Below are 56,812 nucleotides of genomic sequence, written 5' to 3'. Positions count from 1 at the left end.
CCTGGTGGGTGCTCGCGATCGGGGCGATGCGCTACGCGTTCGCGGGCGCGCGGCGGGTGTGGCCGTGGCTCGGCGGGGAGCTGCCGCCGAGCACCGCGCGCAAGACGGTCGCGGCGGCGCAGGGCATCCTGCTGGCGGCGGCCTGCGCCGGATGCGTCCCGATGTGGGCGGCCGGGGTCGCGCTGGCCGCGCTGGTCTGGTCCTTCGCCCGGGACATCGCCCGGTTGCACGTCGACAGGAGGCCCCATGCTGCCCACCGCCCGCGCGTTCTGGCTGGTGTCGCCCGGCCACGGCGAGATCCGCACCGGCTACCTGCCGGGTTGCGGACCCGGTGAGGTGCAGGTGCGGACGCTGTATTCGGCGCTCAGCCGCGGCACCGAGTCGCTGGTGCACCGCGGCGGCGTCCCCGAGAGCCAGTACGCGTTGATGCGCGCGCCGTTCCAGCAGGGCGACCTGCCCGGTCCGGTCAAGTACGGCTACCTGAACGTCGGTGTCGTGGAGAACGGTCCGCCGGAGCTCATGGACGCGACGGTGTTCTGCCTCTACCCGCACCAGGATCGCTACGTCGTGCCCGCCGCCGCCGTCACGCCCGTCCCGGACGGGGTGCCGGCGGCGCGCGCCGTTCTCGCCGGGACGGTCGAGACCGCCGTGAACGCCCTCTGGGACGTGCCGCCCCTGCTCGGCGACCGCGCGTCCGTCGTCGGCGCCGGGATGGTCGGCTGCTGCGTCGCGCGGCTGCTGGCGGCGGTGCCGGGCGCCGACGTCGAGCTCGTGGACGTGGATCCGGCGCGGGCCGCCGTCGCCGAGCGGCTCGGCGTGGCCTTCGCGACGCCGGAGCAGGCCCGTGAGGGCCGCGACGTCGTCTACCACGCGAGCGCGACGGGGGAGGGCCTCGCGTGCTCGCTGGAGCTGCTCGCGCCCGAGGGGCGCGTCGCCGAGCTGTCCTGGTACGGGGACCGGCCCGTCACCGTGCCGCTGGGCGAGTACTTCCACTCGCGGCGCCTCACCGTCCGCGCGAGCCAGGTCGGAACGGTCGGCCGGCCCGGCCGCACTCACGCCGACCGCATCGCGCTCGCCCTGGACCTGCTCGCCGATCCGGCGTTCGACGCGCTGATCGGCGCCGAGCGCCCCTTCGACGACCTGCCCGCCCTCGCCGCAGACGGCCTACCTGCCCTCTGCACTCGCATCGCCTACCCGTGACTCCCGAGGAGCCGCCCGTGTTCACCGTCACCGTCCGCGACCACCTGATGGTCGCCCACAGCTTCCGGGGCGAGGTGTTCGGTCCCGCGCGCCGCCTGCACGGCGCGACGTTCGTCGTGGACGCCTCGTTCCGGCGCCCCGACCTCGACGCCGACGGCATCGTGATCGACATCGGGCTGGCGGCGCGCGAGCTCGCCGCCGTCGTCGCCGAGCTGACCTACCGCAACCTCGACGACGAGCCGGCCTTCGCGGGCGTCAACACCACCACCGAGTTCCTCGCGCGGACGATCGCCGACCGGCTCGCCGACCGCGTCCGCGACGCCGCGCCCGGCCTCACCGGCATCACCGTGGCGCTGCACGAGTCGCACGTGGCGTGGGCGAGCTACGAGCGGGCGCTGTGAGAGGCGCGCTGTGAGGGAGGCGCTGCGGGTGGTGCTGCCCGGCGGGGTGGACGATCCGGCCGCGCCGAGCGGCGGCAACGTCTACGACCGGCGGGTCTGCGACGAGCTGGTGCGGCTCGGCCGCCCCGTCCACGAGATCGTCGCGCCGGGCGGCTGGCCGCGCCCCGGCCCGGCCGCCCGCGAGCATCTGGCCGGGGCCCTCGCGGCCCTGCCCGCCGGGGCGCCCGTGCTGCTGGACGGCCTGGTCGCCTGCGGCGTCCCCGAGCTGCTGGAGCCGCACGCCGGGCGGCTCCGCCTCGCCGTCCTCGTCCACCTGCCGCTCGCCGACGAGACCGGCCTCACCGGCCGGGAGGCCGCCGACCTCGACGCCCGCGAGCGCGCCGTGCTGCACGCCGCCGGCCTCACGGTCGCCACGAGCGGGTGGGCGGCGCGGCGCCTCGCCGACCACCACGGGCTGCCCGCCGGGCGCGTGCACGCCGTCCCGCCGGGCACGGACGCCGCGCCGCTCGCCCCTGCGACCGCCGACGGGACGCGGCTGCTCTGCCTCGCCTCGGTGACGCCGCGCAAGGGGCAGGACGTGCTGGTCCAGGCCCTCGCCTCGATCGCCGACCTGCCGTGGACGTGCGAGTGCGCCGGACCGCTCGGCCGCGATCTCGGCTACGTCGCGCGGCTGCGGCGGCTGATCGAGCGCCGGGGCCTCGGCGGCCGCGTCCTGCTGACCGGGCCGCGGCCCCGGACCCGCCTGGGCCGCGCGGACCTGCTCGTGCTGCCGTCGCGGGCCGAGACGTTCGGGATGGCGGTCACCGAGGCGCTCGCCCGCGGCGTCCCGGCCGTGGCGTCCGAGGTGGGCGGCGTCCCCGAGGCGCTCGGGGACGGGCCGCCCGGCCTGCTGGTGCCGCCCGGCGACGACCGCGCGCTCGCGGCCGCGCTCCGCCGCTGGCTGACCGAGCCCGGACTGCGCGCCGCGCTCCGCACCGCGGCCCGCGCCCGCCGGGCCGCGCTGCCGACCTGGGCGGACGCCGCCCGCCGCCTGGACGCCGTCGTCGACCTGCTGCCCGAGGGGGCGCGATGACCGGGACCGCCGAATTCAGCGCCGCGTGGCTGGCGCTCCGCGAGCCCGCCGACGCCGCCGCCCGCTCGGCGGAGCTGGCCGCGCTGGCGGCCGGGACGCTGCCGCCGGGCCGGGCCGTCGTCCGCGACCTCGGCTGCGGCACCGGCGCGATGGCCCGCTGGCTGGCCGGGCGCCTCCCGGCCGGGACGCCGGGGCCGCGCTGGATCCTGCACGACCGCGACCCCGCCCTGCTCGCCGAGGCGGCCGCCCGGCTGCCCGCCGCCGAGACCCGCCTCGGCGACCTGGCCGCGCTGGACGCCCGCGGCACCGACCTCGTCATCGCGTCCGCGCTGCTGGACGTGCTGACGGCCGCCGAGCTCGACCGGCTCGCCGCGATCGGCTGCCCGGCGCTGCTCGCCCTCACCGTCACCGGCCGCGTCGAGCTGGACCCGCCCGGCCCCCGCGACGCCGCCTTCACCGCCGCGTTCAACGATCACCAGCGGCGCGGCGGTCGGCTCGGCCCGGACGCCGTCCCCGCCGCCGTCGCGGCCTTCCGCGGCGGCGGCTTCGCCGTGCGCGTCCGCCCGAGCCCGTGGCGGCTCGGGCCGGCCGACGCCGCGCTCGTCACCGCATGGCTGCGCGGCTGGGTCGCCGCCGCCGTCGAGCAGGACCCCGGCCTCGCCGCGCATGCGGACGCCTACCTCGCGCGCCCGCCGGCCCGCGTCACCGTCCACCACGCCGACCTGCTGGCAGTGCCGGCGTGACGCGCGGGGCGGTGCTGCGGGTGGCGGCCGGGGGCGCGGTCGTCGGGGCGGTCGCGTGGAAGGCGGGGGCGGCGCCGTTCGCGCGGGGCGTCCGCGCGGTCGACGGGACGGCGGTGGCCGCCGCGCTGCTGGTCGGGCTCGCCACCACGGTGGCGAGCGCGGGGCGGTGGTGCCTGGTCGCGCGGCGCCTCGGGCTGCGGCTGCCCCTCGCCGCCGCGACCGCCGGCTACTACCGGGCGCTGTTCCTGAACGCCGTGCTGCCGGCGGGTGTCCTCGGCGACGTGCACCGGGCCGTGGACCACGGGCGGCGGTCCGGCGACGTGCGGCGCGGCCTGCGCGCGGTGCTGCTGGAGCGGGCGGCGGGCCAGGCGGTGCTGCTGGTCGCCGCGGCCGCCCTGCTGATCACCAGGCCGGTGACGCTCCTGGTGCTCACCGCCTGCGCGGCGGCGCTGCCGTCGCGGCGCGTCCGGGGCGCGCTCGGACGGGCCGCCGCCGACCTGCGCGGCGCGCGGGCGGCGGTCGCGGCGCTGTCGGCCGCCGTCCTCGCCGGGCACGTCGCGATGTTCGTGCTGTCGGCGCGCCTCGCCGGGGCGTCCGCGCCCGTCACGGCGCTGCTGCCGGTCGCGGTGCTGGCGCTGCTGGCGATGGCGGTCCCGGCCAACATCGGCGGCTGGGGGCCGCGCGAGGCCGTCACCGCGTCGGCGTTCGGCGCGGCCGGGATGGGCGCCGCGCAGGGCCTCACCGCCGCCGTCGTCTACGGCGTGCTGGCGCTCGTGGCGAGCCTGCCCGGCCTGCTCGTGCTGCTGCCGGGAGTCAGCGCTGCGTGCGCTCGCACTGCGCCCAGAAGGCCGACAGCGCCGCGGCCGTCGTCTCCGGTGCGTCCACCGCGGGTGAGTGCGCCGCACTCGGGATGACGACGCGGGCGGCGTCCAGGCGCTCGGCCATCCGCGCCTGCACGCGCGGATCCCACACGTCGTCGTCCTCGCCGTACAGGACGAGGGTCCGCAGGCCGGTGTCGGCGGACACCTTCGCCAGCTCGTCGGTGAGGTCGGGCGCGGAGGTGAGCTCGTCGGCCATCGCCATGAGGCCCGCCGGGCAGTTGCCGAGCGTGCGCCGCCGCAGGAACTCCACGACCTCGGGCGGGACGCCGCGGGCGACGGCGTCGGGACCGATGCTGATCTCCCAGATGGTCTCCATGCCGAGCGCCGGAATGGCCTCCTTCAGCGCCTTCGCCTTGTCGGCGGACGGCCCGGTGAGCGCCGCCGGGCCCGAGCTCATCAGCGTGTAGGACGCGGGCCGCACCCGCCCGGCGAGGACCGCCTCGCGCGTCACCAGGCCGCCGAAGGAGTGCCCGACCAGGTGCACCGGCTCGGGGCCGAGGGCCTCCAGCAGCGCGGTGACGTCCTCGCCCAGCTCGGCGCGGGCGTAGGCGGCCGGGTCGTCGCCCGACCCCGCCGTCTCGTACTGCCCGCGCATGTCGATCGCCACGACCCGCCGGCCCGGCAGCGCGAGCGTCTGGAGGATCGCGATGAAATCCTCCTTGCTGCCGGTGTAGCCCGGCACGAGCAGCGCCGGGCAGCGTTCGGCGACACCCGACCCGGGCAGGGCCTCCAGCGCGGCGAAGGCGCCGCGCGGGGTCTCGACGGTCGTCCGGCGGACGCCGGCGGGCAGGGTCACGAACGGGGGCGTACTCACAGAGCGCCACCATACTCAATCCGGCCCCGCCGACACCCCTGAAAGCGGTTCGGTGGTAGCGTCCCTGTCGTGCAGACGGCGATCTCCGCCCACCGCCGCGACGACGCGGGCCTCACCGGACTCCACGCGGCGGCCGCGTCCGGCGCCGAGTACGTCGAGATCGACGTGCGCCGCACCGGGGACGGCCGGCTGGTCGTCCACCATGATCCGGCGGTGGCGGGCATTCCCTTGAAACGGCTCCCCTACACGCGGATCCAGGAGCTGTCGCCCCGGCCGGTGCCGCTGGTCGCGGAGGCGATGGAGATCATCGCGGGCCGGGCGATCGGCCATCTGGACCTGAAGGAGCAGGGCGTCGAGCGCGAGACCGTCGATCTCGCCCTCGCCGCGTTCGGGCCGGCCGGCTTCGTCGTCACCACCCGCGAGGTCGCCTCGATCGCGCGGGTGAAGCGCGCGCACCCGGAGGTGAGGGCGGCGATCTCGGTCGGCCGCTCGCTCTGGGAGCGCGGCGTCCACCGCGATTTCGCGCCGCTCCGCGCCGTCCGCGCGTCGGGCGCCGACATGGTCGCGCTGAACCACCGGCTCGCCCGCGTCGGCGTCCTCGCCCAGTGCGCGCGGGCGGGCTTCCCGGCGATGATCTGGACGGTCAACGCCGAGCCGCTGATGCGCCGCTTCCTCGCCGACCCGCGCGTCGCCGTCCTGATCACCGACCATCCCGAGACGGCGCTGCGGCTCCGCGACGGTTAGCCGCTGACGCCCGGCCCGCCGTCCTCCAGGCGGCCCATCAGCCGCCGGGCGAACGCGGCGTCCTCGGCGACCTCGACGGCGACGTCGTACCAGCCGTCCTCGGTCGCGACGCGGACGGTGGCGCGCTTGCCGGGCGCGACCGCGACCGTCCGGCCGGCGGCGGTGAAGGTGAGCGGCACGGAACCCGGGTTGTCCAGGACGAGGACGAGCACGCCGCCCGCCTGCCCCCCGGTGACTCCCGCGCGGGCGGCGGCGCCCTTAGCCGACCCGGCGAACTCGCGGCGGAAGCCGTTCGGGCCGGTCAGCGTCAGCTTGTAGGAGTCACCCGCGAGCTTGACGCGCTGCACCTGCCTGCCGGTGACGTCGTAGTGCTGCGGCGCGGCGAACTCCTTGGCGTAGGGGTAGAGCGCGAAGTGCACCGAGCGGCTGCCGCGGTTGGCGAGCGTCAGCTCAAGCGCGCCCCCGTCCAGCCGCGCGTACGCCTCGGGCCGGTAGGGGAGCGGCCGGGACGGGCGGCGCCCCGGCTCGGGCACCGGGTCTTTCTGGACGACCGGCGGCAGCGCGGGCCAGCGCAGGTAGAACTTCGGCGGTGCGCCGGGCCGCGCGGGCCTCTGCGGCGGCGCGGCCCGCTCGAAGTCGAACGCCGACGTCAGGTCCCCGGCGACGGTGCGGCGCCACCGGCTGATGTTGGGCTCGTGCACGCCGAGCCAGCGCTCCAGGAACCGGATCGTGGAGGTGTGGTCGAACACCTCCGAGCAGACGTGGCCGCCCGCCGTCCACGGCGACACCACCGTCATCGGGACGCGGAAGCCGAGGCCGATCGGCTTGCCGTCCACGTGCTCGTCGGCCTCGCCGGGCGGCGGCAGCGGCGGCGGGACGTGGTCGAAGTAGCCGTCGTTCTCGTCGAACAGCAGGAACAGCGCCGTCCTCTCCCACACCTCGGGGTGCGAGGCGATGGCGTCGAGCACCTGGTAGGTGATGCCGGCGCCCTGGATCGGGCTGCCCGAGCCGGGGTGCTCGGACTCGGCGGCGGACGCGACGACGTAGGACACCTGCGGGAGCCGTCCGGCGGCGACGTCCGCGCGGAAGTGCGCGCCCAGGGTGCCGTCGGGGACGCGCCGGAGCGCCCGGTCGAACAGCTCGCGATCGGCCGCGGGCAGGGCGGCGGCGGACGCGTCCAGCGCGGCGAGCAGCCGCGCCCGCTCGGCCTCGGACGCCTTGGCGACGGCGCCGTAGAACTCGGTCATGCTCGCGTAGGACCCGACGGGCTTCAGCGCGGCCCGCATGACGGTCTTGAAGCGGGTGAGGAACTCCAGCGCGTTGTCGGTGAAGTTGTCCCACGCCTGGTACACCTTCCACGTCCGGCCGGCCTGCGACAGCCGCTCGGCGTAGGACGTCTGCGCGTAGCCGGGGTGCGTCGCCTCGCTGTAGGCGTCGTTCTCGACGGCGCGGCGCCCGTCCGGCTCGTGGCCGATCGTGCCGGTCCAGTGGTAGGTGCGGTTGGGGTTGGTCGGCCCGAACACCGAGCAGTGGTAGGCGTCGCAGATGGTGAAGGTGTCGGCCAGCTCGTACTGGAACGGCAGGTCGCGGCGGTCGTAGTGGACCATCGTCGCGATCGTCTTCGCCGAGATCCACCCGTCGTGCCAGCCGCCGCCGCGCGCCTTCTGGCCGCCGTCCCAGGAGTGGTCGAGGCCCGCGATGTAGTTCACGTCGGTGAGCGGGCCGTGCCCGATGGCCCGCCGCGCGAGGAACGGCTTGACGTGGCGCAGGAGGCCGGGCTGCTCGAACACCGGGCGCCCGTCCCGCAGCGCGATCGCGTTGCGGTCGGCGTAGCCCCGGACACCGCGCAGCGTCCCGAAGTAGTGGTCGAAGCTGCGGTTCTCCTGCATGAGGAACACCACGTGCTCGATCGTGTCCAGGCCGCCCTTCGGGAGCGGCCGGGCGAGCGCGGCGTGCACCGAGGGCGGGAGCAGCGAGGCGACCGCGGCGCCGCCGGCGACGGTGGCGCCAGAGGCGAGCAGGGAGCGGCGGGACGGTCCAGGACTTGCGCCGGGGGTCATGGTGACGACGGTGCGGGCGCGCCGTAACGGGACGGGGCCGATCGGGCAACGCCCCGGTCACGAACGTGAAAAGGCTTCAGGACGGGTCGCCGGCCGCGCCCGCCGCTCAGCCCGAGGCGTGGTCGAAGTGGAGCGTGGTGGTGATGCGGTAGCGGTCGCCGCGGTAGGCCGAGCGGGTGTGCTCGATGGTGCGGCCGGTGTCGTCCTCGGTGGTGCGCTGCACGCGCATCACCGGGAAGAACGGCGGGACGTCCAGCAGGTCGGCCTCGGCGGGGTCGGTGACGCCCGGTTCGAGGGTCTGCGTCGCCCGCGCGGCGGCGATGCCGTAGCGGCGGCGGAGGAGCTGGTAGAAGTTGCCCGCCTCCATGTCCTCGGGCGCGAGCCCCGGGACGAGCGCGGCGGGCAGCTCCAGGTGCTCGATCGCGATGGGCGACCCGTCCACGACGCGGACGCGGGTGACCAGCAGGACGGGGTCCTCGGGGGACAGGCCGAGGCGGGACGCGCGCGCCCAGCCCGCCGGGGCCGTCGCGAACCGCACGGTGCGGCTCAGCCAGGTGCCCTCGGCCGGCGGGACCGCGAGGGCGTCGGCGGCGCCGCCCGACAGCCGCTGGGTGATCTTGCGGGGGCTGGTGAAGGTGCCGCGCCCGTGCTCGCGGACGAGCAGGCCGCTCTCCACCAGCTCCTCGATGGCGGCGCGGACGGTCGGCCGCGACACCGCGAGCTCGGCGGCGAGGTCGCGCTCGGACGGCAGGCTCGTGCCCGGTCCCGCGCTCTCGATGACGTCCAGGAGGTGGCGCCGCACCCGGTCCCGTTTCGGGGTCGAGGCGGCGCGGTCCGCGTGCGGGCGCTCCGGGGCGGGACGCTCCGAGCTCTGCCGGGTGCTGGCCACCGGCCCATTGTGCCAACAACCGCGCCCCGCCGGTGACCGCACCAGATGACCAGAGGTCATTCTCCATACCGGTGATGCTGCCACGAAGAGCCTGAAATGCAAGGGTTCGCGGACCGTTGACATGACCAGTGGTCAGGTGCCACGCTTCGGTCCACCGAGCGCGGGGGCGCAGCAGAACGGCCCCGGACCAGGCGGTCCGGGGCGCCCGGATCCGGGAGGGATCGACATGCACAGGCGAATGGCCGTGCTGGCCGCGAGCGTCGCGCTCGCGTGCACCGCGACGGCGTGCGGGAGCGGCGGAGACGACGACGGGAAGGCCGCGGCGGGCGGGATCGCCGGGCCCGGATCCGGCACCGGGAAGACGATCACCGTCTGGTACATGGACGGCGACCTGTCCGACGCCGCCGTCAAGGCGATCGGCGACCGGTTCACCAAGGACACCGGCGCCCAGGTGAAGGTGCAGATCCAGGAGTGGGACGGCATCAACACCAAGATCACGACGGCGCTGGCGCAGCACGACCCGCCCGACGTCATCGAGCTCGGCAACACCGCCGTGCCGCTGTTCGCCGCCGCCGGCGGCCTCGCCGACATCACCGCCCACGGCAAGGAGCTGTCGCGCGGGCAGACCTGGCTGCCCGGCCTCGCCGGCCCGGCGACCATCGACGGCAAGCTGTACGGGGCGCCGCTGTTCGCCGGGGAGCGCGCCGTCGTCTACAACAAGAAGATCTGGGCGAAGGCCGGGATCACCGCGCCGCCGGCCACCCTCGCCGAGTTCACCGCCGACCTCGACAAGATCGGCAAGTCCGAGAAGGGCGCCGACTTCTCGCCCTTCTACATGCCCGGCCAGTACTGGTTCGGCGGCGTCCAGTTCGTCTGGGACGCCGGCGGCCAGATCGCCGAGAAGAAGGACGGCAAGTGGGCCGGCGCGCTGTCCAGCCCGCAGGCGCAGAAGGGCCTCGCGGACTGGAAGCGGTTCCAGAACACCTACTCCACGCCCGCCTCCCGCAACCTGTTCAACCTCGCCCCCGACTACAACGCGATCCTCGCGCAGGGCAAGACGTCGGCGATCCTCAACACCAGCGTCAACGCCGTCCTGAAGATCGACCCGAAGCTCAAGGACGACCTCGGGACGTTCCCGTTCCCCGGCGCATCCGGCAACCAGCCGGTGTTCCTCGGCGGCTCCGACCTCGCCGTCCCCGCCAAGAGCGCCAACCGGGCGCTCGCCCTCGCCTACCTCAAGGCCGCGACCGACCCGCAGGTCCAGACGAGCGCGATCGTCGGCCTCGACGGCTGGACGCCGATCTCGACCGAGCTGATCGACCGGACGGCCGCGACCCGCACCCCGCTGCTCAAGGCATTCTCCGACGCCGCCAAGCGCAGCGTCGCGACGCCCGCGAGCCCCGGGTGGGCGACGATCGAGAGCGACAAGTCACTGCAAAGCTTCTTCGGCGACATCTCCACCGGCAAGACGCCGATCGACGCGGCCGCCAAGGCGTTCGACGCCCACCTCACCCAGGCGTTGAACGCGGCGCCGTGACGGTCCTGACCAAGGCCCGCCCGGCCCGGCCGCGCGCCGCCGCCCCCACCGGGGCGGCGGCCCGCCGGCGCCGCCGCGCGACGCCCTACCTGCTGCTCGCGCCCGGCGCGCTCGTCCTGCTCCTCGTCGTCGGCTACCCGCTGGTCCGGCTGGTGCTGATCTCGTTCCAGGACTACGGGCTGCGCACCCTGTTCACCGGCACCGCCGAATGGACCGGGCTGGACAACTACGCCAAGGTGCTCGGCAGCGACGAGATCGTCCCGATGCTGCTCCGCACCGCCGCGCTCTGCGTCGCGATGGCCGGGGGCACGCTCGCCATCGGGACGGCCGTCGCGCTGCTGATGCGCGCGCTCGGCCCGCGCATGCGGACCGCCGTCACGCTCGTGCTCATCACCGCGTGGGCCGTCCCGAACGTCGCCGCGACCATGCTGTGGACGTGGCTGTTCCAGCCCACCTACGGCGTCGTCAACTGGATGCTGACCCGCCTGCGCGTGTTCGGCGACTTCGGCCAGTACGACTGGACGGCGCACACCTGGTCGTCGCTGGTCCTCGTCTGGCTGCTGGTGGTGTGGCAGTCGGTGCCGTTCGTCGCGCTGACCCTGTACGCCGGCCTCACCCAGATCCCCGCCGACTACTACGAGGCCGCCGCGCTCGACGGCGCCGGGGCGTGGCGGCGGTTCCGCGTCGTCACCGTCCCGTTCCTGCGGTCGATCCTGCTGCTGGTCACCGTCCTGTCGGTGGTGTGGGACTTCAACGTGTTCAACCAGATCTGGCTGCTCACCCACGGCGGCCCGGACGGCGCGACGTCCACGCTCGTCGTCTGGTCGTTCACCCGCGCCTTCGCGAGCCAGTCCTACGGGCAGGGAGCGGCGATCGCCGTCCTCGCCACCGGCCTGCTCATGGCGCTGACCTGGTACTACGTGCGCCGCCTGGTGCGGACGGGAGAAGAGCTGTGAAGCGATCGCGACCCGCGCGGATCGCGCTGAACGCGGCCGCCGCCGCGTTCTGCGCCGTGTGGATCTTCCCGGTGTACTGGATGGTGAACAGCGCGTTCAAGCCGGCCGGCGACATGCTGACGGCGACGCCGCGGTTCCTGCCGTTCCCGCTGACGCTCGGCAACTTCGCGGGCGCCGTCGGCAAGCCGCACTTCCCCGCCTACCTCGCCAACAGCCTCATCGTGACGGGCGTGGTGGTGGCGGTCGCGATCGCGGTGGCGTTCCTGGCCGCCGTCGCGCTCACCCGGTTCACCTTCCCGGGCCGCCGCGGGTTCCTCATCGGCGTCCTCGCCGTGCAGATGATCCCGGGGCCGGCGCTGCTCATCCCGCTGTTCCTCAGCCTGAAGAGCCTGGACCTGCTGGACACCCTGCTCGGCCTCATCGTCACCTACACCGCGTTCGTGCTGCCGCTCACCATCTGGGTGATGCGCGGCTTCCTGCACGGCGTGCCGAAGGAACTGGAGGAGGCCGCGATGGTGGATGGCGCCGGGCAGCTCACCGTCATGCGCACCATCCTGCTGCCGCTGGTGACTCCCGGCATCATCGCGGCGAGCGTGTTCTCCTTCATCGTCGCCTGGAACGACTACCTGTACGCCTACGTGATGATGAAGGACCAGTCCCGGTACACGCTGCCGGTCTGGCTCGCCTCCTTCTCCACCAACCTCGGCACCGACTACGGCGGCCTCATCGCGGGCTCCACGCTGTTCGCGCTGCCCGTGGTGGCCTTCTTCATGATCATCCAGCGCCGGCTGGTGGCCGGCATGACCGCCGGCGCGGTCAAGGGCTGACGCCCGCCCCGCGTTCCGCCTCCCGCGTCCCGCGCTCCCCGAAAGGCCCCCGTGATCCTTCCGCGTCCCTCCGGGCTCGCCGTCCGGCCCGGCGAGTTCGTCCTGCCCGCGCACCTGCACCTCACCGCCGGGCCCGGCGCCGAGCGGCCCGCCGCGCTGCTCGCCGGCTACCTCGGCGACCGGCCCCGCACCGCGTCCGGCCCGCAGATCGCGCTCGCCCTCACCGGCGGCGACGGCGACGGCTACGACCTCGACATCGAGCCCGACCGGGTCGTCCTCACGGCGGGCACCGAGGCGGGCCTGTTCGCGGGCGTGCAGACGCTCCGCCAGCTCCTGCCGCCCGCCGCGCTCGCCCCGGACGCCCCGCCGGACGCCTGGCGCTGGCCGTGCGCGCGGATCCAGGACGCGCCGCGGCTCCCCTGGCGCGGCCTGATGATCGACGTCGCCCGCCACTTCCAGCCCCTCGGCTACCTGCACGACCTCGTCGACCAGCTCGCCCTGCACAAGCTGAACGTGCTGCACCTGCACCTCACCGACGACCAGGGCTGGCGGATGGAGATCGACGGGCTGCCGCGCCTCACCGACGTCGGCGCCTGGCGGACCGAGTCGATGATCGGTCCGGCCGGCTCGCCCCGCCACGACGGCGTCCCGCACGGCGGCTTCTACACGCAGGCCGAGCTGCGCGGCCTCGTCGCGCACGCCGCCGCCCGCGGCGTCGAGATCGTCCCGGAGATCGAGATGCCGGGGCACGCGCGCGCCGCCCTCGCCGCCTACCCGCACCTCGGCAACCGGCCCGACCGCGAGCTGCCCGTCTGGACCGGCTGGGGCATCAGCGAGGACGTCCTCGGCGTCCACGAGGAGGTCTTCGACTTCTGCCGCACCGTCATCGACCAGGTCGCGGCCGTCTTCCCCGCCCGCTACCTGCACATCGGCGGCGAGGAGTGCCCGACCGTCCAGTGGGAGCGCAGCCCCGCCGCGCGCGCCCGCGCCGCCGACCTCGGCCTCGCCGCGCCCGCCGCGCTGCACGGCTGGTTCCTCGGCCGCGTCGCCGGGATGGTCGCCGAGCACGGGCGCCGCGCCGTCTGCTGGGACGAGGCCGACGACAACGGCGACCTGCCTCCCGCGATGACGCTGACGGCCTGGCGGGACGCCGCGCACGGCCGCGCGTCGATCGCCCGCGGCCACCAGGTCGTCATCGCGCCCTACCGGTCCACCTACCTGGACTACCCGCAGAGCGACGCCGCGGGCGAGCCGCCCGGCCAGCCCGGCGTCGTCACCACCCTCGCCGACGTCCTCGCCTTCGACCCGCTGGCGGGCGGCCTGCCGCTCGCGGCGGGCGGGCGGCCCGGCGTCCTCGGCACGCAGGCGCAGCTCTGGACCGAGTTCGCGCCGACGCCCGCGCACGTCCGGCACCTGCTGTACCCGCGGCTCTGCGCGCTCGCCGAGACCGCCTGGAGCGGCCCGGCCGACCCCGCCGAGTTCGGCGGGCGCCTCGAAGAGCACTGGGCGCGGCTGCGGGCGCTCGGCGCGGTCGCCGCCGACGACGGCCGCTGGTCGCCGGGCGCGGCGCGGGCGGTGCGGTGACCGCCAAGCGCGACCGGGTCCGCCGGCACCTGCTGGAGGTCATCGAGGACGCCGGGCCCGGCACGGGCCTGCCGTCCGAGCGCGACCTCGCCGCCGCGCTCGGGGTGTCGCGGCCGACGGTGCGGGCGGCGGTGGCCGAGCTGGTCCGGTCCGGGCTGCTCGTCCGCGAGCACGGCCGCGGCACCTTCACCAGCCCGCAGAAGATCACGCAGCGGCTGGCGGGCGCCCTCGGCGTCCCGCCCGCGCAGGGCGAGTGGACCAGCCACGTGGTGGAGTTCGGGCCGGCGCGCACCCCGGCGGCGCGCGCCGCGCTGCTCGGGCCGGTGGTGCTGCGCGTCGTCCGCGTCCGCCTGGTGGACGCCGAGCCGATCGCGATCGAGCACCTGGAGCTGCCCGCGCCGCTCGTGCCCGGCCTCGCCCCCGCCGACATGGAGACCGGCAACTTCTACCGGCTGCTCCGTACCCGCTACGGCATCACCGCCGCCGAGGCCGTCCAGACCCTCGAACCCGGCGTCACCGACCCCGCCCAGGCCGACCTGCTGGACGTCCCGCCGTTCTTCCCGGTGATGCGCGTGCAGCGCACCACCGAGGACGTCGAGGGCCGCACCGTCGAGCACGCCCGCTCGGTCTACCGCGGCGACCGCTACCGCATCACCTCGACGCTGCACTTCGACCATACTTCGGGGTGATGGCGGTGATCCTCGGAGTGGACGACCTGCGCGCCCTGCCCCACGCGACGCGGGTCGCCCGCACGAGCGCGGCCGGCGTCCGGCTTCTGGAGGAGCACCGGGACGCGCGCGTCGACGAGCTGTGGCTCGACCACGACCTCGGCGGGGAGGACAGCATCATGCCGGTCGTGGCGGTCCTGGAGGAGGCGGCGTTCGACGGCCGGCCCTACGACATCGGCATGATCTACGTGCACAGCGCGAACCCGTCCGGCGCCGAGACGATGACGCGCGCCCTGCGCCGCTGGGGCTACCCCGTCCGCCGCGCGACCGGCGCGACCTAGGCGCGGGCGGCCGGAGTTCCAGCGGGTACCTTGGGCGCGTTTCGTCCTTCGTGCTGGAAGGCTCCCCCGATATGAAGCGTGTGCTCGCGCCGGTTCTCGTTCTGGCGTCGCTGGCGGCCGCGGCGGGCTGCGGGTCCGATGACGGTCCGCGGGCTGCGGCGACGTCGTCGGCCGCGGCGCCGTCGATGCCCGCGGCGTCCTCGGCTCCGGCGGGAGGGGCGGTGACGCGGGCCGCGAGTCCGTCCGCGCCGGCGGGGGCGACCGCCACGCGGAAGGCGAAGGGGTCGGCGGCGGGGACGTGGCGGGGGCCGGCCAACGAGGACGGCAGCCGCCCGACGCTCGTCATCAGGGCGAGCGGGGCCGTCGCGCTGAAGTCCGGCGGGTTCACCTGCACCGGGACGGCCGCGCCGCAGGGCCGCGGCTACCTGATCACGTTCACCGCGTGCCCGGCGCCGATCCCGAAGATCAAGGCCGTTCCGGGCGCGTCCGGGCGCACGCTCGTCACCGTCACGTCCGGGCAGACCGACACCTGGCGCCGCGTCGGCGGCTGAGTCACGCGAAGGCGACGGACGCGAGCGCGCTCCGCGCGGCCTGGACGGCGTCCGCGGCGACCTGCCCCTCAGGTGCCGCCGCCCGGTACAGCACCGTCACGAGGACGTTGCCCCGGCGCGCCACGACCACCGCGCGGACGGTGCGGTCCGCTTCGCGCTCCGTCCCCGAGCACGCCTCGTCCCCGAGGCCGGGCACGCGCACCGGGCAGTTCTCGGCGGCCCGGTCCCGGTAGAACGTGCGGGTGCGCTCGGACGCGCCGCCGCCGGGGCCGACGCGCCGCTCCTCCCGCTCCAGGCGGATGCTCATCTCCGGCGGCGGATGCTGCGCGCCCCACGCGCAGGACCGGTCGTCGGGGGAGGCGCTCGAACCGCTCTCCGGCGCCGCGCCCGGGACGAGCCGGGCGGCGGACGCCGTCCCGGCCGCGCAGGCGCTCGGCAGCCGCGCCGCCTCGTCCCGTCCGGGCCACCACGGCCGCGTCCACGGCGCGGACAGGGCCGCGAGGACGGCCGGCGCCACGACCAGCACCAGCAGTTGCAAGCAGGCCAGCAGGACGGCCAGGAACCGGGCGCCGCGCCGGAACGGTCGGACCGAGATCCGCGCCCGGTGCTCCCCGGCCGCCGCGTAGACCGGTTCGAGGCGCGCGAGCAGCGTCCGCCGCGACGCCCACGGCCCGGCGACGGGCGAGGCGAGCACCAGGGGGCGGCCGGACGGGCGCGCCAGCAGCATCAGGTAGCCGGCGCCGCCCGGTGCCACGGCGAGCGAGACCGGCCCGGCCTCGGACCACGGCACCCGCGTCCGTCCGCGACCGGCGGTGACGCCGCCGGCGTCCACCACGGCGGGCGGCCCGGACGACAGCGCGGGCAGCACCAGCAGGGCGCACCAGAAGAGGGAGGGCAGGAAGGCGAGTAGCCAGGCGCCCTGCTGATCGGTGACCAGCAGGACGAGGGCCGCGCCCCAGGCGATGGCGCTGACCAGCGCCAGGACGGCCAGATGCCCGCGCGACGCCCGCACGGTGATCGATGACCCGGACGTATGCGGCATGGCGGGCATTATGGCCCGCCGGGCTACTCGGCGGTGACGATGCCGCTCACCGGGACGACCGTCGGCGCGCCGGGGTCGCCGTGCCGGACCGGTGGGGGGCTGGTTCATGGTCGCTCTCTGCCCGGGGGTCGCTCTTCGGTCCACGCACCGTTGGAGAGCCCGGTGCCGCCCGATGTTCGCCCAGGTCAGAACGGTCTTGAGGCCCGATGCGGCCAGAACCCGCCCAGGGTCCGGCACCGTCAAAGGCGCCCGGCCCGCACGTTCGGTCTCAGCCCGCCTGGACGCGGCGGCCGGACAGCAGTACGCCCGCCAGCGCCAGCGCAGCGCCGACCCCCGCCGCCATATACGGCAGGACCGTCGGGATGCCCAGATACGTGGTGATGCCGAGGATGCGGGACAGGCCCCAGGGCAGCAAAGCCATCTGGTCGTTCCAGATCGTCAGCGCGCGCTCCAGCCCGAGAGCGCTCACCAGCCCGCCGAGCACCGCGAGCGGGCCGCCGAAGGCTAGCAGGACGGCGCCGGTCGCGCGCCGCCGCGACAGGCCGTAGGCGCGGCGCAGCACCATGTGGACGGCCAGCGGCACCCACAGGAACGCCGCGAACGCCAGAGTCACGTAGCCGGAGCGCAACCCCGGCTCCGTCCAGAAGTCGTACCAGTACCGGCCCGGCCCCCGGTTCGCCAGTGCCGCCAGCAGGACCACCGTGCGCAGCAGGGCCGCGCCGCCGAGGCAGGCGGCGAGCGCGAACCGGTCCGCGCCGCGCAGCGACCAGCGCAGCGCCAGCGCGCACACCAGCCAGGCGCCCAGCACCAGGACCAGGTGCGCGGGCGACAGCAGCCACGTGTAGACGGCGCGGCTCGCCACCAGGACGGCGGCGGGCAGCAGCCACACCAGGACGCGATCGGCGCGCCCCGCGGGCGTCCCCGCCCGTAGCCGCCACGGGCGCGTCGCGCCCAGCCACAGGCCGCGCAGCGCCGCCGACCCCGGCGCACCGCGCAGCACCCTCTGGCCGGGCGCCGAGCCCAGCGCCAGCAGCAGCAGCGTCGCGAGCAGCAGGACGCGGGCCGACCACGCCGTCGGCTCGTCCCGGTCGGCGTGCCGCATCCCGATGGACGCCGCCGTGAAGTTGTAGGCGGGCAGCGCCACGTCGCCGCCGTAGCGGCGCTCGTGCGCGGCCGCGTCCGACCGGAAGCGCCGCTCGGCGTCCCGCCAGGACGCCTTCGCGGACGCCGACCCGGTGTCGAGCCACTCGGCGTGCCGCAGCACCGTCGTCCGGTAGGACGCGAGCGTGCCGAACAGGTCCGTCTGGTAGGCGAGGGCGTCCGCGAACGCCCGCCGGTCCGCCGGGTCGCGCCAGGACGCCGCGGGGGTGGCGGCGATGAGCGCCTCCATGCGCCGCGACAGCGCGACGGCCCGCTCGCCTTCGGCGATCGCCTCGGCCCGCCGGTCGCGGGCGATGCGGTAGATCGTGCCGAGCGCCGCCGAGTCGCCGGTGACGATGTCCCACTCGAAGATCCACATCATCGGCGGGGGTGCCAGGCCGAGCGCCCGCACCGACCGCTCCGCGTAGGGGCCGATGTACAGGCCCGCCGTCACCGCCTGCCGCGACAGCGCCATGACCCGCCCGATCGCCGCGACCGTCGCCGGGTCGCCGGAGAACGCCGCACGCGCCCAGCCGGCCGTCGCCGCCGCAACGTCCGTGCCGGGATCCCAGGCCAGCCGGGCGGTGAGGTACACGTTCAGGTCCCACATCCGCCAGAAGCCGGCGCGCAGGTACAGCGTCATCGGCCCGGCGCGCAGCGGTCCGCCGTCCTGCGTCCAGTTCCACACCCCGACGACGTTCGGGTTCGCGGCGAGGAAGGCGCGCAGCGCCTCCTGATGCAGCGGCCCGAGGTCGTCGGGCAGCGCCCCGAACCCCTCGAACTCGCGGCGCGACTGGAACTCGACGATGCGCCGCTGCGCGCCCGTCCGCAGCGTCGGGTTGAGCGGGAGATGGCTGTAGAAGTCCCCGGCGGTGTACTTGGTGGACACGATGAGGTGCGGGTCGTCGATGCCGTCCAGGACCCGGTGGTAGGACGCGGGGTCGGTGTGCATGTCGCCGACCGCGCCGACGCCGACGCTCCACGTCCGGAACACGAGGTCGCGGCCGTCGCGGCCCATCTGGGCGAGCAGCGCCGCCAGCATCGCGCGGACCTGCGGGACGGTCGTCACCCGGATCTCCGAGCGGTAGTCCCAGCCGGGCAGCCGGTAGTCCTCGCCGCCCTCCCCGACGCGGACGACGAGGCCGGCCGCGAACGGCATCGCGGTGAACAGCTCGTGCAGCCCGGCCCGGTACACCGACCAGAGGCGCGGGTCGGCGGTGTCCAGGTCGCCGAGGTAGCGCTTCAGCGGCGTCGAGACGGCGAGCATGTCGGTCTGGAAGAACACCTTCACGCCCATGTCGGCGGCGTAGCCCCAGACGGGCGCGAACGCCGCGCGCAGGGCCCGCGCCCGCGCGATGTGCGGGTCGCCCGCCCGGTAGACGGCGTGGCCATCGCCGACGCCGTCGAACGTGACGTACTCCAGGAAGCCGGGCACGACGACGCCGTTGTAGCCGTCCGCGAGGGCGTGGTCGACGAACTGCCGGAACTGCGCGGCGATGCCCGCGACGGCCGCCGCGTCCGCCCAGGGCGCCCGGTCCAGCAGGGCGGGGCCGATGGCGTCGGTGTTCAGGCCGTAGTCGGTGCCGGCGGCGAACGCCGGCCGGTCGGCGGTGAGGCCGACGGAGCCGTGGTCGGTGAGCCGGAGCGGCAGGCGCGGCGCGACGACGCGGCCGTCGTCGCCGCGCGGCAGGACGTCGGCGCCCGAGCGGATCCGGTCGGCGACCGCGTACAGGCCGTTGACGGCCCCGGCGACGGTGCCGGCGTCCAGGGCGAGGCCGCGGCCGTCGCGCCGCAGCCGGAACGCCTCGCCGGACGGCGCGCCGGGCAGGGGCGCGAGACGGGCCGTCAGGGCCGTGCCGCCCGTCCCGATGCGCGGTTCCGGGACGCCGCGCGCGGCGAGCGCCGACACGACGGCCTCGGCCGCGAGCCGGTAGCGGCGCTGCTCCACAGGGGTGCCGCCGGCGGGCGGCGCGATCGCGTCGAGGCGGGGCGCCGGGGCGGCCGCGGACGCCGGCGCGGCGGCCGCCCGCTCGGCGGGCGCGGCCGCGGGGACGGCGGTGACCTTGAGGAACGCGCCGAGCTGCCAGGCGACGAGCGCGCCGAGCGCGAGCGCGAGCCCGGCCGCGACGAGCGGCCACCGGCGAGGGTGCGGGGGATCGCGCCGGTCCGGCATGCGCCGCATCATAGAGCGAAAGAACCGCCCCCCGAGCGGGTGCCGGGGTGGCGGTTCGGACGTCGGGGCCGGCCGCGAGATCACGGGCGGGGCGCGTGATCTCGCAGTCGACGTTGATCAGGAGTTGAAGGGCGACACCCGCGGGTTCGCGGGCGCGGCGGCGGGCGCCGCCTCGGCGGCCGGGGCGGCGGACGCCGCGGCCGTCTTGCCGCCGCGGGTGCGGCGGCGGGACCGGGAGCGCTTGGCGGGCGCGTCCTCGGACGTCGTGCCGTCGGCCTTGGCGTCGGCGGCCTTGGCGTCGGCGCCGGTCTCGGTCTTCACCTCGGCCGCGGCCTCGGCCTTGGCCCCGGCACCGGTCTCCGCGGCGACCGGGCGGCCGCTGCGGGTCCGGGTGCGGCTCCGCTTGCGGCGGGGACGCGCCGGGCGCTCCTCCTCGTCGCGGTCGCCGCCGCGCGCCGGGCCGGACGGGCCCGTCGAGCGGTTGCGGCCGGTCTCGCCGATGTCCTCCAGCTCCTCGGCGTCCAGGCCGGCGCGCTCGTGCCGCTGGGCCTTCGGGAGCTTGCCGGTGGTGCCGGCCGGGATGCCCATCGCGGTGAGGAAGTGCTCGGAGGTGGAGTAGGTCTCCTCCGGCGTCGCGAACGGCAGGTCCAGGGTGCTGTTGATCAGCTTCCAGCGGGTGAGGTCGGACCAGTCGACCAGGGTGACGGCGATGCCCTCCTTGCCCGCGCGGCCGGTGCGGCCGATGCGGTGCACGTAGGTGTCGGCCGAGTCCGGGCACTCGTAGTTGACGACGTGCGTGACGTCGTCCACGTCGAGGCCGCGGGCCGCCACGTCGGTGGCCACCAGGACGTCGATCTTGCCGTTGCGGAACGCGCGCAGCGCCCGCTCGCGCTGGGACTGCCCGAGGTCGCCGTGCACGGCGGCCGCGTCGAACCCGCGCGCGACCAGGTCGGCCGCGACGCGGTCGCAGGCCCGCTTGGTCTGGCAGAACACCATGGTGAGGCCGCGGCCGTCCGCCTGGAGCAGGCGGGCGAGCATCTCCGGCTTGTCCATCTGGTGCGCCTGGAAGACGTGCTGGACGACCTGGGGGGTCGCCTCGGACTCGGCGTGCGACTCGGCGCGCACGTTGGTCGGGCGGGTGAGGTAGCGGCGCGACAGCGCCACGATCTCGCCCGGCATCGTCGCCGAGAACAGCATGGTCTGGCGCTGCGCCGGGATCCGCTCGACGATCCGCTCGATGTCGGGCAGGAAGCCGAGGTCGAGCATCCGGTCGGCCTCGTCGAGCACCAGCACCTCGACCTCGGAGAGGTCCAGGTACTTCTGCTTGATCAGGTCGAGCAGCCGGCCGGGGGTGCCGACGACCACGTCCACGCCCTCCTTGAGGGCCTCGATCTGCGGCTCGTAGGCGCGCCCGCCGTAGACGGGCAGCACGCGCGAGCCGAGCTTGCCGCCGGCGACCAGCAGGTCGTCGTTCACCTGGAGCGCGAGCTCCCGGGTGGGCGCGATCACGAGCGCCTGCGGCTTCCTGCCGCCGTGCTCGATGCGCTGGAGCAGGGCGATGCCGAACGCCAGCGTCTTGCCGGTGCCGGTGCGGGCCTGCCCGATGATGTCGTGGCCGCCGAGCGCGATCGGCAGGGCCAGCTCTTGGATGGGGAACGCTTGCACGATGCCCTCTGCTTCGAGGGCGTCGCTTATCTCGGGGACGACCCCGAGTTCACGAAAGGTAGCCAGGGCTTTCAGCCTCCAAAAATGCGGGGTCCTCGCTCCCGACGCGGCGCTGCGCCGAGCACACCGGGCGGGCCCGCGAGGGTCCGCCGGGACCGGTGGCCGCGCGCTCGCGCGGGAGGGACCAGCCGGCGATTCACTTCGTTCGGCGACCGCAGTCAGGGGTTGAAAGCAGTCACCCACTGTGGCTGCGTGCGGTCACACTCCGCCACGCAGTGTACCGACCTTGGAATCACTACACCAATAGCCGATCACCGCTCCTAACGCTTCCCTCTTCGCCGGTATTCCATGCGTGCGCCGCGGGCCCCCCGGAAGTGGCCACAGTCGGCCGGTCCCGGCGCCCGGCCGGCCGCCCCGGCGAGCGGGTGCGGCCGCTCTGCGCCCGTACCGCCACGGATGCTGACATTCTGGACCCGCCGCGATCGCGGCGCACCGGGCGGACGAGAGGGACGGGACGTATGCGGGCGAGGGTGACGGCGGGGACGGCCGCCGCGGCGGTCCTGCTCACCGGGGCGGCGGGCTGCTCGTCGTCCTCCGGCGGGGACGCGCGGGCGGACGCGGGCGGTGACGCCAGGGGCGTCGCCGTCGCCACCGACGACACGGTGCACGCCGCCCAGCACGTCAAGCTGAAGGGCGCCGAGTACGTCAAGCTGACGGGGGTGGGCGGCGCGGCCGCCGACGCCGCCTCCAACAAGGCGCTGCGCGGGCCGATCGAGTGGGCCGTCCGGTGGACCGGCGCGACGATGCAGGCCGAGCAGAAGGCCGAGTGCAAGGACCGCGACAACGTCGTGCAGACCAAGGTGCGGCTCGGGCTCCAGAAGGACGTCGTGTCGGCCGCGAACGCCATCCAGATGATCCCCTGCTACGAGGGCGAGGGCGCGCTCCCCACCATCCCGGTGACCGTGGACACCCGCACCGGCAAGGAGATCACCCCCGCCGACGCGCTGAAGAGCACCGACGCGGCCGGCCTCGGCCGGCTCTTCGACGCCCTGTCGGGCCCCAAGCAGGACTGGAAGGAGTGCGACCTGGGCTCGCTCGGCCCGGACGCGCTGAAGCCGTCCGCCGCCGACGACGCGGGCGGCGTCGAGGAGCCGCCCGCCGCCGGGCTGCTGTTCACCCGCGAGGGCGTCGAGCTGATCTGGTCGACCGTCGGCACCGACTGCAACGACTTCACCTTCACCGCCCCCTACGCCAAGGTGCGCGACCTCCTGGAGCCCGGCCTGCTCAAGCGGTTGCAGGACGCCGCTCGGTGAGCGGGTGGCGCGTCGCGGGCTTCGAGGAGGTCCGGGAACTCGGCGCGGGCGCGCAGGGCCGGGTGGTGCTGGCCCGCCACGCCACCGCCGGCACCCTCGTGGCGATCAAGTACCTGGACACCGCGGCCGCCCCGCCCGGCGCGCTGGACCGGCTCCGCGCGGAGGCGGCCATGCTGGGCCGCGTCAGCGACCCGCACGTCGTCCGGCTCTACCGGCTGGTGACCGGGGAGCGGGGCGCCGCGATCGTCATGGAGGCGGTCGACGGCGTCGCGCTGAAGGACGTCCTCGCCGCGCACGGCGCGCTCGCGCCCGAGGCGGCGCTCAGCGTCCTGAAGGGGTCGCTGCTCGGCCTCGCCGCCGCGCACGCCGCCGGGGTCGTGCACCGCGACTACAAGCCCGCCAACGTCGTCGTCCGCGCCGACGGCCTCAGCAAGCTGATCGACTTCGGGATCGCCGCGCTCGGCGGCGACGACGCGCGGACGGGCACGCCCGTCTACATGGCGCCCGAGCAGTGGACGGGGCGGCCCGCCTCCCCGGCCACCGACGTGTACGCGGCGACGTGCGTGTTCTTCGAGTGCGTGACGGGCGAGCGGCCGTTCGCCGCAGGGGATCAGGCCGGGCTCATGCGGATGCACCTGCACGAGCCGCCGCCCGCGGACCGGCTGCCGCCCCTGCTCCGCCCGCTGCTGGAGCGCGGCATGGCCAAGGACCCCTGGGGACGCCCGGAGAGCGCCGCCCTGTTCGTCCAGGAGCTGGAGGAGGCGGCGACCGCCGCCTACGGCCCGTCCTGGGAGCAGCGCGGCGTGCGCCTGGTGGCGGGCGCCACGGCCGGGCTCGCCGCGCTGTTCCCGCTGCTCGCCGCCGGCCTCGCGCCCGGCGGCGCGGCCGCGGGAGGCGTGGCGGCGGGCGGTGCCGTCGCGGGCGGCGGGGGAGCGGCCGCGGGCGGCGGCCTGCTCGCCGCGACCGGGGCCAAGGTCGCCGTCGGCGCGGCGGTCGCCGCCGTCGTCGCGGGCGGCGCGGGCGCGGGCCTCGTCGCCGTGCAACAGGGCGGCGACGCGCCGAGGACGCTGCCGCTCCGCCCGGTCAGCGCCCGGGTCGTGAGCGTCACCCGGCCCGGGTCGCCCCCCATCCGCGAGCAGTACGTGACGATCGGCGGCCACGCCGACCCGGCCGTCCAGACCCGCGTCAACGCCGCCCTGCGCGCTGGGACCGACCGGCAGATGGCGCGGTACCGCAAGAGCTACGCGGCCAACACCGACGTCGCGTCGGTGGACGCCACCACCGACATCGGCCTGCACACGGCCCGGCTGCTGTCGGTGACCAGCACCTACTTCCCCGTGGTCAAGAACTCCGTCGAGGGCAACTGGGTCAAGAACTTCTACACCCCCGGCGCCGTCACCGTGGACCTGAAGAACGGCGCCGTCCTCGCCGGGACCGGCCTGCTGGCGCCCGGCTCCGCCACCGAACCCCGGTTGAGGTCGCTCACCGCGCTGCTGGCGTCCCTGGACGAGAGCCGGTGCCTGACGCAGGGCGGGTCCGGCCGGCCGGCCGTCATCCGCCCCCGCGACCTCGCCGGCGCCGACCCGCACGTGCTGATCTCGCTGCTGCCGCGCAAGGTCCGCTTCGACATCAACGTCTTCGGGCTGGACGCGGGGGTCTCCGAGGCGTGCAAGAGCACCAGGGTGGACGTCCCGGTCGACCGCGCCGCCGGCTACCTGCCGGGCTGGATCGCCGCCGAGGTCCGCGCCGGGCGCCCCACCCCGTCGCCGACGCCCTCCTGACCCCGCCCCGGGACGCGCGAAGGCCCCCGCGCACCCGAGGGTGCCGGGGGCCTTCGGCCGTGGTCTTCACCGGCGCGCCGCCGGTGCGGCGCCACCGGGGTCACCGGAAGCTGCGACGGCCGCGGCCCTTGGTCTGGTAGCCGGTCAGCAGCGCCACCCCGACGGCGGCGATCACGACCGAGATGATGAGGGCGAGCACCGTGCCGACGCCGATCGCGTGGGCCACCAGGCCGCCGAGGATCGCGCCGACGATGCCGACGAGGATCGTGGCGAGGATGCCCATCGGGTTGCGGCCGGGCACGACCAGCCGGGCGAGGGCGCCGACGATGGCACCGACCACGATGAAGTACAGGATCGTCAGGACCATTTCCGTTCACCATTCCCGTTCCGTCACCGCGCCGCCCGGTGCGCCGCGGTCTCACGTTCCGGCGGTCGTTATGCCCGCCCGGACGGATCGAAACAAAAAAATGGCAAACAGCAGGTCAGGGGCATTGCGCCCGGCGTGGATCAGGTGTACTGGTTGCCGCCGAAACCGACGCGGCGGGCCTCGTCCTCGCCGATCTCCAGATAGCCGACCCGGTCCGCCGGAACGACGACCCGCCCGCCTTTCACGTCGTCCAGGACGAGGACGCCGTGCTCCTCGGCCAGCGCCTCGGCGAGGGCCCGCTGGACCTCCTCGCCGCTCTGCCGGGTGTCCACCACCAGCTCCCGCGGCACGAACTGCACGCCGATGCGCACCTGCACGCGACCACCCCTTGTCTCGGGCCGGGCCCGCCGTCCGGCGGGCGCCTCTCCTCCGATGGTGCCACGGACGGCGACGGACCGGTCCCCCCGCCCGCGGGCGGGGGGACCGGTCCGTCGCGCGCGGCTCAGGTGGTGCGCGGGAAGCCGGAGATGCCCCGCCAGGCGAGCCGGGCGATGATGCTCTCCGCGGTGTCCTTCGGGATCGAGCGGTGCTGCCCGAGCCAGTAGCGGGCGCTCACCTCGGCCATGCCGACGAGGCCCATGCCGAGCAGGTACGCCTCGTCCGGCGGCGCGTCGGTGTCCTCGGCGATCACCTGGGCGATCATCTCGGCGCACTGCTGGTTGGCGCGGTCCACCCGCGCGCGCACCGGCGCGACGTTGCGCAGGTCGGACTCGAAGACGAGCCGGTACGCCTCGCCGTCGCCGGCGACGAAGTCGTAGAACGCCTGCATGCTGGCCTGCACCCGCAGCTTGTTGTCCTGGGTCGAGCCGAGCGCGTCGCGCACGGCCTTCACCAGCGCCTCGGCGTGCTCCTCCAGCAGCGCCAGGTACAGCTCCAGCTTGCCCGGGAAGTGCTGGTAGAGCACGGGCTTGCTGACGCCGGCACGCTCGGCGATCTCGTCCATCGCCGCGGCATGGTAGCCCTGCGCGACGAACACCTCCTGGGCTGCGCCGAGCAACTGCCTGCGGCGCGCCAGGCGTGGCAGGCGAGTGCCACGGGGACGGGCGTCCGGGGTCGCGGTCACCACACACTCCGATCACCGTTCGGTGCGGCGGGAGTGCTTCCCCGCCGCGGGAGTCAATCCCATCATCCTACGCGCCGGTAACCTCGCCGGTCACCAGGAACGGGCCGCCCGGCCCGGTTGATCAGCGGTAATCGTCCTCGTCGGGACGCACCTCGCGCCGCTGGTCGGCCACGTCGGCCGGGTCGGCGTCGAGCGGCGGCTCGCCCTGCCCCTCCGGGCCCGCGTCGCCGTCGATCTCGTCGCCCAGCGCCGCGCGCTGCTCGATGACGTCGGCCTCCGGCGCGTCGTAGGGCGCCTCCAGCGGCTGCCCGGTCCCGCTCGTCTCGCTCATTCCGGTTCCCCCTCCTCGGTCGGCGGGCGCCCCGCTAGAGGCGCGCCGCGAGTTCCCGCAGCGCCGCCTCGACCGCCTCCCCGTAGGTCGGGAAGGCGTGCACCACGTCGGTGAGCAGGCCGAGCGGGGTCTCCGCCCTGATCGCCAGGGCGAGCTCGCTCATCCACTCCTCGGCGTGGAGCCCGACGGCGGCGGCGCCCACCAGCACCCCGCGGGCGGGATCGGCGTACAGCTCCACCCGGCCCCGCTCGTCGGCCTCCACCGCGGCGCGGGCGGTCGCGGCGAGGTCGTACCCGGCCGCGACCGTTTCGATGCCGAGTTCCTCCGCCCGCGCCGGCGACACGCCGACCGCGTACACCGTCGGGGAGGTGTAGACGACGCGCGGGACGGCCCGGTGGTCGGCCTCGCGGGGCTTGCCGAGGACGTTGGAGACGACCACCCGCGCCTGGTAGCGGGCGGCGTGGGTGGTGCGGGCCACGCCGGTGACGTCGCCGCACGCCCACACGCGGTCGGCGACCTGGCAGGTGCCGTCGACCGGCAGCCCTGCGCCCGGCGCCGCCTGGACGCCGAGGGTCTCCACGCCGTAGCCCTCCACCCGGGGCCGGCGGCCCGCGGCGATGAGGATCCGGTCGGCGTCGAGGCGGCCGCCGTCCGACAGCCACACCCGCAGGCCCGTCTCGCCCCGCTCGACGCGGGCGGGCTCGGCGCCGAGCCGCAGGTCGACGCCCGCGCGGCGGAGCGCCTCGGCGAGCACCTCGCCGGCGAACGGCGCCTCGGCGGTGAGCAGCCGCCCGGACGCCTCCACGATCGTCACCTGCGAGCCGAACGCCGCGTACACCTGCGCCATCTCGCAGCCGACCGGGCCGCCGCCGAGGATCACCAGGCGGCGCGGCAGGTCGGGGACGGTGAGCGCCTCATCGCTCGTCCAGGTCGGCACGTCCGCGAGGCCGTCCACCGCCGGGACGGCCGGCTCGCTGCCGACCGCGATGACCAGGTCGCCGTAGGTGTACTCGGTGCCGTCCACGTCCAGCCGGCCCGGACCGCAGATGCGGCCCCAGCCGCGCAGCACGGTGACGCCGCTGTCGGCCGTGCGGGCGACGGCGCGGCCGTCGTCGAGGTGGCGGGTCACCTCGTCGCGGCGCGCGAGGGCGAGCTCCCAGTTCTCCCCGCGCCGCGCCGACAGCAGCAGCGACTTGGACGGGACGTCGGCGAAGTGCGGGGCCTCGCCGCCGACCAGGCGGTTCTCCACGAGCGCGACGTCGCGCCCGGAGCGGGCCAGCTCGACGGCCGCGAGCTCGCCCGCGGTCCCCCCGCCCAGCACCACGACGTCGTAGTGGTTCTGCGACAACTGTCATCCCTCCGCACCGGTGCCTGTCCCCGTGCCCCTCATGGTGGCGGAAATCGACGCCGGAGAGTGGCGGTTCGGACACATACGGCTGCGGCGGGATCGGCGGGATGTCCGGACGGGCCGGTTACGGCAGGCGCGCGCGGGCGCCGTCCAGGCCCTCCAGGAGGTCGCCGTGGCGGTCGATGCGGGCCAGCACCTCGGCGGGCCCGAACGCCAGGTCGGACGGGTCGCGGGCGGCCTCCAGCTCGTCCCAGGCGAGGGGCGCCGACACCGACGGGCGGGGCGCCGCCCGCAGCGAGTACGCCGCGACGGTCGTCTTGCCCGGGTTGTTCTGGCTCCAGTCCAGGAACACCTTGCCGCCGCGCAGGTCGCGCTCCATCCGGCTGAGGACGAGGTCGCCGTGCTCCTCGGCGAGGCGCTCGGCGGCCGCCTTCGCGTAGTCGGCGGTGCGGGCGGTCGGCTCGACCGGGACGTACAGGTGCAGGCCCTTCTTGCCGCTGGTCTTGGGGAAGGCGGTGAGGCCGTCGGCGGCGAGCAGCTCGCGCAGCAGCACCGCGACCCGGCGCGCCTCCATGACGGTGGCGGGCGGGCCGGGGTCGAGGTCGAACACCATCAGGTCGGGGTCGCGGACACCGCCGCGCGGCCCGACCGTCCACTGCGGGACGTGCAGCTCCAACGCGGCGAGGTTGGCGCACCACACCAGCGTCGCGGTGTCGCCGACGACGACGTAGTCGAGGCTCGCGCGGCCCCGGCTGCTGCCCGGCGTCGGCAGGTTCACCGTGCGGACCCACGCGGGGGTGTGCGGCGGCGCGTTCTTCTCGAAGAACGCCTTGCCGTCCACCCCGTCGGGGTAGCGCTTGCGGGTGGCGGGACGGTCGCGCAGGTGCGGCAGCATCGCGGGCGCCACCCGCCGGAAGTAGTCGACCACCTCGCCCTTGGCGAAGCCGGGGTAGAGCTCCTTGCCGAGGTTGGACAGCGCGACGTCGTGCCCGCCGATCTCGACCGACTCCTTGGCGGCCTTCCCGGCCGCGCTCATCGCTCATTCCTCACGGACGACCTCCAGCGGGTCCTCGCCGTCGCGCAGGCCGCGCCACGCGGGGTAGCGCAGCCTGCCGTCCGCCTCCCGGACGCTGTAGGCCACCTCCCCGACCAGGCGGGGTTCTACCCATCGGGCGCCGCGCCCGTCCTCGGGCGGCACCTGCTCGTCGAAGGGGCTGCCGGCGCGGGCGAGCGGCGCGAGGCGCCCGTGCAGGCCGTCGAGGACGGCGTCGGTGAAGCCGGTCTCGACGCAGCCGGAGACGCAGAGCCGGCCCTTGCCGTCGTACTCGCCGAGCAGCAGCGCGCCGACGCCGCCCTCGCGGCGCCCGCGGCCGGGCTTCCAGCCGCAGACGACGACGCGCCGCGCGTGCAGGCTGGTGATCTTGCGCCAGTGGTCGCTGCGCGCCCCGGGCAGGTAGGGGGAGTCCAGGCGCTTGGCGAGCAGCCCCTCCACCCGCTGCTCGCGGGTGAACTCCAGCAGCTCGGCGACCTGCGCGGTGTCGGCGGCGTCCAGGTAGGGCGGCACCTCGACGGGGCCGGTCGCGGCGAGGTCCAGCTCGTCCAGCAGGGCGCGGCGCCCGGCGTAGGGCTGCTCGAACAGCGGGCGCCCGTCCAGGAACAGCAGGTCGAACACCACGTACCGGACGGGGACCTCGCGCACCAGCCGCGCGTCCGGGACGGCGGCCTCCAGGCGGCGGCGGAGGCGGGCGAAGCTCGGGCGGCCGTCGGCGAACGCGACGACCATGCCGTCCAGGATCACGTCATGGTGGGGCAGCAGGTCGGCCAGCCCGGACAGCTCGGGGTAGCGGGCGGCGAGGTCGGCGGTGCCGCCGCCGGAGGCGCGCACCCCGTCCGCCGACACCGACGCCAGCACCCGCAGGCCGTCCCATTTGAGCTCCAGGCCCCAGCGCTCGCCGGCCGCCGGCAGGTCGCCGGAGGCGGCCGTCATCGGCTCGATCGGCCACGGCATGGTCATGGGAACGTCTTACCCCCGCCGGGCATCCCACAAAAAGGGATTCGCGACGCCATCCCCGGGCAAAGCCCCGCCCGTGGCGGAGGTGCCGCTAGAACGGGGTGAGGCCGGGCCGCTTGGCGGTGATCGCGTCGCCGGAGGAGTGGCCGCGCAGCCGCCGCCCGATCCAGGGGGCGAGGTAGCCGCGCGCCCAGCGGGCGTCGAACAGCAGGCGGGCGCCGCGGCTCAGCTCGGGCAGCGGGGCGAGGGCGGGCTCGCGCCAGTCGCCGGCGTCCGCGACGCCGAGCGCCTCCAGCAGGGCGAGCGCGACGCGGCGGTGCCCCTCGGGGTTCATGTGCAGGCGGTCCACCGACCAGCACCGCCAGTCGTGCAGCACGTCCATGGACCACTGGTCGACGACGTGCGCGCCGCGGCGGACCGCGATGGCGCGCAGCATCTCGTTGAACAGCGCGACCCGGCCGCGGGTGCGGCGGATGACCGCGGAGTTCACCGGGTCGATGCCGGTGAACAGCACCACGTCGGCGCCGGCGGCGCGCAGCTCGGCGACGCCGGCGTCCATCAGCGCGGCGAGCGCGTCGACGTCGGTGCCGGGGCGCAGCAGGTCGTTGCCGCCGCCGGAGACCGTCACCAGGTCGGGCTTCAGGGCGAGCGCCTCGGGGAGCTGCCGCTCCAGGATCTGGCCGAGCAGCTTGCCGCGGACGGCGAGGTTGGCGTAGGCGAAGCCGCCGGTCCGGGCGGCGAGCGCCTCGGCGGCGCGGTCGGCCCAGCCCCGCGGGGTGCCGTCGGGGTGGGCGTCCCCGATGCCCTCGGTGAAGGAGTCCCCGATCGCCACATAGCGCGTCCACGTCATGGAACGCATGCTATGTGAGCTGCCGCTATGCGAGTGGCGGGGGTGTGGGACCGCGGCGGCGCGGGCCCTCCGCACCGCACCGCCGCGGGGTTCGCGGCGCCGGACGTCAGCCGTCGCGGCGCACGGCGAGGACGCGGCCGAGCAGCGTCGCGGCGCGCGACGGCTCGTCGCAGGGGGCGATGCGCTCGCCCCACCCGTAGAAGAACGACCAGCCGGACGCCTCGCGGGCGGCGATGACGCTCTCGTTCAGGCCGGTGAGCTCGGGGTTGGCGACCAGCGCGGACGGGCGGCGGTCGCCGGGCGCGGAGATCTCCACGAGGAGGCCGCGCGAGCGCAGCTCGGCGGTGAGCCGCTCCAGGTGGTCGAGGGCGATCTCGGCATCGGACATGACCTGCGTGAGCATGGGTTTTCCTCGCTTGCGCCCGGCGGCGCGGAGAAGGACGGGGACTCGCGGCCGGGCTGGCGCGGCGACACTGCGCGGGCGCGCGACACGCACCGCCAGGCGGCCGTCGGCACGGCCCGGGAACGGTCCCATCCTGGCGGTGCGTGACCGGCTTCACAACCGGAACGCGCAAGAACGCGGCCGCGTTCGCGCGGACCTCACGTCCGGGCGGGCTGCCCGGCGGCCTCGGGGCGGGCGGCGGGCGCGCCCTCCTCGCGGATGCCGAACCGCCGGTACAGGCGGGCGAGCGGTCCGGGCGCCCACCAGTTGGCGCGGCCGAGCAGCCGCATCGTGGCGGGCACGAGCAGCGCCCGCACCACGGTGGCGTCCACCAGGATCGCGATGACCATGCCGACGCCGACCATCTTGATGAACGCGATGCCGGAGGTGGCGAACGCGCCGATCACCACGACGAACAGCAGCGCGGCGCTGGTGATGATCCGGCCGGTGCGCTGCAGGCCGCCCGCGACGGCGGCGGTGCTGTCGCCGGTCAGGTCGTACTGCTCGCGGACCCGCGACAGCAGGAACACCTCGTAGTCCATCGAGATGCCGAACAGCATGGCCAGCATGAGGATCGGCATGGCCGGGCCGATCGCGCCGGTCGCGGTGAAGGCGAGCGGCCCGGACAGGTGCCCGTCCTGGAAGATCAGCACGACCGCGCCGAACGCGGCCGTCAGCGACAGCGCGTTGACCAGCACCGCCTTGACCGGCAGCACCACCGACCCGAACGCCAGGAACAGCAGGACGAGCGTGGCGGCGCCGACCGACAGGGCCAGCCAGGGCAGCACCGCGCCGAGGCTGTGCAGCTGGTCGACCACGTCGGCGGTCCAGCCGCCGGTGAGGGCGGTCGCGCCGGGCGGGGGAGCGACGTCGCGGACCCTCCCGACGAGCGCGCGGGCCGCGCCGGAGTCGGGGTCGGCGGTGAAGGCGAGGTCCAGGCGGGTGGTGGTGCCGCGCTCGCCGGAGACCGCGACGCCGGTCACGCCGGGCACCGCGTCGAGGCGCGCCGCGTAGTCGCGGACGGCGGCGCGGTCGGCGCTGCCGGTGACGACGACGGTGATTGGCCGGGTGCCGTTGCCGGGGAAGCGGTCGCGCAGCGCGTCGGCGACGACCCGCGCGTCGGCGCCCTTCGGCAGCGCGGTCGCGTCCACGCCGCCCCAGTTGATGCGGAGGAAGGGCGCGCCGAGCGCGAGGAGCAGCGCGACGATCGCGACGGTGTAGACGAGCGGGCGCCGCATGACGCTGCGCGCCACCCGGTACCAGGCGCCCTGGGCGGCGGCGGCCTCGGCGCGGGGCGCGCGCCGCCGGCCGACGCGCAGGGCGTCCACGCGCGGGCCGAGGACGGCGAGCAGCGCGGGCAGCGCGGTGAGGGCGCCGAGCAGGCAGACGGCGACGGTGGCGACGCCGCCGTAGCCCATCGAGCGCAGGAACGTCTGGTCGAACAGCAGCAGCCCGGCGAGCGACACCGCGACGGTGACGCCCGAGACCGCGACCGTCCGCCCGGCGGTCGCCATGGTCGCGGCGAGCGCGTCCTCGGTGGTGGCGCCCGGGCGGCGGGACTCCTCGCGGAAGCGGCTCACCATGAACAGGCCGTAGTCGATGGCGAGGCCGAGCCCGAGGAAGGTGGTGATGTTCACCGCGAAGATCGACACGTCGGTGGCGCCGGACAGCAGCCGGAGCGCGGTGAAGGAGCCGAGGATGGCGAACCCGCCGACGAGCAGCGGCAGCGACGCGGCGACGAGCCCGCCGAAGATGACCACGAGCAGCACCAGCAGGACCGGCATGGCGAAGCCCTCGGCGCGGCCGATGTCGGCGCTCACCCGGTCGTTGATCTGGACGCCGGTGGCGACGTCGCCGCCGGTCCGCGCGGTGAGGCCGCCGCCGACGCGCCCGAGGCCGTCCTCGACGGCGTGGTAGTCGTCCTCGCGGGCGGCCTCGTCCGCGCCTTTCAGCTGGAGGACGGCGTAGGTGGCGGTGCGGTCGGAGCTCACCAGGCGCGGCGCGCCGGAGCTCCAGTAGGTGGTGGCGCGCGCGACGTGCCCGGCGGGCAGCACGCGGAGCGACGCCTCGACGGCGGCCCGGTAGGACGGGTCGTCCACGGTGCGGCCGGGGGCCGCCTGGTAGAGGACGACGACGTCGGCGCCGGAGCGGCCGAGGTCGCGGTCGGCGGTCGCGGCGGCGCGGGCGCTCTCGCTGCCCGGCGTGTCGAAGCCGCCGGCGGAGGTGAGGGCGCCGAACACGCCCGTCCCCCAGACGCCGGCGAAGACCAGTGCGGCGGTGGCGAGCAGCAGCGTCAGGCGGCGCCGCCGGTACACGAGCCGCCCCCAGCTCTCGAACATGGGAACTCCCCGAGGGTGAAGTGCCATCACGGACGTGAACGGTGTTAACTGCGAACGGCGTTAACCTTGCATACGCTGTTAGCTTCCGTCAATGGTGTTCTTGGGGAATCATGCGGGGGCGGCCGGAAGCGGCCGGAACGGCGGGCCGGCGAGCGGGCGGAGAGGGGACGGGCGGCGTGGGGGAGACCAGGCGGGACCGGATGCGCGCGGCGACCATCCGGGAGATCTCCGAGACCGCCCGCGCGCTGCTGGTCGAGCAGGGGCCCGGAGCGGTGACGCTCCGCGCCATCGCGCGCGAGATGGGGATGACCGCGCCCGCCCTCTACCGGTACTTCGGCAGCCACGAGGAGCTCCTGCGGCACGTCGTCGGCGACATCTTCAACGAGATCTCCGACGAGCTCGACGCCGGCATCCGGGCCGCTCCGGACGGCGACATGAGCACCAAGTTCCTCGCCGCCGCCCGCATCTTCCGGCGCTGGTCGCTCGGCCACCCGGGCGAGTTCGCGCTGCTGTTCGGCGCCCCGCTGCCCGGCTTCGGCGCCGAGGGCGCGCACGACTTCGCCGAGGAGTGCGCCCGCCGCTTCGGCTGGACGTTCATGGCGCTGTTCATCGAGCTGTGGCAGAAGCGGCGCTTCCCGGTGCCGGCCGACGACGAGATCGACCCCGGGCTGCGCGAGCAGCTGCGCGCCTACCGGGACGGCACCTACGGCGGCGTCCCGCTGCCGCTCGGCGTCGTCCAGCGGTTCCTGGAGTGCTGGACGCGCCTGCTCGGCGGCGTCAGCCTGGAGGCGTTCCGGCACCTGGACTTCGCGCTCGCCGACGCGGAGCCGATGTTCGAGCTGATGCTCGCCGACCAGGCGGACCTCCTCGGCCTGACCTACAGCCCTCCGGCCTGAGCGCGGGGGAGCGCGGCCGGGCTGGGGCATCCCCCAGCGCGGGGCGGCGAAGTCTGGATGTTCGGACCGGGACGAACGGGACGAACGGCCTCACCATGGCAGGCGCCACCCCGTCCCGAGGAGGACCCATGCGCCTTCCGTTCCCCCGCCTCGCCCGCCGCTCCCTCGCCGCCGCCGTGCCCGCCCTGCTCGGCGTCCTCGCGCTCGCCCCGGCCCCGGCGGCGTCCGCCGCCACCGCCGAGTACGTCGCGCTCGGCGACTCGATGGCCTCCGGCCCGCTCATCCCCGACGTCACCGGGCCGGTCGCGTGCGGCCGCTCCACCCACAACTACGCGCACGAGCTGACCGCCAAGATCGGCGCGGCGGTGTTCCGGGACGTCACCTGCAGCGGCGCCGACAGCGACGACATGTTCAACCCGCAGCAGACGAGCCTGCTCGGGCAGACGTCGGTGACCGTCCCGCCGCAGCTCGACGCGCTGGCGGCGACGACGACGCTCGTCACCCTCACCGTCGGCGGCAACGACGCCGGGCTGATCGGCGTCGCCGAGGACTGCGTCAAGCTCGACCCGACCGCGGCCACCTGCCGGTCCGAGCACACCTCGGGCGGCGTGGACCAGGTCGCGCAGCGGGTGGACGCGTTCGGGCCGCGGCTCGCGGCCGTCCTCGACGCGGTCCACCAGCGGGCGCCGCAGGCGCGGGTCGTCGTCACCGGGTACGGGCTCTACATCAAGGCGCACGGGTGCTGGCCGGTCGTGCCGGTGCTGCCGAGCGACGCCGACTGGCTGCAGGGCCTGGTGAACCGGCTCAACGCGGTGATCTCGGCGCAGGCCGCCGCGCACGGCGCCACCTACGTCGACCTCGTCGGCCCGAGCGCCGGGCACGACGCCTGCCAGAGCGCGGCCAAGAAGTGGATCGAGGGGTACGTGCCGGTGAACCTCGCCGCGCCGCTGCACCCCAACCGGAACGGCGAGGCCGCCTACGCCCAGGTCATCGCCGGGCGGCTGTAGGAACGGCGGAGGCCCCGGACGCGCTCGCGTCCGGGGCCTCCGCGCCGTCACCGGGTCAGTAGGACGGCTGGCTCGGGTCGATCTGGTTGACCCACGCCAGCACGCCGCCGCCGACGTGCACCGCGTCGCCGAAGCCCGCCTGCTTGACGACGGCGAGCGCCTCGGCCGAGCGGACGCCCGACTTGCAGTGCAGCACGATCTTCTTGTCCTGCGGCAGCCGCTCCAGCGCGGACCCGTTCAGGAACTCGCCCTTCGGGATGAGCGTCGCGCCGGGGATCGAGACGATCTCGTACTCGTTCGGCTCGCGCACGTCCACCAGGAAGATGTCGTCGCCGCGGTCCTGCATGGCCTTCAGCTCGTGCACCGAGATGGTGGAGTCCTTCGCGGCCTCGGCGGCCTCCTCCGACACCGCGCCGCAGAAGGCGTCGTAGTCCTCCAGCAGCTCGGTCTGCGTCGGGTTCTTGCCGCAGAGCGGGCACTCGGGGTCCTTGCGGACCTTGACGTTGCGGTAGCTCATCTCCAGGGCGTCGTAGACCGTCAGCCGGCCGACCAGCGGCTCGCCGATCCCGGTGATCAGCTTGATCGCCTCGTTCACCTGGATGGAGCCGATCGACGCGCAGAGCACGCCGAGCACGCCGCCCTCGGCGCAGGAGGGCACCATGCCGGGGGGCGGGGGCTCGGGGTAGAGGCAGCGGTAGCAGGGGCCGTGCTCGGCCCAGAACACGCTGGCCTGCCCGTCGAAGCGGTAGATCGAGCCCCACACGTACGGCTTGCCGAGCAGCACCGCGGCGTCGTTCACCATGTAGCGGGTGGCGAAGTTGTCGGTGCCGTCCACGATGAGGTCGTACCGGGCGAAGATCTCCAGCACGTTGTCGCGGTCGAGCGCGACGTTGTGCACCACCACGTCGATCAGCGGGTTGATCTCGCGGACGGTGGCGGCGGCCGACTCGGCCTTCGGCAGGCCGAGGGTGGACTGGCGGTGGATGATCTGGCGCTGCAGGTTGGACTCGTCGACGACGTCGAAGTCGATGACGCCGAGCGTGCCGACGCCCGCGGCGGCCAGGTACATGAGCGCGGGGGAGCCGAGGCCGCCCGCGCCCACGCAGAGCACCCGGGCGTTCTTCAGGCGCTTCTGCCCGGCCATCCCGACGTCGGGGATGATCAGGTGGCGCGAGTAGCGGTTGACCTCGTCGCGGGTGAGCTCCGCTGCGGGCTCGACCAGAGGTGGCAACGACACGGTGACTGCTCCAGAGGTTGGTGCGCGGGCCAGACGGGTTCGCGGGGGCGGGACTCCGTCGTCCTGTCCACAGCACAACCCTGCCATGTCCGGGCGCATTCCCGCACACCCGCTCCCCTCCGATCCCCACGTCAGGGCACGTTCGCGCATGAACCGGCGAAAGGGGGGCATCGCTGCGACCGCAGACGGGACAGCGCGAAGGAGTGAGGGGCCATGGGGATGCGGGACAGGTTCTCCCGGGCGAGGGCGGAGCGCAAGGCGGCGGCGCGCGAGCGGCGCCGGACCCCGAGCCTCCGCGAGATGCGGGCGCGGCTGCGCACCGAGAAGGCCGAGGCGAAGCTGCTGGACACCGAGGTGGAGATCCACCGCGAGGCCGAGCGCATCCGGCGCGACATGGGTGCGAACGCCTAGCCGACATATATCACTTCAAAGCGGGCAAATGGCTCGCTGTACGGCAACCGGACGAGAGGACGAGGGACCATGGGTTTCCTGGACAAGCTGAAGAACAAGACGCAGAAGGCCAAGGGCGCCGCCAAGGAGGACGCCGGCCGCCGCGCCGACGACCCGTACCTGGAGGCCGAGGGCCGCAAGGACCGCACCGCCGGCGGCGCCAAGCAGGTCGGCGAGCAGGTGAAGGACGCCGCCAAGGAGGCGAAGGACACCTTCAAGCGGTGACGGGGGACGCCACGGACCCCGATGGAAAGGCCCCTCCGGGGGCCTTTTCGCTGTTCTGCCGCAAGAGTCAGGGCGGATCGTGACAAAGCACAGCTAATCTTGGCGGTTGTGGCGTCCTGGCCCCCCTATCCCCAGCCCCCCGTCCCTCCGCCGCCCCCGCCGGTCCCCTACCCGGACCGGCCGTGGCGGCCCACCGTGCTCGGCCTGCGCAGCCGCCAGTGGATGGTGGTCGCCGTCGCGCTCGGCCTCTGCTACACGGTGCTGGCCGGCGGCGCGTTCGCCGCGGCGTGGGCCACCCTGCACCGCGCCCCGACGGACGCCGAGCTGCGGCTCGCCGCGAGCGCCGAGGTCGCGCGCCGCTGGCGGACCTGGCCCGCCGGCCGCATCTTCCCCCAGCAGGTCGCCTACACCTTCGGCGACGACCGCACCGAGCGCGCCACCCGGCTCGGCGTGCTGCCCGACACCTCCTGCGACGGGGCCGCCGACGAGGCGATCGCCGCGGCGCTGCGCAAGCAGGACTGCCGCGGGGCGCTCCGCGCCACCTACACCGACGGCCTGCAGGGCGTCGTCGTCACCGTCGGGGTGATCGCCTTCCCGGACGCCTGGAAGGCCGACGCCGCGCTGCGGGCGATGCCGCCGAACAGCGACCCCGACGAGCCGCGCCCCGCCGACCCGGCGCTGCACGCCGTCGCGTTCGCCGGCACCGCGTCCGCGCGGTTCACCGACGCCGCCCGCCAGCACCGCACCGCGCTCCGCTACGGCCCCTACCTGGTGCTGACCGCCGCCGGGCAGAGCGACGGCCGGCCCGCCGCCGCCATCACCAAGGCGCGGCCCGGCGACGCGTTCGGCCCCGCCCGGCAGCTCGCCGAGCGGATCGCGCTGCCGCTCGGCGCCCGCCCGACCCCCGACTGCGCGGAGAAGAAGGAGTGGCGATGCTGAGGCGGGCCGCCGCCGGGACGGCCGCCGCGCTCGCCGCCGTCCTCACCACCGGCGCGGTCGCCGCGCCCGCCCGCGCCGACGCCGTCCGCGACCGCCAGCAGCCGATCCTGGAGGTCCTGCAGGCCGCGCAGGCGTGGAAGCTCACCCGCGGCAAGGGCGTCACCGTCGCCGTCGTGGACTCCGGCGTCGCCGCCGGCCAGGCCGACCTCGCCGGCAAGGTCACCACCGGCCCGAACATGCTGGCCGCGGTCGACGCCGGCGCGCACGTCGTCCGCGAGCACGGCACCGGCATGGCGACGATCATCGCCGGGCGCGGGCACGGCGCCGGCCGCCGCGCGGGCGTCATCGGCCTCGCGCCCGAGTCCCGCATCCTCGGCATCCGCGCGATCGCCGAGCCCGAGGACGGCTCCTACCCCCGCTACCGCACCTCCGAGAAGGCCGAGGGCGCGGTCGGGCGCGGCATCCGCTACGCCGCCGACCACGGCGCCGACGTCATCAACCTCTCGCTCGGCAACTACGAGGGCTCCGACGCCGAGCGCGAGGCCATCGGGTACGCGGTCGGCAAGGGCGTGGTGGTGGTGTCGGCCGTCGGCAACGACGGCGACGAGCAGGGCAAGCTCGACGGCGACGGCTTCGCGCCCTACTCCTACCCGGCGTCCTTCCCCGGCGTCATCGCCGTCGCCGCCACCGACGACGCGCACGGCCGCGCGAAGTTCTCCAACCGCAACTACGCGGCGGTCCTGTCGGCGCCCGGCACCGACATCCCGATCGGCGGCCCCGACGGCAAGTACTACCTGAGCGCCGGCACCAGCGACGCGAGCGCCGTCGTGTCGGGCGTCGCCGCGCTCATCCGGTCCCGGCACCCGAAGATGGCGCCCGCGCTCGTCGCGCAGGCCCTCATCGGCGGCAGCCGCAACAACGACGGCGCCTACGACGTCGACACCGGCTTCGGCGAGGTCAGCGCCTACCGGGCGCTCGCCGCCGCCGACCGGCTGGCCGCCGTCCGCGCGCCCGCCGCCAAGAAGGACGACGAGCGGTTCGGCCCGGCGCGCCCGGGGCCCGTCGAGGTCGTGCAGCGCCCCGCCTGGGTGCGGCCGCTGCTCGCCCTCGTCGTCGGCGGCGCCGTCGCCGGGGCGGGCGGCGCCCTCCTCATCGCCCGCCTCCTGGCCCGCCGCAACCCCCGCCGCCCCGCCGCGTGACGCCCGACCGCGCGACGGCGCGGCGGTCGGCTACGCTCCGCAGCGTGTCGCGCGCCGAGGTCCCCACCCCCGAACTCGCCGAGGCCGGCCCCGGCCCGGCGGGGCGCGGCCGGTCCGCCGTCGCGCTCGTCACGGCCGCCGGCTGCGCCGCCGTGCTCGCCGTCGCGGGCGTCCGCCTCGGCGGCGAGCTGACCCGCGGCCCGTCGGCCGCCGAGCTCGCCGCCGCCGCCCGCACCGAGGTCGCGCAGCGCTACCGGGTCTGGTCGGCGGGGCGGATCTTCCCCGCGCGGCTCGCCTACACCCTGGACATGGGGTCGGCCGAGACCGCCCGCCGCGTCGGCATCGACCCCGGCACCGCCTGCGCGGACGGGGTGGACGCCGCCCTCGCCCCGGGCCTGGACGGCGGCGGTTGCCGCGCGCTGCTCCGCGCCACCTACCTCGACCAGGCGCAGGGCCTCGCCGTCACCGTCGGCGTCGCGGCGTTCCCCGACGCGGGCCGCGCCGCCGCCGCGGCCCGCCGGTTCCCCGCCGCCGCGCCGCGGCCGGGCCTCCGCGCGCTCGGCTTCCCCGCCTCGGTCGCGGCCCGCTTCGGCGACGCCGCCCGGCAGGCGGCCGCGGTCCGGCAGAGCGGCCCCTACGTCGTCGCCGCGACCGTCGGGTACGCCGACGGGCGGCCCGCCGTGGCCGGGCGGAAGCAGGACGACGTCGCCTCGCTCGGGCCGCAGCTCGCGGGCGCCGTCCTCCGGCCGCTCGCCGCGGTGCCCCGCGTCGTCTGCGCCGACCCGGAGTGGTCGTGCTGAGGCGCGCCGCCGCGCTCGCCGCCGCCGTCGCGCTCGCGCTGCCCGCGCCGCTCGCCGCGCCCGCCGCGCCCGCCCGCGCCGACCAGGTGCACGACACGATGGCGGGCGTCCTCGACGCGCTGAACGTGCCGCAGGCGTGGGCCTACAGCCGGGGCCGCGGCGTCACCGTCGCCGTCCTGGACTCGGGCGTGGACGGCGCCCAGGCCGACCTCACCGGGTCCGTCACCACCGGCCCCGACTACACCGCGGGCGCGAACCCGCCCGGCGTCGTGCCGAAGCGGCTGCACGGCACCAACATGGCCTCGATCATCGCCGGGCACGGGCACGGCCCCGGCGGCGGCGACGGGATCACCGGCGTCGCGCCCGAGGCGCGGCTGCTGTCGCTGCGGGTGATCCTGGAGGGCGACGAGCCGGGCTTCGCGTCCTTCAGCGGCGACGAGCGCTACGAGGGCACCATCGCGCAGGGCATCCGGTACGCCGTCGACCACGGCGCCGACGTCGTCAACCTGTCGCTCGGCCGCTCCTACCCGACCCGCGCCGAGCGCGAGGCGACCGCCTACGCCGTCGAGCGCGGCGCCGTCGTCGTCGCGGCGGCGGGCAACGGCGGCGCCGAGCGGTCGGCCAAGCGCGGCGGGCACGCCGAGTTCACCTACCCGGCGTCCTTCCCCGGCGTCGTGTCGGTCGCCGCCGTGGACGCCGCGGGCCGCCACGCCGGGTTCTCCAACCGCAACTCGGCGGTGGTGGTGTCGGCGCCCGGCGTGCAGATCATCGGGGCGGGGCCGGGGGACCGGTACTGGGTCGGCGACGGCACCAGCCCCGCGACCGCGTTCGTGTCGGGCGTCGCCGCGCTGATCCGCGCCCGGCACCCGAAGATGGCGCCCGCCCTCGTCGCGCAGGCCCTCGTCGCGGGCCCGCAGCACCGCCCGGCCGCCGGCTACGACCGCGGCGTCGGGTTCGGGCGGGTGGACGCGCTGACCGCGCTGCAGGAGTCGGACCGCATCGCGGGCGCCCGGCTGGAGGGGCTCGGCAAGGCCGCGACGGAGAGCTTCGGCGACTCCGACGGGCGGGCCGTGCAGGTGGTGCACCACGCGGGCGGGCCGCTGCTCGCCTACAGCGTCGCGGCGCTGCTCGGCCTCGCTGGCCTCGTCGCGTCCTGCCTTTACCTGGCGCGTCGCCGTGGCTGACCCGCGACCTTACTGATGATCGTTTCGTTATTGAACTGCTGTTCGATAACGCTCTGTGCCCCAACCCCCCGAGACTCCCCCCGAGGCGCCGCCGACGGCGCCCGGCGCGGCGCGCCCGGCCCGGCGCCGCCGCCCCGTCCTGCTGATCGCCCTGCCGGCGGTCCTCGGCGTCGCCGCCCTCGCCGGCGGCGCCACCCTCGCCGTCCTGGACCTCACCCGCAAGCCCACCGCCGCCGAGATCGAGAAGGCCGGCGCGACCGAGCTCGCGGCCCGCTGGAAGCGCCTCCCGGCCGGCCGGATCTTCCCGATGGCCGGCGGCGACGGATCCAGCGAGGGCGTGGGCACCCCGGCGACGCCCTACCGGAGGCTCGGCATCGCCGTCCCGGTACCGTGCGCGGACGGCCTGGACAGGGAGATCGCCGCGGTCCTCGCCAGGTACGGCTGCCGGACGGTGCTGCGCGCCACCTACAGCGGCGGCGCCGGCACGCTCGCCGGCACCCTCGGCGTCGCGGTCCTGCCCGGCACCGACCAGGCGACCAACGCGATCTCCGCGCTCGGCGACGCGGGCACCCGGCACGGCGTGCGCGCCCTGCAAGTGGGCGGCACGACCGCCCAGTCCTTCGACGACAAGGCGCGGCGGCTGTTCGCCGTGGACGGCAACCGCACGCCCTACGTGTTCTTCCGGACGGCGGGCTGGACCGACGGGCGCGGCGGCATCGCCAAGGACGACCTCGACGAGGACTTCGCGTTCTCCAAGGCCGCCCTCTACGACCTGATGGAGAAGCTGCGCGAGAGCAACGACCCGTGCAAGGTGGAGGGCGTCCGATGCTGAGATCCAGGATCGCGGCGCTGCTCGGCGCCGCCGCCGTCGCCACCGGGACGCTCGTGGTGCCGGCCCGGCCGGCCTCCGCGGACGCCGGCTGGGCCGTCCGGGCGATCGCCGATATGGCCCTGGCCCGCCGCGTCACCAAGGGCGAGGGCGTGAAGATCGCGCTCGTCGGCGAGGGCGTGGACCCGAAGGTGCGGGCGTTGCGCGGCTCGCTGGAACCCCAGCACGACCTGGTGGGCACCCCGCGCCCCACGCGCCGGTACGACACCGTGATCGCCTCCCTGCTGGTCGGCGACAGCGGCCCCGCGAACGCGCCGGGCTTCGTCAGCGGGGCGCGGCTGCTGCCCGTCCGGGCCTATCCCAACGGCAAGGACCCCGGCGCGACGCACTGGAACCACCAGGCCTACGGCGCGAAGGCCCTCGCCGACGGCATCACGTGGGCCGCCGACCACGACGCCGGCGTGATCGCCGTCGACGTCTCCACCTTCGACGACAACGGCGCGGTCTCCCAGGCCGTCGCCTACGCGCTCGACAAGAACGCGGTCGTGGTGACGGCGACGGGCATGGACAGGGAGGTCTACGACCTCCAGCCGGCGGCGGCGCCCGGCGTCATCGCCGTGGCCTCGGTGAAGGCCGGCGGCGAGCGCGACGGGAAGTTCACGCGGCCGAGCAGCCAGATCGCGCTGGCCGCCCCGGCGAGCAAGACGATCGGCGCCGGGGTGGGCGGCCCGTGGGAGGTGTGGGGGCCCGGCGTCTCCCTCGCCTGGGTGACGGCCGCCGCCACGATGGTCAGGTCGAAGTACCCGAAGCTGACGCCGCAGCAGGTCGCGATGGCGCTCACCACGTCGGCGCGGCACCCCAAGGGCGCGGGCCACTACGACACCGACCTCGGGTTCGGGTACGTCAACGCCAAGGGCGCGCTCGACAAGGCCAAGGCGATCTCCCAGCAGCTGGCGGCCGAGCCCGCGGAGGAGTTCGCGGCGACGTCGCGGTTCGGCGGGGGCGGCAAGCCGGGCGACGTCCGCGCGGCGAAACCGCGGCTGCCCGTCATGGGCGCAGCGGCGGGCCTGGCGCTGCTCGGCCTCGCCCTGCTCGGCGCCGCCCTGTTGCTCGCCGTCCGCAAGCGCAAACCCCTGGAGCCGGAACCGGAGGCGCCCGCGGAATCGGCCGAGAAGGAGAGCGAGGCACCGCCCGTGGTGGGCTGAGCGGCTCGCGCCGCGCGCGCGGCGTCCGGCAGAATCGGCGGGTGCAGCCGGAACCTGACGAGTACGCCGAGGTCGTCCTCGACACCGTCGAGCGCATCCCGCCCGGCCGGGTGCTCGCCTACGGCGACATCGCCGAGCTGGTCGGCCGGGGCGGGCCGCGCCAGGTCGGGCGGGTCATGGCGCTCTACGGCGGCGGCGTGCCGTGGTGGCGGGTGGTGAGGGCCGACGGCGGCCCGGCGTCCGGGCACGAGGTGCGGGCCCTGGAGGAGTACCGCGCGGAGGGCACCCCGCTCCGCCCCGACGGGCGCCGCGTCGACATGACGCGCGCCCGCTGGATCCCCGACGGCCCCGAGGCGGGCGGCTGGGTCCTCGACGAACCCGCCCTCTGACCCGCGCCGCGGTCAGAGGGAGACGAAGGTCAGGCCGCGGCGTTTCAGGGCCGGCAGGGCGCGGGAGAGGGCCGCGATGGTCTGCGCGCGGTCGCCGCCGCCGTCGTGGCAGAGGACGATGTCGCCGGGCCCCGCCTTCAGCAGCGCGCGCTCGATGTGCCGCGCGCCGGGGGTCGCCCAGTCGCGCGGGTCCACGTCCCAGTCGATCGGGATCATGCCCTGCTCGGCGCACTGGTCGTAGGTGTAGGCGTTCCAGTCGCCGCCGGGGGAGCGGAAGAAGCGCGGCGCGTACCCGGCGGCGTCCTCGATCCGCACCCGCGCCTCGGCCATCTCGGCGCGGATGCGGGCGTGCGGCAGCGCCGCGAACGGGCTGGGGTGGTGCATGGTGTGGTTGGCGACCTGGTGCCCGGCGGCGGCGATCCGCTCCACCAGCTTGGGGAAGCGCTTCACCTCGGCGCCGATGACCGAGAACGTCGCCGGGACGCCGTGCCGGGCCAGCAGGTCCAGCATCCGCGGCGTCCACTCGGGGTGCGGGCCGTCGTCGATGGTGAGCGCGATCGCGTTCGGCGGCGGCGCGGGCAGCACCTGCCGCAGGTCGAAGACGGGACGGTGCGCGGCGGTGAGCGGCGCCCGCGTCCAGCTCGGCGGAGGCGCCTGCCGCGGCGGCGGCGACGGCGCCGCCACGCTCATCCGGCGGCGCGCCGCCGACCGGCGGGCGGTCTCCTCGCCCCCGCAGGCCGCGCCCGCCGCCAGCAGGGACGCGCCGGTGACTCCCGCCGTCCCCGCGACGGCGAGGAACCGCCTCCGGCTCAGCGCGCCGCCGTCCTCGCCCATGCGTTCCGCCCCCGTCCGTCACACGTCCGTCGCGTACCGTCATCCCGCTCTTCCCTCCGATCCCGGGAGTCACGCGCGGGTTCGGCGCGGGACGGCCGGTGTGGGCCATGTCACCGGCGGCGCCTCCAAGACCGCGTTTCCTGCACGTAACACTTCGTGCATACAGCCCGAACATGCGTTTCCTAGGCTCGCCCGCGTGAAGACGCTCGATCTGCTCGACGACCTCGACCTCCGCCTCCGTCCCCTCGCCTGCGCGGAGCGGCTGGACCGCCCGATCCGGCAGGTGTTCGTGACCGACCTGCCCGACCCGTCCCGCTATCTGGACGGCGGGGAGCTCGTGCTCACCGGCCTCATGTGGCGGCGCGGCCCCTACGACTCGGCGCCGTTCGTGGCGGCCCTCGCCGCCGAGCGGATCAGCGCGCTCGCCGCCGGCGAGGCCGCCCAGCCCGTCCCCGCCGACCTCGTCGAGGCGTGCGAGCGCTACGGGGTGCCGCTCGTCGCGGTGCCCGCCGAGACGCCGCTGTCGCGGCTGATGGCGATCGTGGTGCGCCGCCTGGACGCCGAGACCGGCGACCCGGACGTGCTGCCCTCCTCGCACGCCGCGCTGCTCGCCCGGCTGCCCGCCGAGGCCCGCCGGACCTTCCGGCAGCAGGTGCTCGGCGCCGTCATCGGCTACGACCGCCGCTACCGCAGCGACCTGCTCGGCACCCTCGACCGGTTCCTGGCCTGCTCGGGCTCCTGGACGGCCTGCGCGCGCCTGCTGAACCTGCACGTCAACACCCTGCGGTACCGGATCCGCCGCATCGAGGAGCTGACCGGCCGCGACCTGTCCTCCCTGGACGACCGCGTCGACCTCCTCCTCGCCCTGCGCTCCTGACCCGGTCGCCGTCCGGAGACGGCCATCCCGGCGTCCCCTCCCGCTCCGGCGGGTCCGCCGCCTTCAGCAGGCCGGACGCCCGGGAAGGGCACGGCAGGTTGGCCTGATCCGGTCTCGCATCCCGGCAGCGCCGTGCACCGGGTGTTGACCCTTTCATTCGCTCCCGGAATATTTCTCTGTCATAAGGGATGGCACGAGGGTCGCAAAAGCGACCGTGTCATCGTCCGATGACGGGGAGTCATTGATGTCGAAATTCGTCAAGGCGGCCGTTTGGGCGGCGCTGGTCACGGGGTTCGCGCTGCCTTCCGCCGACGCGCTCGGCAAGACGGCGACGCTGTCCGGTCGCGTGAGCCAATGGGCGCCGGCCGCCGGCAAGGCCGGTAGGACCGGCCTTCAGGACCTCGGCAAGAAGCAGTGGGTGAAGGGCGAGTACAACCGCTACAGCAGCGGCGGCAAGAAGAAGACCCTGTGGAACAAGTCCGGTTACCGGACCAAGGTGTACTCGGGGAACGGATCCCGCATCACCAAAATCCACCCCTGCGAGGAGTACGACTGGAAGCCCGACAAATGCACGGCCTGGGTCAAGGTGAAGGGCTGATTCTTTTTCCGGCCGCCCCTTATGGCGGGCGGTCGCGGGCGGCGCACGGCTCCGAGGGAAGCGGGGGAAGGCGAGCATGGTCGGTCCGGTGGTGCGGGCGCGGGGCGTGCGGTACGCGGTCGGGGGGCGGGTGCTGCTGGACGGCGCCGGGCTGGACGTGCCGGCCGGCGGGTCGGTGGCGGTGAGCGGGCCGAGCGGGAGCGGGAAGTCGACCCTGCTGATGTGCCTGCTCGGGCTGGTCCGCCCCGACGCCGGGGAGATCGCGGTGGCGGGCGCCGACGTCACCCGGATGTCCCGGCGGGCGCTCGCCGAGCACCGCCGCCGCACCATGGGCATGGTCTTCCAGTTCGGCGAGCTGCTGCCCGAGCTGACGCCGGTGGAGAACGCGGCGCTGCCCGCCCTGCTCGGCGGGACCGGGCGCCGCGCGGCGTACGCGGCCGCGCGGGAGCTGCTCGTCCGGCTCGGCGTCCCGGTGGAGGGGACGGCGACCGGTCTGCTGTCGGGCGGCGAGCGGCAGCGCGTCGCGGTGGCGCGGGCGCTCGCCGCCGGCCCGGCGGTCGTGCTCGCCGACGAGCCGACCGGCGCCCTGGACGCCGAGGCGCGCGAGGCCGTCGCCGACCTGCTGTTCGCGCTGCCCGCCGAGCACGGCTGCGCGCTGGTGGTGGCCACCCACGACCCGGCCGTCGCGGCCCGCGCGGACGAGCGCCTCGTCCTGCGCGGCGGCCGGCTCTCCGCGGAGGCGGCCGCGTGAGCGGGCGCGGCCTGTCCCGCCAGCTCCTCGGGATCGGGCGGGCCGCCGGGCGCGGCGCCCCCGGCGGGCGGCTCCGGTTCGTCGCGCTGCTCCTCGCCGCCGCCGCGCTGACGGCGGTCGCGGCGGCGGCGGTCGGCGCGGCCGCGATGTACCACGGGCGCGACGTCCGCGACCGGGCGCGCGGCCCGGTGCCCGCCACGGCCCGGCATCCGGCGACCGTGCTCTGGTCCGACCTGGACGAGGCCGCCGGCGACGTCCCGCACTGGATCGTCTACGTGGAGCCGCTGACCCCGGACGCAGCGCCGCCGCCCGGCGTGCGCGCCTGGCCCGCCCCCGGAGAGGTGCTGCTGTCGCCCGCGCTGGCGGCGGCCGGCGACGGCGTCCGGGAGCGCTACGGCCGGTACGCGGGGACGATCGGCGCGGCGGGCCTCGCCTCGCCCGCCGAGCGGCTCGCCTACGTGCGCCCCCGGCACCCGCCGGCGGGTGCCGAGCGCCGCTCGTGGGACGCCGCAGCCGGGTTCGGCCGGGCCTACGGCCTCGGCGAGGCCCAGGACCCCGAGCCGCTGCCGATGCTGCTGCTCGCCCTCGGCGGCCTCGCCGGGGTGCCGGCGCTGGCGCTGGCGACCGTCGCGGCGCGCTGCGGCTCGGCCACCCGCGACCGCCGCACCGACCTGCTGCGCGCGCTCGGCGCGCGGCGCCGGCACCGGGCGCTGATCGACGTCGGGGAGGCCGCGCCGCCCGTGCTCGCCGGGACCGCCCTCGGCCTGCCGCCGGTCGCGACGGCGCTGGCGGTCCCGGTCCGGCTGCCGATCACCGGCTACGTCCTCGCCCCCGGCGACCTGCGGGCGGCGTGGCCGCTGCTCGCCGCCGCCGTCGCGGCCGCCCCCGCGCTGCTGCTCGCCCTCGTCGTCGCGCTCGCCCCGGCGGCGCCCGGCGGCGGCACCCGCCCGCGACGGTTCGCCGAGCGGGTGCCGCGCCGCCGCCTCGCGGCGTGCGGCGCCGCGTTCGCGGCGGTCGCCGGCAGCCAGTACCTCGGCGGCCGCACCGGGCTCGTCGTGTTCTCGCTCGGCACGCTCGGCCTGTGGGCCGCCGCGCCCTCGCTCGGCGCGATGCTGAGCGGCCGCCTCGGCCGGTCCCTCGCCCGGCTCGGCCGCCGCGCCGGACCGCCCGGCCTGCTGATCGGCGGCCGCTGGACGGCCGCGCACCCCGGCGTCGTCGTCCGCCTCGCCGCCGCGACCGCCATCGGGCTCGGCCTGATCGTGCAGCTCCAGGTGTGGACCAGCCGGCTGAACGACGAGGCGGCGGCCGCGCACGCCACCCGGGACCGCATCGGCGCCGCCGTCCTCACCGTGGACGCCGGCGCCTTCGACCCGGCCGCCGTCCGCGCCTTCACCGCCCGGCTGCCCGCGGGCTCGCGCGTGCTCACGCTCACCGAGGGCGGGACCGGCCCGGACGTGATCGCCGGCGGCTGCGCCGACCTTCGCCGCGCGCTGCGGCTGCCCTGCACGGCCGCGCCCGCCGCGCTGCCGTTGGACGGCGACCCCCGTGTCCAGGAACTGCGGAAATGGTACGGCGAGAACGGCATCGCCGCCCGGACGGCGCCCGCGCGCGCCCGGCCGCCGGACGCGCTGCTGGTCGTCGCCGACCGGGCCGCGCCCGACCAGGAGCGGCGGGTCAAGCGCGCCGCGTTCGCCGCGCTGCCCGCGCCGCGCGTCCAGACGCTCGGCGAGACCTGGATCCTCGGCGTCGACCGCTACGTCCGCACGGGCCGCTGGCTGCTGCTGTTCGGCTCCTGCGGCCTCGCCCTGCTGCTCGCGGCCGCCGGGGTCGGGGCGGCGGCGGAGTTCCTGCGGTTCGGGCCCGCGCTCGCCCCCGTCGCCGTCCTCACCGGGCGGACGCGGGTCTTCCACGCCGTCGCCTGGTGGCACCTGTCGGTGCCGCTGCTGGTGACGACCCTCGTGGGCGGGGCGGTGACGGCCTGGGACGGCCTGCTGTTCGTGTCGGTCGTGCGCGACGGCCACCTGGACTGGGGCGTCCTCGCCGCCGCCATGGCCGGCTGCGCGGCGGCGGCGGTCGCGGTCGGGGCCGGCGGCGGGCTCGCCGCCGCGCGGGCGGCGCGGCGGTGGCGGCCGGTGGCGGACTGAGGCGGCAGGATGTGAGGATCGTCTCTTCGTGCGGGCGCGCGGGGGCGGGAGGGACCGAAGCGGACGCGGGTGGCGGGGCCGTCACCGTCCGCCTCATTCGCGACATGCGGGCGATGTGGTCCGACGAGACACGATCATCTGCTGGAATCTTCTCTTGTGCCGGCAGGGTCCTATCGTCTCGTGCGGCGCGCCGGAAACCTCAGCACCGCCGCGCCCGACCTCGACGAGCAGCAGCGCCGGGTCGTCGAGCACGGGGGCGGCCCGCTCCTCGTGCTGGCCGGGCCCGGGACCGGGAAGACGACCACGATCGTGGAGGCGGTCGTCGACCGCATCGAGAACCGCGGCACCGACCCCGAGCGCGTCCTCGTCCTGACGTTCAGCCGCAAGGCCGCCGAGGAGCTGCGGCACCGCATCACCGGGCGGCTGCGCCGCACCACCCGCTCGCCGCTGGCGATGACGTTCCACAGCTACGCCTACGCGCTGCTCCGCCGCGACGCGGTGCTGAACGAGGAGTTCGCGCCGCGCCTGCTGTCCAGCCCCGAGCAGCTCCTGGAGGTGCGGCGGCTGCTGGAGGGCGAGCTGGCGGACGGCGCGCAGGGCTGGCCCGTCCGGCTGCACGCGGCGATGAACACCCGCGGCTTCGCCGAGGAGGTCCGCGACTTCATGATGCGCGCCGCCGAGCGTGGCCTCGGCGGGGAGCAGCTCGTGGACGCCGGGCGCCTGCGCGGCCGCGACGACTGGCTCGCCGTCGGCGGGTTCATGGACCGCTACGTCAGCCGGTTCGCGCTCGACCCGACGCCCATCTACGACTACGGCGAGCTGATCCGCATCGCCGCGCGGCTGCTCGCCGAGGACGAGGTCCGCATCCTGGAGCGCGACGCCTACGACGTGGTGTTCGTCGACGAGTACCAGGACACCGACCCCGCGCAGGAGGAGCTGCTCCGCCACCTGGCGGGCGACGGCCGCGACCTGGTCGCCGTCGGCGACCCCGACCAGTCGATCTACGGGTTCCGCGGCGCCGACGTGCGCGGGATCATGGACTTCCCGCGCCGCTTCCCGACCATCGACGGCGACCCCGCGCCCGTCGTCGCGCTCCGCACCGGCCGCCGGATGGGCCGCGAGATCCTCGCCGCCACCCGCCGCGTCGCCAAGCGCCTGCCCGCCGGGTCGGCGATCGCCGCCGAGCACCGCGCCCTGCTCACCGCCGACGACGCCGAGGACGGCGAGGTCCACGCGATCGTCGCCGACTCCGAGAGCCAGGAGGCCGCGCTCGTCGCCGACGAGCTGCGCCGCGCCCACCTGCTCGACGGCGTCCCCTGGTCGGACATGGCCGTCCTCGTGCGCAGCGCGACGCTCCAGGTGCCGCCGCTCCGCCGCGCCCTGTCGCAGGCGGGCGTGCCCGTCGTCGTCGCGGGCGACGAGGTGCCGCTCATCGGCGAGCCCGCCGTCCGCCCCGTCCTGGTGCTGCTGCGCGCGGCGCTGAAGAAGGCGTTCCTGGACGCCGAGGTCGCCGAGGAGCTGCTCACCGGCCCGCTCGGCGGCGCCGACGCGCTCGCGATGCGCCGCCTCAAGCGCGCCCTGCGCGACCTGGAGGAGCTGTCGGGCGGCGACCGGCCGCTGCACGAGCTGATGGTCGCCGCGCTGGAGGACGCCCGCGAGCTCATCGCCGTCCACGAGAAGGTCCGCGCGCCCGCCGAGCGCGTCGCCCACCTCATCAAGACCGCCCGCGACACCGCGGCGGGCGGCGGCTCGGCCGAGGACGTCCTGTGGGCGGTCTGGCAGGAGTCCGGCCTCGCCGACCACCTGCTGGAGCGCAGCGCCCGCGGCGGCACGCGCGGCACCACCGCCGACCGCGACCTGGACGCCGTCGTGGCGCTGTTCGACCACGCCGCCCGGTTCGTCGACCGGCTCCCGCAGGCCGGTCCCGAGCTGTTCGTGGAGGACCTGGCCGCCCAGGAGATCGCCGCGACGACCCTCGCCGAGCACGCCCCCGAGGGCGACGCCGTCAAGATCATGACGGCGCACCGGGCGAAGGGCCTGGAGTGGGAGGTGGTCGTCCTCGCCGGCGTGCAGGAGGGCATCTGGCCCGACCAGCGCCTGCGCGGCTCGCTGCTCGGCGTCGCCGACCTCATCGAGTACGCCGCCGGCAGCGACCTGCCCGGCGAGGAGGGCGAGGGCGCCGCCGGATGGGCGCTCGCCGCCAAGGCGATGGACGAGGAGCGCCGCCTGTTCTACGTCGCGGCGACCCGCGCCCGCCGCCGCCTCGTCGTCACCGCGATCGGCGGCGACGACACCGAGGAGCGCCCGTCGCGGTTCCTGAGCGAGCTCGTCCCCGGCGCGCTGGAGCAGTCGCAGCTCGACGTGAAGACGCGCTGGCTGTCGCTGTCGTCGCTGGTCGCCGACCTGCGCGCGACCGCCACCGACCCGGCGCGCCCGCTGCCGATGCGGCGCGCCGCCGCCGGGCACCTCGCCCGCCTCGCCCGCGCCGGCGTCCGCGGCGCCCGCCCCGAGAACTGGTACGCCATCACCGCGCTGTCGGACACCGGCCCGGCGTTCGACGAGGACGAGACGATCTCCATCTCGCCGTCGCAGGTGGAGACGTTCACCACCTGCGGCCTGCGCTGGCTGCTGACGTCCGCCGTCGGCGCGCAGGAGGGCGGCCCGAACGAGTTCGCCACTATGGGCAAGGTCGTGCACGCCGTCGCCGAGATGGCGGGCGCCGACGCCTCGGTCACCGAGGTCGACGTCGCCGGCCGCCTCGACGAGATCTGGAACGACCTGGACTTCCGCGCCGCCTGGTACTCCGAGAAGCAGCGCGAGCAGGCCGCCGTCATGGTCGACAAGTTCCTCGCCTGGCACCGCGACAACCCCAACGAGATCGTCGCGCTGGAGGAGTCGTTCAAGGTCGACCTCGGCCGCGTCGTCATCAAGGGCCGCATCGACCGGGCCGAGCGCGACGCCGAGGGCCGCGCCGTCATCATCGACATCAAGACCTCCAACCAGCCGGTCGCGCCCGGCGACATCGCCCGCAACCCCCAGCTCGGCGTCTACCAGTACGCCGTCATGCTCGGCGCGTTCGAGCGGCACGGCCTGCTGGAGCCCGGCGGCGCCAAGCTCATCCAGGTCGGCAAGGCGTCCTACACCGGTAAGGTGCGCGAGCAGGAGCAGCGGCCGGTGTCGGAGGACCCCGACCCCGAGTGGCCGAAGAAGCTCGTCGAGATCGTCGCGACCGGCATGGCCGGCGAGGTCTTCCAGGCGCGCGCCAACGAGAAGTGTCGGAGCTGCCCGGTACGGTCCTGCTGTCCGGTCCAGGACGAGGGCGGCATGACGGGGGGGTTTTGATCACACCGGGCGAGCTCGCCGCGCTGCTGGAGATCCCGCCGCCGACCGACGAGCAGGCCCGCGTGATCGAGGCGCCGCTCGCGCCGATGGCGGTCATCGCCGGGGCCGGGTCCGGCAAGAGCGAGACGATGGCCGCCCGCGTCGTCTGGCTCGTCGCCAACGGCTTCGTGCGGCCCGAGCGCGTCCTCGGCCTCACCTTCACCCGCAAGGCCGCCGCCGAGCTCGGCGTCCGCGTCCGCCGCCGCCTCGACACGCTGCGCGAGGCGCTGCCCGCCGCCGACCTGGAGCGCCTCGGCGGCGAGCAGATCTTCGACGGCGAGCCGATGGTGTCGACCTACCACTCCTACGCCGCCCGCCTGTTCGGCGACCACGCCCTGCGCGAGGGCCTGGAGCCCACCATGCGGCTCATCTCCCCGGCGGTCGCCTGGCAGATCTGCTCGCGGGTGGTGGACGCCTACGACGGCCCGATGGACCACGTCGAGTGGTCGCCCGACACCGTCACCAAGGCCGTCATGGACCTCGCCGGCGACCTGTCGGAGCACCTGCGCTCCACCGACGACGTGCACCGCGTCGGCGACTGGCTGGCGGAGCGCCTCGCCGCCGTCGCCAAGCCGCTGAAAGCCCAGCGCGACATCCTCGCCCGGCACGCCGTCCGCATGGAGCTGATGCCGCTGGTCATCGCCTACCACGCGGCCAAGCGCAACCGCGAGGTCGTCGACCACGGCGACCAGATGGCGCTCGCCGCCCGCATCGCCTACAACCACCCGCAGGTCGGCATGATCGAGCGGTCCCGGTTCTCGGTGGTGCTGCTCGACGAGTACCAGGACACCAGCCAGGCGCAGCTCGTCCTGCTGCGGTCGCTGTTCGGCGGCGGGCACCCGGTGACGGCCGTCGGCGACCCGTGCCAGTCCATCTACGGGTGGCGCGGCGCGAGCGCCGGCAACCTGCGCCGCTTCGCCCACGACTTCCCCCTCCAGGGCCCGAACGCCGCCGGGCACCCGACGCCCGCGCCGATCCGCCAGCTCAGCCGCAGCTTCCGCAACGGGGAGCGGATCCTCGACACCGCCGCCCGCATCCAGGGCGTGCTGCGCGCCGAGACCAGGGAGGTGCCCGTCCTCGTCCCCGGCGCCGGCCGCGAGGCGCGCGGCCGCGTCGAGGCGGTGCTGCTGCCCACCGTCCGGGACGAGGCCGAGTGGATCGCCGACCGGATCGTCGCGCTGATGGCGGGCGACCCGGCCGTCGCGCCCGACGGCGGCCCCCAGTCCGAGCCGCTCCGCTACGCCGACATCGCCGTGCTGGCCCGCAAGCGCTCGCAGTTCCCGCTGATCCGCCGCGAGCTGGAGGCGCGCGACATCCCCGTCGAGGTCGTCGGCCTCGGCGGTCTGCTCACCACGCCCGAGGTGCAGGACGTCGTCGCGACGCTGCGCGTCATGCACGACCCGACGTCCGGGGCGTCGCTCGCCCGCATCCTCACCGGGCCGCGCTGGCGGCTCGGCCCCCGCGACCTCGTCGCGCTCGGCCGCCGCGCCCGCGCGCTCGCCCAGGAGTCCGCCCGCGACGTCACCCCGCCCGAGGGCGCGGGCGTCCCCGGCCCGGACGACCCCGCGCCCGGCGGCGACCCCCTCACCCAGCTCGTCGCCGAGCTGAACCAGGAGACCGGCAGCCTCGTCGACGCCCTGGACGACCTCGGCGACCCGGCCGCGTTCTCGCCCGAGGGGTACGGCCGGCTCCGCCGCCTCCGCGACGAGCTGCGCGGCCTGCGCACCCAGGTCGGGCTGCCGCTGCCCGACCTCGTCAACGAGGTCGAGCGGGCCCTCGGCCTGGACATCGAGGTCGCCGCGCGCTCCGGCCTCGACCCCGTCACCGCCCGCGCGGACCTCGACGCGTTCATCGACGCCGCGTCCGACTTCGCCGGCGACGCCGAGGAGGCCACCCTCGGCGCGTTCCTGGCCTACCTGAAGGCCGCCGAGAGCGAGGAGTTCGGCCTGGCCGCCGGGCGCGTCGGCGACAGCGACAGCGTCAAGCTGCTCACCGTGCACGCCTCCAAGGGCCTGGAGTGGCCGGTGGTGTTCGTGCCGGGCCTGTCCTATACGCCGATGCGCAACGGCGGTCCCGCCAAGGGCTCGATCTTCCCGTCGCCGCCGCAGAACGCCACCCGCTGGACGGCGAACCCGCGCGTCCTGCCGTTCATGCTGCGCGGCGACCACGTCGACCTGCCCCGCCTCGCCGGCCTGGAGAAGGACGACCTCGCCGCGTTCGACGCCGCCTGCGCCGACCGCGAGCTGCTGGAGGAGCGGCGCCTCGCCTACGTCGCCGTCACCCGCGCGTCCGCGCTGCTCGCCGTCACCGGCTACTGGTGGGGCGCGTCGGGGCGCGCCCTCGGCCCGTCGCCGTTCCTCACCGAGGCCCGCGAGACCTGCCTGGCGGGCGCGGGCCGCGTCCGCCAGTGGGCCGACCCGCCCGGCGAGGACGAGCCCAACCCGCTGCTCGCCGCCGACGAGGAGGCGCAGTGGCCCGCGCCGCCCGGCGCGCACGGCCGCGACGCGGGCGCCCGCGCCCGCTACGAGGCGACCGTCGAGGCCGCCCGCATGGTCGACGACGCCATGACGGGCCGCCCTCGCCCGTGGGCGGGCCACGAGGGGTTGCAGCAGCCCGACCGGGCCCGCATGTCGGCGTGGGCGCGCGACGTCGAGCTGCTCCTCGCCGAGCGCGACCGGGGGCGCGGCGGCGACGGCCTCACCGTCGAGCTGCCCCCCAACATCACGGTGTCGTCGCTGGTCACGCTGTCGAAGGACCCGGCGGCGCTGGCCCGCCAGATCCGCCGCCCGATGCCGCACCCGCCGTCCCCTTACACCCGGCGCGGCACCGCCTTCCACGCCTGGCTGGAGTCGCGCTGGGGGCAGCAGCGGCTCCTCGACCCCGACGAGCTGCCCGGCGCCGCCGACGAGGGCGCCGACGGCGAGGCCGAGCTGCTCGCCCTCCAGCAGCGGTTCGAGGAGTCGGAGTGGGCGGCGCGCGAGCCCGTCGACTTCGAGGTCCCCTTCGAGACGATCATCGGGGACCGGCTCGTGCGCGGCCGCATGGACGCGGTGTTCCGCACCTCCGACGGCGGCTACGAGGTCGTCGACTGGAAGACCGGCTCGCCGCCCCCGGCCTCGGAGGCCGCGCACATCGGCGTCCAGCTCGCCGCCTACCGGCTCGCCTGGGCGGGCCTCGCGGGCGTCCCGGTCGAGCAGGTCAGCGCCGCGTTCCACTACGTGCGCGCCAACGCCACCATCCGCCCCGCCGACCTCCTCGACGCCGCCGGCCTCGCCGCCCTCCTGGACACGGTGCCCGCAGGCTAGGTGATTCGGACCACGGGCCACTGGTCACCGCCACGCGTTTCGTGGATGATCCCGGACAACCCCTGTCAGCTCTCGGCACACGGAGGCGGCGTGACGGCGACCCACGGCGAGAAGATCGTGCAGGAGTTCTCCAAGCAGGCGGCCACGTTCGCCGACCCCCGCGTGAACGTCGGGTTCACCCGCCACCTCGACCGGCTCGTCCGGTTCATGGATCCCGAGCTGGACCTCGACGACGTCGTCCTGGAGGTCGCCGCCGGCACCGCCCTCGTCGCCCGCGCCCTCGCGCACCGCGTCCGGCACGTCACCGCCCTCGACCTCACCCCGGCGATGCTCGCGCAGGGCAAGCGGGAGGCCGACGCCGCCGGCCTCACCAACCTGACGTTCACCCTCGGCGACGCCGCCGCGCTGCCCTACCTGGACCGCTCGTTCACCCTCGCCGTCACCCGCTTCTCCCTGCACCAGGTCGCCGACCCGGCCGCGGTCGTCCGCGAGATGGCGCGGGTATGCCGGCCGGGCGCGGCGCTCATCGTCGCCGACATCGTCCGCCCCGAGGGCCTGGACGCCGACCCCGACGCCATCGAACGCCTGCGCGACCCGTCCCACAACACCCTCCTCACGGCCGCGCAGATCACCGACCTGCTCGCGTCCGCCGGCGCTGAGGTCAAGCGCACCGACACCTTCGACTTCGTCCGTCCAGTGGAGCCCTGGCTCGCCCTGTCCCACACGCCTTCCGGCTCCGCCGACCGCATCCGCGAGGCTCTGTCGGCCGAGGCCGACGGCGGCCCGGCGACCGGCATGCGCGCGACGCGCCAGGACGGCGAACTCCACTTCACCCACACGAACGCCTTCTTCCAGGCGATCGTCGGGTAAGCCGGGCACCTTTTTTCGATCAGACGTTCGCCGAAGATCGCTCAGGTGTTCTAAGGTTCCGAACATGAGTTCCAGGGACGCCTCCGGACGCGAACCGGCCGCCCTCGCCATGCGCATCGGCGTCGTCGCCGCCGAGGCCGCCCTGGCGACCTTCGCCCGCAACCTCGACCTGGACGACCTCGCGAGCGGCGACGTCGACTTCCAGGGCGCCATCTCGCCGTCCGAATGGCCCGTCTTCTCCCTGGTCATCGACACCCTCGCCGAGGCGTCCCCGGGCGACGACCGCCCCCTGGACGAGCGCCGCGCCGACGCCCTGAACGACCTCGCCCGCATCTGCCTCGCCGCCAAACAACGCGCCACCGCCGTAGCCTGACACCCTCACCCCGGCCGCTTGCACCCCGCACCAGCCACCCACAACCCCCAACGGCCCCGGCCCCCAGCGCCCCCGGCTCCCAACGCCCCCGGCCCCCAGCCCCCCCCGCCCCCCCCCCCCCCCCCC

The 56,812-nt window shown here is 75.8% G+C and carries 52 protein-coding genes and 2 pseudogenes (1 of these 54 cut by a window edge); 36 read left to right on the top strand and 18 right to left on the bottom strand.

Annotated elements, in window-relative coordinates:
* The 6 genes in view from K1Y72_RS03025 to K1Y72_RS03000 are tightly spaced (at most 17 nt apart) and all read left to right on the top strand, a layout consistent with a single transcriptional unit that may run on beyond the window.
* Positions 1-335 carry the 3' portion of a CDP-alcohol phosphatidyltransferase family protein gene (locus K1Y72_RS03025; protein ID WP_220163013.1) on the top strand. 466 nt of this gene lie to the left of the window's left edge, so 335 of the gene's 801 nt are visible here — the last part of the coding sequence; the start codon falls outside the window, past its left edge; the stop codon is at positions 333-335.
* Entirely contained in the window at positions 247-1,200 is a 954-nt protein-coding gene (locus K1Y72_RS03020; RefSeq protein WP_220163012.1) for a zinc-dependent alcohol dehydrogenase, read from the top strand. Before K1Y72_RS03025 ends, K1Y72_RS03020 begins: the two co-directional genes overlap by 89 nt.
* A 17-nt stretch (positions 1,201-1,217) precedes the next feature.
* Entirely contained in the window at positions 1,218-1,601 is a 384-nt protein-coding gene (locus K1Y72_RS03015) for a 6-pyruvoyl trahydropterin synthase family protein (RefSeq protein WP_220163011.1), read from the top strand.
* Between the two features lie 10 nt (positions 1,602-1,611).
* A complete protein-coding gene (locus tag K1Y72_RS03010; protein WP_308286855.1) occupies positions 1,612-2,673 on the top strand; it encodes a glycosyltransferase family 4 protein in 1,062 nt (353 codons plus the stop codon).
* Positions 2,670-3,416, top strand: a complete 747-nt coding sequence (locus K1Y72_RS03005; RefSeq protein ID WP_220163010.1) for a methyltransferase domain-containing protein — start codon at positions 2,670-2,672, stop codon at positions 3,414-3,416. Before K1Y72_RS03010 ends, K1Y72_RS03005 begins: the two co-directional genes overlap by 4 nt.
* Positions 3,413-4,330 carry a lysylphosphatidylglycerol synthase domain-containing protein gene (locus K1Y72_RS03000; RefSeq protein WP_308286854.1) on the top strand — a complete coding sequence of 306 codons (918 nt, stop codon included), beginning with the start codon at positions 3,413-3,415 and terminating at the stop codon, positions 4,328-4,330. The genes K1Y72_RS03005 and K1Y72_RS03000 overlap by 4 nt, the downstream gene beginning before the upstream one ends.
* Here the strand turns inward: K1Y72_RS03000 and K1Y72_RS02995 are convergent.
* Positions 4,230-5,111 (bottom strand): alpha/beta fold hydrolase, encoded by an 882-nt coding sequence (locus K1Y72_RS02995; RefSeq protein WP_220163009.1) that lies wholly within the window; start codon positions 5,109-5,111, stop codon positions 4,230-4,232. The genes K1Y72_RS03000 and K1Y72_RS02995 overlap by 101 nt on opposite strands.
* 69 nt (positions 5,112-5,180) lie before the next feature.
* Between K1Y72_RS02995 and K1Y72_RS02990 the strand changes: the two genes are divergently transcribed.
* A complete protein-coding gene (locus K1Y72_RS02990; RefSeq protein ID WP_220163008.1) occupies positions 5,181-5,855 on the top strand; it encodes a glycerophosphodiester phosphodiesterase in 675 nt (224 codons plus the stop codon).
* Here the strand turns inward: K1Y72_RS02990 and K1Y72_RS02985 are convergent.
* Positions 5,852-7,915 (bottom strand): phosphocholine-specific phospholipase C, encoded by a 2,064-nt coding sequence (locus K1Y72_RS02985; protein WP_220163007.1) that lies wholly within the window; start codon positions 7,913-7,915, stop codon positions 5,852-5,854. The genes K1Y72_RS02990 and K1Y72_RS02985 overlap by 4 nt on opposite strands.
* Positions 7,916-8,021: 106 nt before the next feature.
* A complete protein-coding gene (locus K1Y72_RS02980; protein ID WP_308286853.1) occupies positions 8,022-8,804 on the bottom strand; it encodes a GntR family transcriptional regulator in 783 nt (260 codons plus the stop codon).
* Between the two features lie 226 nt (positions 8,805-9,030).
* Between K1Y72_RS02980 and K1Y72_RS02975 the strand changes: the two genes are divergently transcribed.
* From K1Y72_RS02975 to K1Y72_RS02945, 7 genes are all read left to right on the top strand, one after another.
* Positions 9,031-10,341 carry an extracellular solute-binding protein gene (locus K1Y72_RS02975; RefSeq protein ID WP_220163003.1) on the top strand — a complete coding sequence of 437 codons (1,311 nt, stop codon included), beginning with the start codon at positions 9,031-9,033 and terminating at the stop codon, positions 10,339-10,341.
* Positions 10,338-11,297, top strand: a complete 960-nt coding sequence (locus K1Y72_RS02970; RefSeq protein WP_220163001.1) for a carbohydrate ABC transporter permease — start codon at positions 10,338-10,340, stop codon at positions 11,295-11,297. Before K1Y72_RS02975 ends, K1Y72_RS02970 begins: the two co-directional genes overlap by 4 nt.
* Complete coding sequence (locus K1Y72_RS02965; RefSeq protein WP_220163000.1) at positions 11,294-12,124, top strand: carbohydrate ABC transporter permease; 831 nt, start codon at positions 11,294-11,296, stop codon at positions 12,122-12,124. The genes K1Y72_RS02970 and K1Y72_RS02965 overlap by 4 nt, the downstream gene beginning before the upstream one ends.
* Positions 12,125-12,175: 51 nt before the next feature.
* Positions 12,176-13,708, top strand: coding sequence for a beta-N-acetylhexosaminidase (locus K1Y72_RS02960; protein ID WP_220162998.1), 1,533 nt, complete (start codon positions 12,176-12,178; stop codon positions 13,706-13,708).
* Positions 13,705-14,397 carry a GntR family transcriptional regulator gene (locus K1Y72_RS02955; protein WP_220162996.1) on the top strand — a complete coding sequence of 231 codons (693 nt, stop codon included), beginning with the start codon at positions 13,705-13,707 and terminating at the stop codon, positions 14,395-14,397. The genes K1Y72_RS02960 and K1Y72_RS02955 overlap by 4 nt, the downstream gene beginning before the upstream one ends.
* Positions 14,397-14,717: a cyclic-phosphate processing receiver domain-containing protein gene (locus K1Y72_RS02950; RefSeq protein WP_220162994.1), complete on the top strand. Its 321-nt coding sequence runs from the start codon at positions 14,397-14,399 to the stop codon at positions 14,715-14,717. Before K1Y72_RS02955 ends, K1Y72_RS02950 begins: the two co-directional genes overlap by 1 nt.
* A gap of 221 nt (positions 14,718-14,938) precedes the next feature.
* Positions 14,939-15,268 carry a hypothetical protein gene (locus K1Y72_RS02945; RefSeq protein WP_220162992.1) on the top strand — a complete coding sequence of 110 codons (330 nt, stop codon included), beginning with the start codon at positions 14,939-14,941 and terminating at the stop codon, positions 15,266-15,268.
* Between the two features lies 1 nt (position 15,269).
* Here K1Y72_RS02945 and K1Y72_RS02940 read toward each other — a convergent pair whose 3' ends face one another.
* From K1Y72_RS02940 to K1Y72_RS02930, 3 genes are all read right to left on the bottom strand, one after another.
* Positions 15,270-16,310 (bottom strand): hypothetical protein, encoded by a 1,041-nt coding sequence (locus tag K1Y72_RS02940; RefSeq protein ID WP_220162990.1) that lies wholly within the window; start codon positions 16,308-16,310, stop codon positions 15,270-15,272.
* Positions 16,311-16,578: 268 nt separating this feature from the next.
* Positions 16,579-19,623 (bottom strand): hypothetical protein, encoded by a 3,045-nt coding sequence (locus K1Y72_RS02935; RefSeq protein ID WP_220162988.1) that lies wholly within the window; start codon positions 19,621-19,623, stop codon positions 16,579-16,581.
* Between the two features lie 117 nt (positions 19,624-19,740).
* Positions 19,741-21,288, bottom strand: coding sequence for a DEAD/DEAH box helicase (locus K1Y72_RS02930; protein ID WP_220162986.1), 1,548 nt, complete (start codon positions 21,286-21,288; stop codon positions 19,741-19,743).
* Positions 21,289-21,806: 518 nt separating this feature from the next.
* Here K1Y72_RS02930 and K1Y72_RS02925 point away from each other — a divergent pair.
* Positions 21,807-22,601, top strand: coding sequence for a hypothetical protein (locus tag K1Y72_RS02925; RefSeq protein WP_220162984.1), 795 nt, complete (start codon positions 21,807-21,809; stop codon positions 22,599-22,601).
* A complete protein-coding gene (locus tag K1Y72_RS02920) occupies positions 22,598-24,382 on the top strand; it encodes a serine/threonine-protein kinase (protein WP_220162982.1) in 1,785 nt (594 codons plus the stop codon). Before K1Y72_RS02925 ends, K1Y72_RS02920 begins: the two co-directional genes overlap by 4 nt.
* A gap of 100 nt (positions 24,383-24,482) precedes the next feature.
* Here K1Y72_RS02920 and K1Y72_RS02915 read toward each other — a convergent pair whose 3' ends face one another.
* From K1Y72_RS02915 to K1Y72_RS02870, 10 genes are all read right to left on the bottom strand, one after another.
* A complete protein-coding gene (locus tag K1Y72_RS02915; protein ID WP_220162980.1) occupies positions 24,483-24,749 on the bottom strand; it encodes a GlsB/YeaQ/YmgE family stress response membrane protein in 267 nt (88 codons plus the stop codon).
* A gap of 140 nt (positions 24,750-24,889) precedes the next feature.
* The gene (locus tag K1Y72_RS02910; protein ID WP_220162978.1) at positions 24,890-25,126 is read right to left on the bottom strand and encodes a DUF3107 domain-containing protein; all 237 of its coding nucleotides are present in this window, start codon (positions 25,124-25,126) and stop codon (positions 24,890-24,892) included.
* Positions 25,127-25,251: 125 nt separating this feature from the next.
* Positions 25,252-25,872: a TetR/AcrR family transcriptional regulator gene (locus tag K1Y72_RS02905; protein ID WP_220162976.1), complete on the bottom strand. Its 621-nt coding sequence runs from the start codon at positions 25,870-25,872 to the stop codon at positions 25,252-25,254.
* A gap of 121 nt (positions 25,873-25,993) precedes the next feature.
* The gene (locus tag K1Y72_RS02900; protein WP_220162974.1) at positions 25,994-26,203 is read right to left on the bottom strand and encodes an Rv3202a family protein; all 210 of its coding nucleotides are present in this window, start codon (positions 26,201-26,203) and stop codon (positions 25,994-25,996) included.
* A gap of 34 nt (positions 26,204-26,237) precedes the next feature.
* Positions 26,238-27,551 (bottom strand): dihydrolipoyl dehydrogenase family protein, encoded by a 1,314-nt coding sequence (locus tag K1Y72_RS02895; protein ID WP_258571864.1) that lies wholly within the window; start codon positions 27,549-27,551, stop codon positions 26,238-26,240.
* Positions 27,552-27,675: 124 nt separating this feature from the next.
* Complete coding sequence (gene ligD, locus K1Y72_RS02890; protein ID WP_220162972.1) at positions 27,676-28,587, bottom strand: non-homologous end-joining DNA ligase; 912 nt, start codon at positions 28,585-28,587, stop codon at positions 27,676-27,678.
* A gap of 3 nt (positions 28,588-28,590) precedes the next feature.
* Positions 28,591-29,565: an ATP-dependent DNA ligase gene (locus K1Y72_RS02885; protein WP_220162970.1), complete on the bottom strand. Its 975-nt coding sequence runs from the start codon at positions 29,563-29,565 to the stop codon at positions 28,591-28,593.
* Between the two features lie 88 nt (positions 29,566-29,653).
* Entirely contained in the window at positions 29,654-30,412 is a 759-nt protein-coding gene (locus K1Y72_RS02880; protein ID WP_258571863.1) for an SGNH/GDSL hydrolase family protein, read from the bottom strand.
* A 106-nt stretch (positions 30,413-30,518) separates the two neighbouring features.
* The gene (locus K1Y72_RS02875; RefSeq protein ID WP_220162966.1) at positions 30,519-30,815 is read right to left on the bottom strand and encodes a hypothetical protein; all 297 of its coding nucleotides are present in this window, start codon (positions 30,813-30,815) and stop codon (positions 30,519-30,521) included.
* A gap of 197 nt (positions 30,816-31,012) precedes the next feature.
* Complete coding sequence (locus K1Y72_RS02870; RefSeq protein WP_220162964.1) at positions 31,013-33,193, bottom strand: MMPL family transporter; 2,181 nt, start codon at positions 33,191-33,193, stop codon at positions 31,013-31,015.
* Between the two features lie 176 nt (positions 33,194-33,369).
* On the opposite strand from K1Y72_RS02870, the gene K1Y72_RS02865 reads away from it, so the two are divergent.
* Both K1Y72_RS02865 and K1Y72_RS02860 read left to right on the top strand, forming a co-directional pair.
* Positions 33,370-34,089, top strand: a complete 720-nt coding sequence (locus tag K1Y72_RS02865; RefSeq protein ID WP_308286852.1) for a TetR/AcrR family transcriptional regulator — start codon at positions 33,370-33,372, stop codon at positions 34,087-34,089.
* Positions 34,090-34,217: 128 nt separating this feature from the next.
* Positions 34,218-35,096: an SGNH/GDSL hydrolase family protein gene (locus K1Y72_RS02860; RefSeq protein ID WP_220162960.1), complete on the top strand. Its 879-nt coding sequence runs from the start codon at positions 34,218-34,220 to the stop codon at positions 35,094-35,096.
* 55 nt (positions 35,097-35,151) lie between these two features.
* Here the strand turns inward: K1Y72_RS02860 and moeZ are convergent, their stop codons facing one another.
* On the bottom strand, positions 35,152-36,333 hold the full coding sequence (gene moeZ / locus K1Y72_RS02855; RefSeq protein WP_220162958.1) for an adenylyltransferase/sulfurtransferase MoeZ: 1,182 nt from the start codon (positions 36,331-36,333) through the stop codon (positions 35,152-35,154).
* A 213-nt stretch (positions 36,334-36,546) separates the two neighbouring features.
* Between moeZ and K1Y72_RS02850 the strand changes: the two genes are divergently transcribed.
* The 9 genes from K1Y72_RS02850 (at position 36,547) to K1Y72_RS02810 (ending at position 43,553) form a co-directional block, all read left to right on the top strand.
* Entirely contained in the window at positions 36,547-36,744 is a 198-nt protein-coding gene (locus K1Y72_RS02850) for a hypothetical protein (protein WP_258571862.1), read from the top strand.
* Positions 36,745-36,813: 69 nt separating this feature from the next.
* The gene (locus K1Y72_RS02845; protein WP_220162956.1) at positions 36,814-37,008 is read left to right on the top strand and encodes a CsbD family protein; all 195 of its coding nucleotides are present in this window, start codon (positions 36,814-36,816) and stop codon (positions 37,006-37,008) included.
* Between the two features lie 108 nt (positions 37,009-37,116).
* A complete protein-coding gene (locus K1Y72_RS02840) occupies positions 37,117-37,947 on the top strand; it encodes a hypothetical protein (protein ID WP_220162954.1) in 831 nt (276 codons plus the stop codon).
* The gene (locus K1Y72_RS02835; protein WP_220162952.1) at positions 37,941-39,146 is read left to right on the top strand and encodes a S8 family serine peptidase; all 1,206 of its coding nucleotides are present in this window, start codon (positions 37,941-37,943) and stop codon (positions 39,144-39,146) included. The genes K1Y72_RS02840 and K1Y72_RS02835 overlap by 7 nt, the downstream gene beginning before the upstream one ends.
* Before the next feature lie 44 nt (positions 39,147-39,190).
* Entirely contained in the window at positions 39,191-39,946 is a 756-nt protein-coding gene (locus K1Y72_RS02830; protein WP_220162950.1) for a hypothetical protein, read from the top strand.
* A complete protein-coding gene (locus K1Y72_RS02825; protein WP_220162948.1) occupies positions 39,940-41,130 on the top strand; it encodes a S8 family serine peptidase in 1,191 nt (396 codons plus the stop codon). The genes K1Y72_RS02830 and K1Y72_RS02825 overlap by 7 nt, the downstream gene beginning before the upstream one ends.
* A 55-nt stretch (positions 41,131-41,185) precedes the next feature.
* Entirely contained in the window at positions 41,186-41,962 is a 777-nt protein-coding gene (locus K1Y72_RS02820) for a hypothetical protein (protein ID WP_220162947.1), read from the top strand.
* Positions 41,956-43,164 carry a S8 family serine peptidase gene (locus K1Y72_RS02815; protein ID WP_220162945.1) on the top strand — a complete coding sequence of 403 codons (1,209 nt, stop codon included), beginning with the start codon at positions 41,956-41,958 and terminating at the stop codon, positions 43,162-43,164. Before K1Y72_RS02820 ends, K1Y72_RS02815 begins: the two co-directional genes overlap by 7 nt.
* A 41-nt stretch (positions 43,165-43,205) precedes the next feature.
* Positions 43,206-43,553, top strand: a complete 348-nt coding sequence (locus K1Y72_RS02810; RefSeq protein WP_220162943.1) for an MGMT family protein — start codon at positions 43,206-43,208, stop codon at positions 43,551-43,553.
* Between the two features lie 12 nt (positions 43,554-43,565).
* Here K1Y72_RS02810 and K1Y72_RS02805 read toward each other — a convergent pair whose 3' ends face one another.
* Positions 43,566-44,387, bottom strand: a complete 822-nt coding sequence (locus K1Y72_RS02805) for a polysaccharide deacetylase family protein (protein WP_220162941.1) — start codon at positions 44,385-44,387, stop codon at positions 43,566-43,568.
* Here K1Y72_RS02805 and K1Y72_RS37705 point away from each other — a divergent pair.
* The 9 genes and pseudogenes from K1Y72_RS37705 to K1Y72_RS02765 form a co-directional block, all read left to right on the top strand.
* Positions 44,386-44,928 (top strand): annotated as a pseudogene (locus tag K1Y72_RS37705) (PucR family transcriptional regulator ligand-binding domain-containing protein); the annotation flags it as partial. The gene K1Y72_RS02805 and the pseudogene K1Y72_RS37705 sit on opposite strands and share 2 nt — an antisense overlap.
* Before the next feature lie 132 nt (positions 44,929-45,060).
* A pseudogene (locus K1Y72_RS37700) lies at positions 45,061-45,264 on the top strand (PucR family transcriptional regulator); the annotation flags it as partial.
* Positions 45,265-45,508: 244 nt separating this feature from the next.
* Positions 45,509-45,862: a hypothetical protein gene (locus K1Y72_RS02795; protein ID WP_220162937.1), complete on the top strand. Its 354-nt coding sequence runs from the start codon at positions 45,509-45,511 to the stop codon at positions 45,860-45,862.
* 76 nt (positions 45,863-45,938) lie between these two features.
* The gene (locus K1Y72_RS02790; RefSeq protein ID WP_220162936.1) at positions 45,939-46,613 is read left to right on the top strand and encodes an ABC transporter ATP-binding protein; all 675 of its coding nucleotides are present in this window, start codon (positions 45,939-45,941) and stop codon (positions 46,611-46,613) included.
* Positions 46,610-48,757 (top strand): hypothetical protein, encoded by a 2,148-nt coding sequence (locus K1Y72_RS02785; protein ID WP_220162934.1) that lies wholly within the window; start codon positions 46,610-46,612, stop codon positions 48,755-48,757. Before K1Y72_RS02790 ends, K1Y72_RS02785 begins: the two co-directional genes overlap by 4 nt.
* 180 nt (positions 48,758-48,937) lie before the next feature.
* Positions 48,938-52,099 carry an ATP-dependent helicase gene (locus tag K1Y72_RS02780; RefSeq protein ID WP_220162932.1) on the top strand — a complete coding sequence of 1,054 codons (3,162 nt, stop codon included), beginning with the start codon at positions 48,938-48,940 and terminating at the stop codon, positions 52,097-52,099.
* Complete coding sequence (locus tag K1Y72_RS02775) at positions 52,096-55,443, top strand: ATP-dependent helicase (RefSeq protein WP_220162930.1); 3,348 nt, start codon at positions 52,096-52,098, stop codon at positions 55,441-55,443. Before K1Y72_RS02780 ends, K1Y72_RS02775 begins: the two co-directional genes overlap by 4 nt.
* A 90-nt stretch (positions 55,444-55,533) precedes the next feature.
* A complete protein-coding gene (locus K1Y72_RS02770; RefSeq protein ID WP_220162928.1) occupies positions 55,534-56,313 on the top strand; it encodes a class I SAM-dependent methyltransferase in 780 nt (259 codons plus the stop codon).
* Positions 56,314-56,377: 64 nt separating this feature from the next.
* Entirely contained in the window at positions 56,378-56,686 is a 309-nt protein-coding gene (locus K1Y72_RS02765; protein WP_220162926.1) for a hypothetical protein, read from the top strand.
* Positions 56,687-56,812 lie beyond the last annotated feature (126 nt).

The organism is Actinomadura parmotrematis (genome assembly GCF_019458805.1).
In the GTDB taxonomy this organism is placed as follows: domain Bacteria; phylum Actinomycetota; class Actinomycetes; order Streptosporangiales; family Streptosporangiaceae; genus Spirillospora; species Spirillospora parmotrematis.
Note: the sequence above shows the minus strand (reverse complement) of the source record. Positions and strands in the feature narration are given on the sequence as shown.

Coding starts and splice junctions, on each gene's coding strand:
- K1Y72_RS02795 (WP_220162937.1), top strand. CDS start 45,509: ATGTCGAAATTCGTCAAGGCGGCCGTTTGGGCGGCGCTGGTCACGGGG.
- K1Y72_RS02765 (WP_220162926.1), top strand. CDS start 56,378: ATGAGTTCCAGGGACGCCTCCGGACGCGAACCGGCCGCCCTCGCCATG.
- K1Y72_RS02845 (WP_220162956.1), top strand. CDS start 36,814: ATGGGTTTCCTGGACAAGCTGAAGAACAAGACGCAGAAGGCCAAGGGC.
- K1Y72_RS02850 (WP_258571862.1), top strand. CDS start 36,547: ATGGGGATGCGGGACAGGTTCTCCCGGGCGAGGGCGGAGCGCAAGGCG.
- K1Y72_RS02880 (WP_258571863.1), bottom strand. CDS start 30,412: ATGACGTGGACGCGCTATGTGGCGATCGGGGACTCCTTCACCGAGGGC.
- K1Y72_RS02860 (WP_220162960.1), top strand. CDS start 34,218: ATGCGCCTTCCGTTCCCCCGCCTCGCCCGCCGCTCCCTCGCCGCCGCC.
- K1Y72_RS02950 (WP_220162994.1), top strand. CDS start 14,397: ATGGCGGTGATCCTCGGAGTGGACGACCTGCGCGCCCTGCCCCACGCG.
- K1Y72_RS03020 (WP_220163012.1), top strand. CDS start 247: ATGCTGCCCACCGCCCGCGCGTTCTGGCTGGTGTCGCCCGGCCACGGC.
- K1Y72_RS02935 (WP_220162988.1), bottom strand. CDS start 19,623: ATGCCGGACCGGCGCGATCCCCCGCACCCTCGCCGGTGGCCGCTCGTC.
- K1Y72_RS02915 (WP_220162980.1), bottom strand. CDS start 24,749: ATGGTCCTGACGATCCTGTACTTCATCGTGGTCGGTGCCATCGTCGGC.
- K1Y72_RS02885 (WP_220162970.1), bottom strand. CDS start 29,565: ATGACCATGCCGTGGCCGATCGAGCCGATGACGGCCGCCTCCGGCGAC.
- K1Y72_RS02975 (WP_220163003.1), top strand. CDS start 9,031: ATGCACAGGCGAATGGCCGTGCTGGCCGCGAGCGTCGCGCTCGCGTGC.
- ligD (WP_220162972.1), bottom strand. CDS start 28,587: ATGAGCGCGGCCGGGAAGGCCGCCAAGGAGTCGGTCGAGATCGGCGGG.
- K1Y72_RS02815 (WP_220162945.1), top strand. CDS start 41,956: ATGCTGAGATCCAGGATCGCGGCGCTGCTCGGCGCCGCCGCCGTCGCC.
- K1Y72_RS02870 (WP_220162964.1), bottom strand. CDS start 33,193: ATGTTCGAGAGCTGGGGGCGGCTCGTGTACCGGCGGCGCCGCCTGACG.
- K1Y72_RS03005 (WP_220163010.1), top strand. CDS start 2,670: ATGACCGGGACCGCCGAATTCAGCGCCGCGTGGCTGGCGCTCCGCGAG.
- K1Y72_RS02875 (WP_220162966.1), bottom strand. CDS start 30,815: ATGCTCACGCAGGTCATGTCCGATGCCGAGATCGCCCTCGACCACCTG.
- K1Y72_RS02985 (WP_220163007.1), bottom strand. CDS start 7,915: ATGACCCCCGGCGCAAGTCCTGGACCGTCCCGCCGCTCCCTGCTCGCC.
- K1Y72_RS02925 (WP_220162984.1), top strand. CDS start 21,807: ATGCGGGCGAGGGTGACGGCGGGGACGGCCGCCGCGGCGGTCCTGCTC.
- K1Y72_RS02940 (WP_220162990.1), bottom strand. CDS start 16,310: ATGCCGCATACGTCCGGGTCATCGATCACCGTGCGGGCGTCGCGCGGG.
- K1Y72_RS02805 (WP_220162941.1), bottom strand. CDS start 44,387: ATGGGCGAGGACGGCGGCGCGCTGAGCCGGAGGCGGTTCCTCGCCGTC.
- K1Y72_RS02835 (WP_220162952.1), top strand. CDS start 37,941: ATGCTGAGGCGGGCCGCCGCCGGGACGGCCGCCGCGCTCGCCGCCGTC.
- K1Y72_RS02900 (WP_220162974.1), bottom strand. CDS start 26,203: ATGAGCGAGACGAGCGGGACCGGGCAGCCGCTGGAGGCGCCCTACGAC.
- K1Y72_RS02790 (WP_220162936.1), top strand. CDS start 45,939: ATGGTCGGTCCGGTGGTGCGGGCGCGGGGCGTGCGGTACGCGGTCGGG.